Annotated in this window: 56 protein-coding genes and 1 pseudogene (1 of these 57 running past the window's edge); 18 read left to right on the top strand and 39 right to left on the bottom strand. The window is 60.9% G+C overall.

All coding sequences use genetic code 11. The features are described 5' to 3' along the window. Positions 1-127, top strand: the 3' portion of a protein-coding gene (locus C5L13_RS00290) for a BQ00720 family protein (protein ID WP_105381285.1). The gene continues 131 nt to the left of window position 1, outside the view; the window shows 127 of its 258 coding nt (coding positions 132-258); its start codon lies beyond the left edge, outside the window; the stop codon is at positions 125-127. Between the two features lie 3 nt (positions 128-130). Here the strand turns inward: C5L13_RS00290 and trmB are convergent, their stop codons facing one another. The 15 genes from trmB to trpS form a co-directional block, all read right to left on the bottom strand. After that, positions 131-832 (bottom strand): tRNA (guanosine(46)-N7)-methyltransferase TrmB, encoded by a 702-nt coding sequence (gene trmB / locus C5L13_RS00285; RefSeq protein WP_105381284.1) that lies wholly within the window; start codon positions 830-832, stop codon positions 131-133. A gap of 83 nt (positions 833-915) precedes the next feature. After that, a complete protein-coding gene (gene metK, locus C5L13_RS00280) occupies positions 916-2,175 on the bottom strand; it encodes a methionine adenosyltransferase (RefSeq protein ID WP_105381283.1) in 1,260 nt (419 codons plus the stop codon). Between the two features lie 186 nt (positions 2,176-2,361). Next, the gene (locus C5L13_RS00275; RefSeq protein ID WP_105381282.1) at positions 2,362-2,778 is read right to left on the bottom strand and encodes a helix-turn-helix domain-containing protein; all 417 of its coding nucleotides are present in this window, start codon (positions 2,776-2,778) and stop codon (positions 2,362-2,364) included. A gap of 151 nt (positions 2,779-2,929) precedes the next feature. Next, the gene (lnt, locus tag C5L13_RS00270; RefSeq protein ID WP_105381281.1) at positions 2,930-4,531 is read right to left on the bottom strand and encodes an apolipoprotein N-acyltransferase; all 1,602 of its coding nucleotides are present in this window, start codon (positions 4,529-4,531) and stop codon (positions 2,930-2,932) included. 91 nt (positions 4,532-4,622) lie between these two features. After that, entirely contained in the window at positions 4,623-5,801 is a 1,179-nt protein-coding gene (locus C5L13_RS00265) for a hemolysin family protein (RefSeq protein WP_105381280.1), read from the bottom strand. Between the two features lie 10 nt (positions 5,802-5,811). Then, on the bottom strand, positions 5,812-6,321 hold the full coding sequence (ybeY, locus tag C5L13_RS00260; protein ID WP_105382008.1) for an rRNA maturation RNase YbeY: 510 nt from the start codon (positions 6,319-6,321) through the stop codon (positions 5,812-5,814). Positions 6,322-6,338: 17 nt separating this feature from the next. Beyond that, on the bottom strand, positions 6,339-7,394 hold the full coding sequence (locus C5L13_RS00255; RefSeq protein ID WP_105381279.1) for a PhoH family protein: 1,056 nt from the start codon (positions 7,392-7,394) through the stop codon (positions 6,339-6,341). Between the two features lie 23 nt (positions 7,395-7,417). Further along, a complete protein-coding gene (miaB, locus tag C5L13_RS00250; RefSeq protein ID WP_105381278.1) occupies positions 7,418-8,839 on the bottom strand; it encodes a tRNA (N6-isopentenyl adenosine(37)-C2)-methylthiotransferase MiaB in 1,422 nt (473 codons plus the stop codon). A 42-nt stretch (positions 8,840-8,881) separates the two neighbouring features. Then, on the bottom strand, positions 8,882-9,685 hold the full coding sequence (locus tag C5L13_RS00245; RefSeq protein WP_105381277.1) for a lysophospholipid acyltransferase family protein: 804 nt from the start codon (positions 9,683-9,685) through the stop codon (positions 8,882-8,884). After that, positions 9,682-10,110: a Fur family transcriptional regulator gene (locus tag C5L13_RS00240; protein WP_105370475.1), complete on the bottom strand. Its 429-nt coding sequence runs from the start codon at positions 10,108-10,110 to the stop codon at positions 9,682-9,684. The genes C5L13_RS00245 and C5L13_RS00240 overlap by 4 nt, the downstream gene beginning before the upstream one ends. Positions 10,111-10,149: 39 nt before the next feature. Continuing rightward, positions 10,150-10,644: a GNAT family N-acetyltransferase gene (locus C5L13_RS00235; protein ID WP_105381276.1), complete on the bottom strand. Its 495-nt coding sequence runs from the start codon at positions 10,642-10,644 to the stop codon at positions 10,150-10,152. 15 nt (positions 10,645-10,659) lie between these two features. Then, complete coding sequence (gene tsaB, locus C5L13_RS00230) at positions 10,660-11,319, bottom strand: tRNA (adenosine(37)-N6)-threonylcarbamoyltransferase complex dimerization subunit type 1 TsaB (RefSeq protein WP_105381275.1); 660 nt, start codon at positions 11,317-11,319, stop codon at positions 10,660-10,662. A gap of 20 nt (positions 11,320-11,339) precedes the next feature. Beyond that, positions 11,340-11,906 carry a NifU family protein gene (locus tag C5L13_RS00225; protein ID WP_105381274.1) on the bottom strand — a complete coding sequence of 189 codons (567 nt, stop codon included), beginning with the start codon at positions 11,904-11,906 and terminating at the stop codon, positions 11,340-11,342. Positions 11,907-12,074: 168 nt separating this feature from the next. Next, on the bottom strand, positions 12,075-12,566 hold the full coding sequence (locus tag C5L13_RS00220; RefSeq protein ID WP_105381273.1) for a universal stress protein: 492 nt from the start codon (positions 12,564-12,566) through the stop codon (positions 12,075-12,077). Between the two features lie 122 nt (positions 12,567-12,688). Then, positions 12,689-13,753 carry a tryptophan--tRNA ligase gene (gene trpS / locus C5L13_RS00215; RefSeq protein WP_105381272.1) on the bottom strand — a complete coding sequence of 355 codons (1,065 nt, stop codon included), beginning with the start codon at positions 13,751-13,753 and terminating at the stop codon, positions 12,689-12,691. A gap of 791 nt (positions 13,754-14,544) precedes the next feature. Between trpS and C5L13_RS00210 the strand changes: the two genes are divergently transcribed. Further along, complete coding sequence (locus C5L13_RS00210) at positions 14,545-14,985, top strand: YcbK family protein (RefSeq protein WP_105382007.1); 441 nt, start codon at positions 14,545-14,547, stop codon at positions 14,983-14,985. Here the strand turns inward: C5L13_RS00210 and murJ are convergent. From murJ to mutS, 6 genes are all read right to left on the bottom strand, one after another. Beyond that, the gene (gene murJ, locus C5L13_RS00205) at positions 14,982-16,553 is read right to left on the bottom strand and encodes a murein biosynthesis integral membrane protein MurJ (protein ID WP_105381271.1); all 1,572 of its coding nucleotides are present in this window, start codon (positions 16,551-16,553) and stop codon (positions 14,982-14,984) included. The genes C5L13_RS00210 and murJ overlap by 4 nt on opposite strands. 258 nt (positions 16,554-16,811) lie before the next feature. Beyond that, positions 16,812-19,637, bottom strand: coding sequence for a [protein-PII] uridylyltransferase (locus C5L13_RS00200; protein WP_105381270.1), 2,826 nt, complete (start codon positions 19,635-19,637; stop codon positions 16,812-16,814). A gap of 110 nt (positions 19,638-19,747) precedes the next feature. Next, positions 19,748-20,773: a helix-turn-helix domain-containing protein gene (locus tag C5L13_RS00195; RefSeq protein WP_105381269.1), complete on the bottom strand. Its 1,026-nt coding sequence runs from the start codon at positions 20,771-20,773 to the stop codon at positions 19,748-19,750. 102 nt (positions 20,774-20,875) lie between these two features. Further along, complete coding sequence (locus C5L13_RS00190) at positions 20,876-21,244, bottom strand: type II toxin-antitoxin system RelE/ParE family toxin (protein WP_105381268.1); 369 nt, start codon at positions 21,242-21,244, stop codon at positions 20,876-20,878. 5 nt (positions 21,245-21,249) lie between these two features. Continuing rightward, positions 21,250-21,543: a type II toxin-antitoxin system ParD family antitoxin gene (locus C5L13_RS00185; RefSeq protein ID WP_105381267.1), complete on the bottom strand. Its 294-nt coding sequence runs from the start codon at positions 21,541-21,543 to the stop codon at positions 21,250-21,252. A gap of 84 nt (positions 21,544-21,627) precedes the next feature. Beyond that, positions 21,628-24,279, bottom strand: a complete 2,652-nt coding sequence (gene mutS, locus C5L13_RS00180; protein ID WP_245423221.1) for a DNA mismatch repair protein MutS — start codon at positions 24,277-24,279, stop codon at positions 21,628-21,630. Between the two features lie 204 nt (positions 24,280-24,483). Between mutS and C5L13_RS00175 the strand changes: the two genes are divergently transcribed. Then, positions 24,484-26,766: an NADP-dependent malic enzyme gene (locus C5L13_RS00175; protein WP_105381265.1), complete on the top strand. Its 2,283-nt coding sequence runs from the start codon at positions 24,484-24,486 to the stop codon at positions 26,764-26,766. Positions 26,767-27,011: 245 nt separating this feature from the next. On the opposite strand, the gene C5L13_RS00165 is transcribed toward C5L13_RS00175, so the two are convergent. The 5 genes from C5L13_RS00165 to C5L13_RS00145 all read right to left on the bottom strand — a co-directional run bounded on the left by C5L13_RS00165 (position 27,012) and on the right by C5L13_RS00145 (position 32,266). Beyond that, positions 27,012-27,884, bottom strand: coding sequence for a GNAT family N-acetyltransferase (locus C5L13_RS00165; protein ID WP_105381264.1), 873 nt, complete (start codon positions 27,882-27,884; stop codon positions 27,012-27,014). A 99-nt stretch (positions 27,885-27,983) separates the two neighbouring features. Beyond that, positions 27,984-29,762 (bottom strand): hybrid sensor histidine kinase/response regulator, encoded by a 1,779-nt coding sequence (locus C5L13_RS00160; protein WP_105381263.1) that lies wholly within the window; start codon positions 29,760-29,762, stop codon positions 27,984-27,986. A gap of 55 nt (positions 29,763-29,817) precedes the next feature. Further along, complete coding sequence (gene lspA / locus C5L13_RS00155; protein WP_105381262.1) at positions 29,818-30,309, bottom strand: signal peptidase II; 492 nt, start codon at positions 30,307-30,309, stop codon at positions 29,818-29,820. After that, entirely contained in the window at positions 30,306-31,166 is an 861-nt protein-coding gene (locus tag C5L13_RS00150; protein WP_105381261.1) for a TrmH family RNA methyltransferase, read from the bottom strand. The genes lspA and C5L13_RS00150 overlap by 4 nt, the downstream gene beginning before the upstream one ends. Continuing rightward, positions 31,163-32,266, bottom strand: coding sequence for a class I SAM-dependent methyltransferase (locus C5L13_RS00145; RefSeq protein ID WP_407070390.1), 1,104 nt, complete (start codon positions 32,264-32,266; stop codon positions 31,163-31,165). Before C5L13_RS00145 ends, C5L13_RS00150 begins: the two co-directional genes overlap by 4 nt. A gap of 184 nt (positions 32,267-32,450) precedes the next feature. On the opposite strand from C5L13_RS00145, the gene C5L13_RS00140 reads away from it, so the two are divergent. After that, positions 32,451-32,906 (top strand): SRPBCC family protein, encoded by a 456-nt coding sequence (locus tag C5L13_RS00140; RefSeq protein WP_105381260.1) that lies wholly within the window; start codon positions 32,451-32,453, stop codon positions 32,904-32,906. 1 nt (position 32,907) lies between these two features. Here the strand turns inward: C5L13_RS00140 and C5L13_RS00135 are convergent, their stop codons facing one another. From C5L13_RS00135 to sppA, 3 genes are all read right to left on the bottom strand, one after another. Then, the gene (locus C5L13_RS00135; RefSeq protein WP_105381259.1) at positions 32,908-33,243 is read right to left on the bottom strand and encodes a lipopolysaccharide assembly protein LapA domain-containing protein; all 336 of its coding nucleotides are present in this window, start codon (positions 33,241-33,243) and stop codon (positions 32,908-32,910) included. A 104-nt stretch (positions 33,244-33,347) separates the two neighbouring features. Beyond that, positions 33,348-33,647: an integration host factor subunit beta gene (locus C5L13_RS00130; RefSeq protein WP_105381258.1), complete on the bottom strand. Its 300-nt coding sequence runs from the start codon at positions 33,645-33,647 to the stop codon at positions 33,348-33,350. Positions 33,648-33,673: 26 nt separating this feature from the next. Then, positions 33,674-34,627 (bottom strand): signal peptide peptidase SppA, encoded by a 954-nt coding sequence (sppA, locus tag C5L13_RS00125; RefSeq protein WP_105381257.1) that lies wholly within the window; start codon positions 34,625-34,627, stop codon positions 33,674-33,676. A 211-nt stretch (positions 34,628-34,838) separates the two neighbouring features. Here sppA and lptC point away from each other — a divergent pair, with 211 nt between their 5' ends. From lptC to ptsN, 6 genes are all read left to right on the top strand, one after another. Continuing rightward, entirely contained in the window at positions 34,839-35,507 is a 669-nt protein-coding gene (gene lptC / locus C5L13_RS00120) for an LPS export ABC transporter periplasmic protein LptC (protein ID WP_105381256.1), read from the top strand. 12 nt (positions 35,508-35,519) lie between these two features. Then, entirely contained in the window at positions 35,520-36,083 is a 564-nt protein-coding gene (locus C5L13_RS00115; protein ID WP_105381255.1) for an LptA/OstA family protein, read from the top strand. Between the two features lie 36 nt (positions 36,084-36,119). Next, on the top strand, positions 36,120-36,902 hold the full coding sequence (gene lptB, locus C5L13_RS00110) for an LPS export ABC transporter ATP-binding protein (RefSeq protein WP_105382005.1): 783 nt from the start codon (positions 36,120-36,122) through the stop codon (positions 36,900-36,902). A 167-nt stretch (positions 36,903-37,069) separates the two neighbouring features. Beyond that, the gene (rpoN, locus tag C5L13_RS00105) at positions 37,070-38,629 is read left to right on the top strand and encodes an RNA polymerase factor sigma-54 (protein WP_105381254.1); all 1,560 of its coding nucleotides are present in this window, start codon (positions 37,070-37,072) and stop codon (positions 38,627-38,629) included. Positions 38,630-38,954: 325 nt separating this feature from the next. Beyond that, positions 38,955-39,530, top strand: a complete 576-nt coding sequence (gene hpf, locus C5L13_RS00100) for a ribosome hibernation-promoting factor, HPF/YfiA family (RefSeq protein WP_105381253.1) — start codon at positions 38,955-38,957, stop codon at positions 39,528-39,530. Between the two features lie 79 nt (positions 39,531-39,609). Further along, entirely contained in the window at positions 39,610-40,074 is a 465-nt protein-coding gene (ptsN, locus tag C5L13_RS00095) for a PTS IIA-like nitrogen regulatory protein PtsN (RefSeq protein WP_105381252.1), read from the top strand. Positions 40,075-40,153: 79 nt separating this feature from the next. Here ptsN and C5L13_RS00090 read toward each other — a convergent pair whose 3' ends face one another. From C5L13_RS00090 to hrcA, 3 genes are all read right to left on the bottom strand, one after another. Next, a complete protein-coding gene (locus tag C5L13_RS00090) occupies positions 40,154-40,477 on the bottom strand; it encodes an ArsR/SmtB family transcription factor (protein ID WP_105381251.1) in 324 nt (107 codons plus the stop codon). A gap of 173 nt (positions 40,478-40,650) precedes the next feature. Then, a complete protein-coding gene (grpE, locus tag C5L13_RS00085; protein ID WP_105381250.1) occupies positions 40,651-41,271 on the bottom strand; it encodes a nucleotide exchange factor GrpE in 621 nt (206 codons plus the stop codon). 117 nt (positions 41,272-41,388) lie between these two features. Continuing rightward, positions 41,389-42,468 carry a heat-inducible transcriptional repressor HrcA gene (gene hrcA, locus C5L13_RS00080; protein ID WP_105381249.1) on the bottom strand — a complete coding sequence of 360 codons (1,080 nt, stop codon included), beginning with the start codon at positions 42,466-42,468 and terminating at the stop codon, positions 41,389-41,391. A 172-nt stretch (positions 42,469-42,640) separates the two neighbouring features. Here hrcA and rph point away from each other — a divergent pair, with 172 nt between their 5' ends. Genes rph through hemW form a run of 4 tightly spaced genes read left to right on the top strand, consistent with a single transcriptional unit; the run spans position 42,641 to position 45,629 of the window. After that, entirely contained in the window at positions 42,641-43,357 is a 717-nt protein-coding gene (gene rph, locus C5L13_RS00075; protein ID WP_105381248.1) for a ribonuclease PH, read from the top strand. A gap of 16 nt (positions 43,358-43,373) precedes the next feature. Then, on the top strand, positions 43,374-43,781 hold the full coding sequence (locus C5L13_RS00070; RefSeq protein ID WP_105381247.1) for a VOC family protein: 408 nt from the start codon (positions 43,374-43,376) through the stop codon (positions 43,779-43,781). 8 nt (positions 43,782-43,789) lie between these two features. Then, positions 43,790-44,434: an RdgB/HAM1 family non-canonical purine NTP pyrophosphatase gene (gene rdgB / locus C5L13_RS00065; RefSeq protein ID WP_105381246.1), complete on the top strand. Its 645-nt coding sequence runs from the start codon at positions 43,790-43,792 to the stop codon at positions 44,432-44,434. 37 nt (positions 44,435-44,471) lie between these two features. Further along, complete coding sequence (gene hemW, locus C5L13_RS00060) at positions 44,472-45,629, top strand: radical SAM family heme chaperone HemW (RefSeq protein ID WP_407070389.1); 1,158 nt, start codon at positions 44,472-44,474, stop codon at positions 45,627-45,629. Positions 45,630-45,639: 10 nt separating this feature from the next. Here the strand turns inward: hemW and C5L13_RS00055 are convergent, their stop codons facing one another. From C5L13_RS00055 to mutM, 6 genes are all read right to left on the bottom strand, one after another. Next, positions 45,640-46,230, bottom strand: coding sequence for a class I SAM-dependent methyltransferase (locus C5L13_RS00055; protein ID WP_105381245.1), 591 nt, complete (start codon positions 46,228-46,230; stop codon positions 45,640-45,642). A gap of 11 nt (positions 46,231-46,241) precedes the next feature. Beyond that, positions 46,242-46,856: a LysE family translocator gene (locus C5L13_RS00050; RefSeq protein WP_105381244.1), complete on the bottom strand. Its 615-nt coding sequence runs from the start codon at positions 46,854-46,856 to the stop codon at positions 46,242-46,244. A gap of 4 nt (positions 46,857-46,860) precedes the next feature. Further along, the gene (dnaA, locus tag C5L13_RS00045; protein ID WP_105381243.1) at positions 46,861-48,423 is read right to left on the bottom strand and encodes a chromosomal replication initiator protein DnaA; all 1,563 of its coding nucleotides are present in this window, start codon (positions 48,421-48,423) and stop codon (positions 46,861-46,863) included. Between the two features lie 852 nt (positions 48,424-49,275). After that, a complete protein-coding gene (rpsT, locus tag C5L13_RS00040; RefSeq protein WP_105382003.1) occupies positions 49,276-49,542 on the bottom strand; it encodes a 30S ribosomal protein S20 in 267 nt (88 codons plus the stop codon). 182 nt (positions 49,543-49,724) lie between these two features. After that, positions 49,725-50,498 (bottom strand): enoyl-CoA hydratase, encoded by a 774-nt coding sequence (locus C5L13_RS00035; RefSeq protein WP_105381242.1) that lies wholly within the window; start codon positions 50,496-50,498, stop codon positions 49,725-49,727. A gap of 15 nt (positions 50,499-50,513) precedes the next feature. After that, positions 50,514-51,392: a bifunctional DNA-formamidopyrimidine glycosylase/DNA-(apurinic or apyrimidinic site) lyase gene (gene mutM, locus C5L13_RS00030; protein WP_105381241.1), complete on the bottom strand. Its 879-nt coding sequence runs from the start codon at positions 51,390-51,392 to the stop codon at positions 50,514-50,516. 148 nt (positions 51,393-51,540) lie between these two features. On the opposite strand from mutM, the gene ubiE reads away from it, so the two are divergent. From ubiE to C5L13_RS00010, 4 genes are all read left to right on the top strand, one after another. Further along, positions 51,541-52,317: a bifunctional demethylmenaquinone methyltransferase/2-methoxy-6-polyprenyl-1,4-benzoquinol methylase UbiE gene (gene ubiE / locus C5L13_RS00025; protein ID WP_105381240.1), complete on the top strand. Its 777-nt coding sequence runs from the start codon at positions 51,541-51,543 to the stop codon at positions 52,315-52,317. A gap of 4 nt (positions 52,318-52,321) precedes the next feature. Further along, positions 52,322-53,884 (top strand): 2-polyprenylphenol 6-hydroxylase, encoded by a 1,563-nt coding sequence (gene ubiB / locus C5L13_RS00020; RefSeq protein WP_105381239.1) that lies wholly within the window; start codon positions 52,322-52,324, stop codon positions 53,882-53,884. A gap of 89 nt (positions 53,885-53,973) precedes the next feature. Further along, the gene (locus C5L13_RS00015) at positions 53,974-55,281 is read left to right on the top strand and encodes a hypothetical protein (protein WP_105381238.1); all 1,308 of its coding nucleotides are present in this window, start codon (positions 53,974-53,976) and stop codon (positions 55,279-55,281) included. Then, positions 55,268-56,053, top strand: coding sequence for a COG3904 family protein (locus tag C5L13_RS00010; protein ID WP_105381237.1), 786 nt, complete (start codon positions 55,268-55,270; stop codon positions 56,051-56,053). Before C5L13_RS00015 ends, C5L13_RS00010 begins: the two co-directional genes overlap by 14 nt. Before the next feature lie 6 nt (positions 56,054-56,059). Here C5L13_RS00010 and C5L13_RS28885 read toward each other — a convergent pair. Further along, a pseudogene (locus tag C5L13_RS28885) lies at positions 56,060-56,177 on the bottom strand (IS630 family transposase); the annotation flags it as partial.

Here is a 56,177-nt window from a genome sequence, read left to right as displayed (position 1 = left end):
CGATCCCACTCTTGATCTTTGGGCTCTGTTCGGCGCCGATGGCACGCCGATCCTCTTGACCGACAACCGCTCCAGCACCTTTTTCAAAGCTGCTGAAGACGATCTGAAGACCGTCAGCCTGCACTGACCTTCAGACTTTGCGGAACGTCAGATAGGCCGAGGAACGGCCTTCGCGGCGGGCCTTGTTTTCGTATCGCGTACCTGGCCAGCCGGCGAAGGGTGTCAGCCAGTCGGATGACTGTTCGGCCAGCCATTCAAAGCCGCCGTGGTTGCGGCAGTGGATCAGTGTCCAGTTGACATAGGTGTCGATATCGGACGCAAAGCAGAACATGCCGCCCGGCTTCAATACGCGGTGGAAGCGGTCGAGATTGACCTGCGAGACGAACCGCCTTTTCCAGTGTTTCCGCTTCGGCCAAGGGTCCGGATAGAGCAGATCGATGTGATCGAGCGATGCGTCCGGCAACCAGTCCAGCGCCTGGGTGGCGTCATCGTCATAAACCCGGACATTCTTCAGCCCCAGTTCGTCGACCCGTGACAGAAGCTTCGCCATCGAATTGACGAAGGGCTCGATGCCGATGAAGCCCGTCTGGGGGTTTTCCCGGGCGCGATGAACCAGGTGCTCGCCGCCGCCGAAGCCGATCTCCAGCCGCAGCTCTTTCACCGAGACAGGGAAAAGTTCGGACAGCTCTGCCGGGGCTTCGCTCTGTAGATCGAGCTTCAAGGCTGGCAGCAGCGTCGCCATGCCTTCCGCCTGCCGCTCGCGAAGCGGCTTTCCCTTGCGGCGGCCGAAAAAGGCTTCGGTGGCGCGACTGGGGTGCTGCTGTTCAGTCATGGGCTGTCTCTTATGATAAAAGCGGGCGTCTCGCTTGCGAGGCACCCGCTTTACAGTCTTCTTGAGCGATCTGCAAAGGCCGATCAGGCGGCTTCCAGCGTCTCTTCCTTCAGCGCATCCTTCAGCGGCTTGACGAGGTCGGTCTTCTCCCATGAGAAGGAACCGTCGCGGCCGGCCTTGCGGCCGAAGTGGCCGTAGGCAGAGGTCTTGGCGTAGATCGGCTTGTTGAGGTCGAGGTGACGGCGGATGCCCGACGGGGACAGATCCATGACCTTGCGGATCCCAGCTTCGATCTGGTCTTCCGTGACACCCTTGCCGGTGCCGTGCAGGTCGACATAGACCGACAGCGGCTGCGCGATGCCGATGGCATAGGAAAGCTGGATGGTGCAGCGGTCGGCAAGGCTGGCAGCAACCACGTTCTTGGCAAGATAACGGGCAGCGTAGGCAGCCGAACGGTCGACCTTGGTCGTGTCCTTGCCGGAGAATGCGCCACCGCCATGGGGTGCCGCACCGCCATAGGTGTCGACGATGATCTTGCGGCCGGTCAGGCCTGCATCACCGTCCGGACCGCCGATGACGAACTTGCCGGTAGGATTGATGTACCACTTGCAGTCTTCGGCGATCTTCAGGTCACCGAGCGCTTCGCGGATATAGGGTTCCACCACTTGGCGGACCTTCTTGGAATCCCAGGCCTCGTCGAGATGCTGAGTCGAAAGAACGATCGAATCGACGCAGGAGGGCTTGCCGTTCTCGTAACGCACGGTCACCTGGCTCTTGGCATCGGGGCCGAGCTTGGCCGCATCGCCCTCGCCCTTCTTGCGGGCAGCGGCGAGAAGCTGAAGGATCTTGTGCGAATAGTAGATCGGCGCCGGCATGAGGTCCGGGGTTTCCTTGCAGGCGTAACCGAACATGATGCCCTGGTCGCCGGCACCCTCGTCGCCCTGCTTGTCGGCGGCGCTGTCCACACCCTGTGCGATGTCGGCCGACTGCGAATGCAGCAGCACGTCGATCTTCGCCGTCTTCCAGTGGAACCCGTCCTGCTCGTAGCCGATATCACGGATCGCCTTGCGGGCAGCGGACTTGAACTTGGAAGGATTGATGACGTCGTTGCCGTCCTTGTCCTTCTTCATCAGACTCAGCGGCAGGCGGACTTCACCGGCGATCACGACGCGGTTGGTGGTCGCGAGCGTTTCGCAGGCGATGCGGACCGTCCACGGGTCGACGCCAGTCTTGGCGGCCTCGCGGTAGACAAGATCCACGATTTCATCGGAAATACGATCACAGACTTTATCCGGATGGCCTTCGGCAACGGACTCGCTGGTGAACAGGTAGCTAGCGCGCATTACGGGATTCCCCTCAAAGAAAGATACGGCTCTGTGTAGTGATTTTCGCGCCCAAAAACAAGCGTACAACCACATAAATATATCTTTATGTGTGCATCCTAACAAATCCTGCAGTGACGGATCCAGCAAATAACCAACAAAAAAGCGGCCTTGAAGGCCGCTTTTAAGCAGTTGTGGCGATTCGCCTCACTCGGTCTCGGCTTCCGCCGCAAGCGCCTTGACCAGATCCACCAGACGCCGCCGCACCTTCGGGTCTGCGATCTTCACGAAAGCCCGGTTGAGCTGCAGGCCTTCCGCGGAAGACAGGAAATCGACGACATAGTTCGAGCTGGACGCTTCGGCCATGCCGCTCTGGCCGGAATGGTCACCCGGAGCATCTTCGAAAAAGAACGAGACAGGGACGTTCAGGATGCTCGATATGTTCTGCAGGCGGCTCGCGCCGACGCGGTTGGTACCTTTTTCGTATTTCTGGATCTGCTGGAAGGTGATCCCGAGGCTTTCGCCCAGCTTTTCCTGGCTCATTCCGAGCATGGTCCGGCGAAGGCGAATCCGGCTCCCGACATGAATATCTATCGGGTTCGGCTTCTTCTTATTCTCAATCATAACGACGTCCTGTCGAGTTTGCTGTTCAATCCCCATAACCCGGTCTGCGTGTAAGATACACTTCGTGAGTTGGTCACAACAAGCTCAACCTGGGAAGCATAACGGGCACGACGAGAGGCTCAAGCCACTATGCATTTTTAGGGGTTTTTGGTCAATTCTTTCGAAAATTAAAACCAGCGCGCGAGATCGCTGCAATCAGCGACATAGACGCCATAAGCAACCAGAAGTATTTTAGGCGCGTATTACTATCCCAATGAGGAACAGGATCACTTCCGACGGTTGCATCCATCACGCCTTTTTGATTGTAACCTAGACCGGCTACTATTCTTCCGTAGGGATCGACGACTGCGGAAATACCGGTGTTCGCGGCACGAATCAGCGGCCGGCCGCTCTCGATGGCGCGGATTCGCGCCTGCTGGAAATGCTGATACGGGCCGGGAGTGGCGCCAAACCAGCCGTCATTGGTGACATTCAGCAACGCGCTGGTCCGCTCGACGTCACTGCCGATCTCGTCGGCAAAGATCGCCTCGTAGCAGATGAGCGGATAGAAAGTTCTGCCTCCCGGCAGCGTCAACAGAGCCCGCGCGGGCGCCGGCGTGAAGCCGCCCGGCATGGCGATTGCATCGGGAATGCCGATATTGCGCAGCAGATCCTCGTAAGGGACGTATTCGCCGAACGGCACGAGATGCACCTTGTCCGACGCGGATATGATCTGCCCGTCGCTGTCGATCGCATAGATGGAATTGTAGAAGCGCGGTGCGAGCCCTGCGCCTGCATCTTCCGAACGCACCGCCCCCGTTATCAAGACCTGCCCGTCCTCAAGAACTTCCGCAATTCGGCTCAGGGCGTCGGGATTCTGGGTCAGGATGAACGGCACGGACGTCTCCGGCCAGACGACGATGTCCGGCCGCTTGCCGCCATTTTGGGGCGGAAGGGCTGAAAGAGAAAGATGTTCCTCGAAGATCGCCGCGCGCTCGGTATCGTCAAGCTTGCGTGCCTGATCGATCACCGGCTGAACGATGCGGACCGTCATCTGGCTTGCGGCCGCCGGTGCGGGAATCCGGTCGGCGATGTACAGCCGGTAACCGCCGAAGCCGAGATGCGCGAAGAACAGCAGCGCAGCCGACACCAAGCCGATACGCATGCCTTTTCGCGTGCCGATCAGGGCCGGCGCGGAGAAAACAAAGACGGCGAGGACAGTGACGCCGCCGATCCCCAGCACTGCCGAGGATTGCATCATCAGGGGAATGGGCATTGCCCCATAACCGATGGCATTCCAGGGGAACCCGGTCGCGACGAAGCCGCGCAGCCATTCCGCCAGACCGAAGCTGAACGCGAGCGCGGCAATCCGGCCCACGCCATCAGACCAGAGAAGACGGGCGACCGAGGTCGCCAGCCCATAAAACAGCGCGAGATAGGCGGGCAGCCCCAGGACCGCCAGCGGCAGCGCCCAGGCAAAATCCTCCGCCTCCACCAGAAGCGCGTTGCCGAGCCACCAGAGACCAGCGACGAAATAACCGAAGCCGAAAACCCAGCCGAGCAGGAAGTCGGCGCGCAAGCGCGGCCAAACCCCGCCTGCCGGATTGCCGGTCGAACCGTCCAACAGCCAGACGAGCAACGTGAAGGAGACGAAAAAGGTCGCGAAGAATCCAACCGGCGGCAGGGCTAGGGCGCCGATAGCCCCGGCAAGAAAAGCGACGATGACGCGCGGAAAGCCCCAAAGAAGCATGATCCTGCCCGCCAGCCGCTCCATATCGTCCCCTTCTTCCCCGAATCAGCCGCCGCAGTCTTCCAAAAAACGGCCGACTTGTCGTGAGCCAAAGAGACCGAACGCCTCGGCTTGCTTATTGATGAGGCCGGTCCGCCTCGCGGGTTGATGGAGGGGGCAATACAGCGGGCGCCGTCTGGTCGGTAAGAAGCAGGTCTCCCTCGCCCTTCGGACGGCGGCGGGCGAGAGCGCGCTTGCGCATGATGCGCACGCGCTTGATGCGGCGGGGATCCGCGTCGAGGATCTGGAATTCGAAGCCTGGCACCGCCTGTACCACTTCTCCACGGACCGGAATGCGGCCCAGAGCCGAGAAGATCAGGCCGCCCAGGGTATCGACGTCGTCCAGGCGATCCCGGATGTCGAAATCCGAGCCGATCGCCTTGGCTATTTCCTCGAGTTCGATGCGGGCATCGGCGACGAAAACATCCTCGCCGGCGCGGGAGAACATGACCTCCTCATTGTCATGTTCGTCTTCGACATCGCCGATCACCATCTCGACGATATCCTCATGCGAGACGAGGCCGTCGGTGCCGCCATATTCATCGATGACGAGCGCAAGCTGCGTACGCGCCGCCTGCATGCTCTGCAACAGATCGGACGCCAGCATGGATGGCGGCACGAACAGGATCTTCCGGATGAGCCCGGCCTCGGCTACCGTCTGCTCGAGATCGACGCGGCCGAGATCGAAGGCCGGCCTCGGCGTGCGAACCTGCTTTTCCACCTTTTCAGGCTTGTCGGTTGCAAGCGGCATCGGCTGGGCCGGCGCAGCCCGCGCGCTGACGCGCCGCTTGTTGCGGGCCTGCTTTGCGAGATAGGAAAGAAGATCCCGGATATGCACAAAACCGCGGGCGTCGTCGAGATTGTCGCCGTAAACCGGCATGCGCGAACGTCCGGTCTCCTCGAAATGGATCATCAATTCGCCGATCGTCATGTTCATGTCGACCGCTTCGATATCGGCGCGCGGCACCATGAGATCCTCGACGCGAACTTCGCGGAAGCGGAGGATATTGTGCAGCATCGCCCGCTCCTCGGGCGAAAAGGCGTTGCTGACATTGGTATCGGTCAGCAGCGCGTCGGCGAGATCTTCACGGAGCTTTTCGCCTTGCGACGGACGCAGCAGCCTGAGGACGCGCGACCAGAATGAATTATGCGATCTGGGCTGGTGTTCGGATCGTGACGGACTACTGCCCTCTTCCGAGGAACTGGTGTCGGCGTCCTTGCCCTCGCGGGCAACATTGCTCGAAAAATCGTTCATAGGTCCAATACTATACTATCGGGTCCTGCCCCGCATAGGGGTCAGATAGGCCGAGCTTCGCCAAAATGCGAGTCTCCAGCGCTTCCATTTTCTCCGCTTCGTCCACCTGCATGTGGTCGTAACCGAACAGATGCAGGAAACCGTGAACCAGCAGATGGGTCAGATGATCCTCGAAAGTCTTGTCAAGATCAACCGCTTCGCGTTCGACAGTCTCGCGTGCGATGACGATGTCACCGAGCATCGGCCCCGGCATCTTGCCCGGCGCCAGCGGAAACGCGGGAAAAGACAGAACATTGGTCGGCTTGTCCTTGCCGCGCCATTCCGCATTGATTTCCCGGATGGAGGCGTCGTCGGTGAAGACCAGCGAGAGCTCCGGCGCGGTTTTCGGAAACGGTTGCGCCTCTTCCTTCGAGAGGAACTTGGCGGCGGCACCGAGGGTTTTTTCGCTCAGAGCCAAAAGGGCCGGCTCATCGAGCCAACCCTCGTCTTCGACGCTGATCTGGATATCCAAACTCGGCATGAGCTGCGGCTTCGATCTCAACGATCGAAGTCCTCGCTTTCCTCGTGAACGGCATATTGCGCGTCATAGGCCTTGACGATGCGGCCGACCAGCGGGTGACGGACGACGTCGGTATCCTTGAAGCGGATGACGGAAATGCCTTCCACGCCCTTCAGCACCTGCAGCGCCTCCACCAGTCCCGACTTGACGCCACGCGGCAGATCGATCTGGCTCGGATCGCCGGTGACGATCATCCGGGAATTTTCGCCCAGACGCGTCAGAAACATCTTCATCTGCATCGACGTGGTGTTCTGAGCCTCGTCCAGGATAACCGCGGCATTCGCAAGCGTCCGGCCGCGCATGAAGGCGAGCGGCGCAATCTCGATGACGCCGGCGGTGATCGCCCGCTCCACCTTGTCGCCCGGCATCATGTCGTAGAGCGCATCGTACAGAGGCCTGAGGTAGGGATCGACCTTTTCCTTCATATCGCCGGGCAGGAAGCCCAGGCGCTCGCCGGCTTCGACGGCCGGGCGGGAGAGGATGATCTTGTCGACAGCGCCGCGCTCCAGAAGCTGGGCGGCATGGGCGACAGCAAGATAGGTCTTGCCGGTACCGGCAGGCCCAACCCCCAGAACAAGCTCCGACCGCTCCAGCGCCCGCATATAGGCATCCTGGGTGGGAGTGCGAGCCGCAATCGTCTTCTTGCGGGTAGAAATCTGAGCCATCGACAACTTGGCTTTACGCTCCAACGTGGGAAGAGTGAGCTGATCGTCGGCCGCCTGCGCCATGCGGATAGCGCCTTCAACGTCGGACACTTCCACAGAACCGCCTTTCTGAAGCCGTTCGTAAAGAAAATCCAGCGCTCGGCGAGCCTGGTTGGTGGCGATCAAGTCACCGGAAATGGCGACCGAATTGCCGCGGGGACGAGCATCGATATGCAGCCGCTCCTCGAGCAGCTTCAAATTCTGGTCGAACTGGCCGAAAAGCTCGCTTGCGAACCTATTGTTCTCGAACGTCAGGACAAAGTGGTTGGCGTCGGTCACGGCGGATCGGGGTTGGCGCGCGGGTGAAGAAACCAATTCATGTCCGTTCAAGCAGGCAAGCTCCTATTCTTGGTTCAGGGCCCGATTAAACTCTCTGCCGGTTCGGCAAACAAGCTGTTTGGGCCGGTTCCGCTGATTCGCACTTTAACAATGTCACCGATTTGCGATGTTTTTGCATCAACATTCACAGACTGGAGCCACGGAGAACGTCCAATAACCTGTCCGGGCATGCGGCCGGGCTTTTCCAGCAACAGGTCGATGACCTTTCCAACGCAGGATTTGGCGAATTCAGCCTGCTGTTTCAAGAGCAGGGCCTGCAATCTTTCGAGCCTTTCGGCCTTCACATCCTCGGGAACCTGATCGGAGATATCCGCACCGGGAGTGCCGGGACGGGTCGAATATTTGAACGAGTAAGCCTGCGCATAGTTTACGTCTTCGACAATGCGAAGCGTGTCTTCGAAATCCTGATCGGTCTCTCCCGGAAAGCCGACGATGAAATCGCCGGACATCGCGATATCCGGACGGGCAGTACGGATGCGCTCGATGAGGCGGAGATATTCCGCTGCCGTGTGGCGCCGGTTCATGACCTTCAGGATGCGATCCGATCCCGCCTGCACCGGCAGGTGGAGATAGGGCATCAGCGCACGCAGATCGCGATGTGCCTCGATCAGCTTGTCGTCCATGTCGCGCGGATGGCTGGTCGTGTAACGCAGCCGGGCAAGACCGGGGATTTCCGCAAGCCGGTAGAGCAGATCGCCGAGACTCCATTCGCCCTTTGCGCCTTCGGCGCGCCAGGCGTTGACGTTCTGGCCGAGAAGCGTGATCTCGCGGACGCCGGCGTCCACCAGGCGTTGGGCTTCGTCCAGAATCTGCTGCACCGGCCGGGAAACCTCGGAACCCCGCGTATAGGGAACCACGCAGAAGGTGCAGAACTTGTCGCAGCCTTCCTGCACCGTCAGGAAAGCGGTCACGCCGCGGGCGCGGATCTTCGCCTTTTCCGTTGCCGGCAGATGTTCGAACTTGTCCTCGACCGCATATTCGGTATCGACAACCCGATCTCCGGCCCGGGCGCGCTTCAGCGCTTCCGGCAGCCGATGATAGGTCTGGGGGCCGATGACGACATCGACGGCGGGCGCACGACGGAGGATTTCCTCGCCTTCGGCCTGCGCGACGCAGCCCGTCACGCCGATCATCAATTCCTTGCCCTCGGCCGCCCTCGCCTTCTTCATGTCGCGCAGGCGCCCGAGAGCGGAATAGACCTTGTCGGCCGCCTTTTCGCGAATATGGCAGGTGTTGAGGAGGATGAGGTCCGCCTCACCCATCTCTTCGGTCGCCACATACCCGTCGCCCGCCAGCGCATCGGTCATGCGGCCGGAATCGTAGACATTCATCTGGCAGCCATAGGTCTTGATGAAGACCTTGCGGCTGTTGCTGCGCTCATTCTGACGCGCTGGCGGCCCATCGGCCGGGACTGCGAGGGAGACGTGTTCGTTCATGCGGGCTCTTTAGCGCAAGAGAGCCCGGAAATGAAGCATTTCCTACACGCTTTCATAGTCGCGGCCGCGCAGGTGCCTGATCAGCATGCGCCGGATGCGGCTGGTAATCGCCTGGCTCAAATGTTTGCGATTGTCGCCGGTGCGAAAATCGACCGTTTCACCGAAGGCCACGTCGACGTCGAGCGCGCCTTCCTTCAGCACGCCCATCAGGTGGGGGACGAGCTCGATATCGCCCGGCCAGGCCGCGATCGGCCGGTGAAAGCGCCCCATCGCCATGCCGTGCACGCGGGTATAGGCAAGCGCCACCGGCTGCACATGCACGACACCTTCGGACGTATAGGGCGCGGCGGCCGCAGCAGCACCGAAGAGCGACGACTTCACCTCCATGAGCCGGTTGCCGTCTGACGTCGTGCCCTCGGGAAAAAGCACCACGATCTCGCCCGCCTTCATCCGCTCGGCGATCTCGTTTACCTGTTCTCCCGTTCGGCGCTTCTGCTCGCGCATGACAAAGATGCTCTTCTGGAGCTTTGCCAGCGTGCCGAAAATCGGCCAATCGGCAACTTCCGCCTTTGCGATGTAGACAACGTCCGCCACCGCGCCGAGCACCAGAATATCCTTCCAGGACACATGGTTGGCGGCGAGCATCAGCGGCCGGCGATATTCAAGATGCCCGTGCAGGTGAATACGGATGCCGAGCAGCCAGCAGGCGGCTCTGTGCCAGTAGCGCGGGACACGACGCCGGATCTTGAGATCGAAGAGGAGGCCAACGAGCTGGAACGGCAAAAGGATCAGCGTGACCGCGAAGAGGGCGATGACGATGAGGCCGATCCGCAGCCAGGTTATCACTTATCGTCCTTGTCGAGCGGGATGCCGTAAAGCTCCAACCGATGGCCGACGAGACGGAAGCCATGCTCGCGGGCGATGCGCTCCTGCAGCGCCTCGATTTCCGCCGAGCGGAATTCGATGACATTGCCGGTGGTGAGATCGATCATGTGGTCGTGATGTTCTTCAGGCACGGTTTCGTAACGCGAGCGGCCATCGCGGAAGTCGTGCCGCTCGATGATTCCCTCATCCTCGAACAGCTTGACGGTGCGATAGACGGTCGAAATCGAGATGCGCGGATCGACTTTGGAAGAGCGACGGTAAAGTTCCTCGACATCCGGGTGGTCAGCGGATTCCTGCAGGATACGGGCGATCACACGGCGCTGGTCCGTCATCCGCATGCCCTTTTCCGCACACAGCTCCTCCAGGGTTTTGGAAAGGTCTGTCATGTCGTTTGGTCCCGAAACGTTCCAGTCTGGGACTAGGGACTAACGAAGAACGCGGCTCATGACAAGCGCCGTGGATCGCGTCCCATCCGTCCCCGCATAATAGGCCGGTCGCTCCCCAACCTTCTCGAAACCGAGCTTGCGATAAAGTCCGACCGCCGCCCAGTTTGCAGCCTCGACCTCGAGGAACATGTTCTCGCCGCCGCGCGTCGCGGCTTCCCTGAGGGCGGCCTGCATCAGCCGCCAGCCGAGCCCCTGCCTGCCGAACTTCTCGTTCACCACCAAAGTGAGGATTTCCGCTTCACCCGCCGCCTCGCGCGACAGGACAAAACCGCCGAGCGGCCTCGAGAAGAAGGCATTGGTCTGACGGGCGACGAAACCGAAAACGCTCTGCTGCAGAAGCAGGTTCTGGAACTCGCCGTCGTTCCACTGGCGCGGAAACCGCTGACCGTGCAGCTGGGACATTTCCGAGCAGTCGCCGACCTCCATCGGCACGATTTCAAAAAAGGGCTTCCAGCTCAGGTAATCGTCGAACATCGGGCAGTCAGGTGGTCATGAGCGAGCAAGCGCGAATCCGGTCTGCGGCTTCGCATCGGGTCCACGAAGATATAGCGGTTTCGGGCGGCTGATATCCAGTGGTTTTTCCGCCCCGATCCGGGCCACCATGGCGATGTCGAAGCGATCCGAACCGGCACCTTCGCCGCTGCCGGCAGAAGTGGCCGCGCCGGAGCCGATGACGACGGCGGAAAAAGACCGGGCAAGCTCAGCCACGTTTTCGGCAGAAAGCGCCGCCGCCTGGTTGAGGGCCGTACCGTCGCCGGAAAATGCCTGGGCATAAATCTCGCCGCGCTTGGCATCCATGGCGGCAACAACCTGTTTTTCCGGATGATCCGCCAGATAGCTGCGGGCCAGAACCTCCAGCGTCGTCACGCCGACGGAGCCTATGCCGAGAGCCAGGGCAAGGCCACGCGCTGCGGCAACCCCCACCCGGATTCCGGTGAACGAGCCGGGGCCAATGACGACGGCAATCCGGTCCACCCTTTCGAGCTGGAGATTGGCGCCGGCAAGCGCCTGATCGATCACCGCCATCAGGCGTTCGGCATGGCCTTTGCCGATTGTTTCCGTGATGATAGACAGGACCTTACCCTCCGCGCTGTCAAACAGCGCGGCGGAACAATCCACCCCGGCGGTGTCAATGGCCAAAACGATCATGCGAAAGGGTCAGCTGAGGCTCAGAGAGCCTCGACCGCCTGTACTTCCGGAACGAAATGGCGCAGCAGGTTCTGCACGCCGTGCTTGAGCGTGGCCGTCGAGGACGGGCAGCCCGAGCATGCGCCCTTCATGTTGAGATAAACCGTACCGTCGCGGAAACCCTTGAAGGTGATGTCGCCGCCATCCTGAGCGACGGCCGGACGAACGCGCGTCTCCAGCAATTCCTTGATCGTCGCAACGATGGTTTCATCGTCCTCGTCGAAGAACTCGCCTTCTTCGTCCGAGACTTCGGCAAGCGTCGACGTGCCGCCCATGACCGGCTGACCCGACATGAAATGTTCCATGATCGAGCCGAGGATCGCAGGCTTCAGGTGCTGCCAGTCGGCGCTTTCCTTGGAGACGGTGATGAAATCGTAACCGAAATAGACGCCGTTCACCCCGTTGATCGCGAAGAGACGGGCGGCAAGCGGCGAGACTTCCGCCTCTCCGGCATTGCGGAAATCAGCGGTGCCCTTTTCCATGACCACCTTGCCCGGCAGGAACTTCAGGGTCGCCGGATTGGGCGTGGCTTCCGTCTGAATGAACATTTTGTTTCTCCCGGGCGATGTCGCCCCTGAAATTTAGAACTCTTCAAAAGAAGATAAGCCGTATCATCTTTTGGTTCAAGTGCGTCTTTACCACTTAAGGGTCAAGCGGGCTCTTTGTTTTGACGCAACTCCAATGGAAAACCGCTAGGCACTTTTCCTGAAATTGCTCTAGCAGAGGGCGTCGATTTCTTCATCCGTCAGTGTATCCGGTAACACGGTGACGGGGATGGGGAAGGCAGCCCCCCGGCCGGCGACGGACGATACGAGCGGTCCCGGCCCTTCCTTGGCGGAACCGGCAGCAAGGACGAGGATCGCCACATCGCGGTCTTCCTCGACCAGCTGATTGATCTGTTCGGTGGCGCTGCCTTCGCGGATGACGATTTCCGGATCGATGCCGATCGTCTCACGCACCCGCTGCGCCGCTTTCGCCATGATGGCTTCGGCCTCTTCCATCGCTTCGGCGCGCATGATCTGCTCGACGCCGAGCCATTGCTGGAAGTCGCCTTCAGGGATCACGAACAGGAGAACCAGGCCGCCATTCGAATTCTTGGCGCGGCGGCCGGCATAATGGACGGCCTTTTCGCATTCCGGCGTGCCATCAATGACCGCCATGAACTTGCGACGATGCCCTTCAAGCCGAGAAAGCCGTTTTGATACCATGCTCCCTCCTCTTCGCCGGTTCACGACCGAAGCGGTCGTGATGGCAAACTTATACCAACAGCGGAAAATGAAAACCCGCCGCAAAGCCGTGGCGGGTATGCAATCTTTGCGTGACGACTACCTTATTTCAGGAAGCCGATAACATCGAAAACCTCGCCCATGACCTTCTCGGCCCGGGTGCGGGCGCGCTCGCCGCCATCGCGAAGGATCGCATCGATGTGAGTCGTGTCGCCCAAAAGCCGCCGCATCTCGGCGGTGATCGGCGCAAGCACATGCACGGCGAGATCGGCAAGCGCCGGCTTGAAGACGGAAAACTGCTGCCCGCCGAATTCGGCAAGCACATCCGCCTTCGTCCTGTCCGCGAGCGCTGCATAGATGCCGACGAGATTGTCTGCTTCCGGGCGGCCCTTCAACCCCTCGATCTCGCTGGGCAAACCTTCCGGATCGGTCTTGGCCTTGCGGATCTTCTTGGCGATCTCTTCCGGCTCGTCCATCAGGTTGATGCGCGAAAGATCCGACGGATCGGACTTCGACATTTTCTTGGTGCCGTCGCGCAGCGACATGACGCGCGGCGCCGGGCCATCGATCAGCGGTTCGACCAGCGGGAAATAACCGTGGATCGGCTCCTCGCCGACGACCATGTCGACCCCGGTGCCGGTCGCGCGGATCTTCTCCTGGAAGTCGATATTGAACTTCTGGGCGATATCGCGGGCAAGCTCCAGGTGCTGTTTCTGGTCGTCGCCGACCGGCACGTGGGTGGCGCGGTAGACGAGGATGTCGGCCGCCATCAGGCTCGGATAAGCAAGCAGGCCGAGCGAGGCATTCTCGCGATCCTTGCCGGCCTTGTCCTTGAACTGGGTCATGCGGTTCATCCAGCCGATGCGGGCGACGCAGTTGAAGACCCAGGCCAGTTCCGCATGCTGCGGCACGGCAGACTGATTGAAGACGATATGTTTCTTCGGGTCGATGCCCGAAGCGATGAAGGCGGCGGCAATCGAGCGGATCTGACCGCGCAGGTCGTCATGAACGAGCTGGGCGGTGATCGCATGCAGGTCTACGACGCAATAGATGCAGTCGTTGTTTTCCTGAAGCGCCACGAATTTGCGGATTGCTCCGAGATAGTTGCCGAGATGGAGATTGCCGGTCGGCTGAACGCCGGAAAAGACAAGCGGCTTGAAAGAATTCATATCGTCCTCGATAGGCTGGTGGAGGGCCCCAGGCCCAAAGGGCCATGTTGCTAACGCGCGGGCTTATGCACGGCGGAGGATGCAGGATCAAGGGGGCCAAGCCTTTATTTCAAGGCAGACTCATCCCTTGGTGATGTCGCATTTTTTGTTTCGGCCGGGACACGTAGGGTGCCTCGATTTAAGTTTTATAGGTGACACGCGACGTGTCCCGTTCGGTGTGTTTTTCCGCGCAACTCCGGTCCCTCTGCGGCGGCCTGGTTTCCTTGCAGATCCAAGCCGGGTTGTGTGCGACACACGCACGCCCCGCCTTTTCAGGCGAGAGGGGGACCATTTTCTGCGCAGCCCCCGATGATCCGCCTGCATCAACGGCAGCTCGCCAGGGCACCGGTCCCGCCTCGCCGGTAATGCAGGCCGGTGTAGCCGAAGCAGGACGCCCATAGTATTGGCCCAGGTTCGAAGGAGGGGGATAAAAAGGGGAAGAAATTTCTCCCACTACCTCCGGCAACGAGCGCCGGCCGCCGCCAGGGCCGCGAAATCCATCCCTTGCCCGCGGAAAAGGAGAGCCGATCCATCTACCACTTTCGGCATCGGGTTTTCCGCGTCCATACCTATAAAGGGGAATTTTCTTGCTCCACCTCATCCGAAAAGATTAACGCCTGTTAGCCTTTAAGGCAGATACTTTCCCATTTTTGAGCAAAAGCCTCCTTACTCGCGCCTCTTTTCGAAAAGAAATACTCACCCCGTACCACGGTTAATCCGTCATGAACGACGGTCTCATCTCGGGGGATGTCATGCGCATCATTTTTCGCGTCGCGCTTACCTGCCTTGTGGCACTTGGGTTCAATGTGAACGCAGAAGCTGGCGAAAGCCAGAAACGCCGAGGCAACATTTTCAGACACGACTATACTGCCTTTTATACCGTGCAACGGGTGAGTGTCCGGACGAACTGTTTTCCGGAAAAACTCGGAGCCATTCTTGCCCATATCGCGAAGCAGACCGGCCGAAAACCGATGGTGACGTCCGGCCATAGGCCGCGCTCGGGCCGATCTCAGCATAGCCATTGCTACGCGGCGGATATCCGCGTGCCCGGCGTTTCGGAACGAGCGATCCTCGCGGCGGCATCCGGCGCCCCGGGTATCGGCGGCATCGGACGCTACTGCAACGGCATCGTCCACGTCGACATCGGCCCGAAGCGGCGCTGGGTGCATTGCGGACGGCGGTCGAGAGGCTAACCGCCCTTCGGCTTCCGCTTCAGGTTCCGCCGGATCATGCCGATATCAGCGCCGCCGATCAGGAAAGCGGCGGCAAAATAGACGATCATGGCAAGCACCAAGAGGACGGCGAGGGCTGCGACCTGATAGAGCAGGGAAACTTCGGGAGCCAGCCACGGTCCGGCATAGGGTAGCGCGTAGACAAGCGCTGCCGACATGATGCCGGTGGCGGCGAGCAGCAGGCCGAGGCGCTTCGCAAGCGCCCATTCCCAGGTCAGGTCGCCGCGCCAGAGAAGCGTCGCAAAGAGCAAGGTGGTATTGATCCAGCCGGCGGCGGCCTCGGCGGTTGCGATGCCGCGTTCGGCGATCAGCGGGAAGAGCGAGATCGCCAGGACAGTGTTGAGGACGACCGAGATCATGGTGAAACGCATCGGCGTCCTGGTATCCTCACGGGCATAAAAACCCGGCTGCAGCGCCTTGATCAGCACGAAGCCCGGCAGTCCGATACCGTAAATGGCAAGAATGGAGGCCACGACGGCGGTATTATCAGCAGAAAAGGCACCGCGCTCGTAGAGCACACGGATGATCGCCTCCGACAGTATCCAGATTCCGGCGGCGGCCGGCAACGTCAGGAACAGCACGAATTCGATCGACCGGTTCTGCGTGTTGGTGGCTTCCTTCACATGACCGGCCTTCAAGGCTCTTGCGAGTTCCGGCAGCAGGACGACCCCGACCGCAACGCCAACGACGCCGAGCGGAAGCTGATAGATCCGATCCGCATATTGAAGTGCCGCGATCGCGCCTTCCTTGCCGGACGCAATCGCCTGGCCGATGATCTGGTTGATCTGGGTAATGCCGCCGGTCACGGCTGCGGGCACGGCGAGCACTAGGAGGCGTTTGACGTTCGGCGTCATCTTCGGCCGACGGAAGCCGATATTGATGCCGGCATGGCGCACGCCGACATAAACCACAGCCAATTGCAGGATGCCGGCAACCAGCACGCTCCAGGAGAGATACCAAGCGATGGTCAGCGGGTCGGCGCCGATCCAGAGCCCGTAAAACAACGCCGCGATCATCACCACGTTCAGGAAGACCGGCGCGATCGCCGCCGCAAAGAAATGATGCAGCGAATTCAGCATGCCGCTCATCATCGCCGTCAGCGACATGCACATGAGGTAGGGGAACATCACCGCAGCCATGCGGATCGTGATCGACGTTTTCTCCGGGTCGTCGGCAAAACCCGGCGCGATCACCCACTCCACCAGCCAGGGCATGGCCAGTTCCATGGCGATGGTGATGATCAACAGGGCCGAAAACAGGACGCCGAAGACCTCTTCCGAAAACCGCTTGGCGCCTTCTATGCCGTTCGCCTCGATCTCCTTGGAGAAGAGCGGCACGAAGGCTGCATTGAAGGCGCCCTCTGCAAACAGGCGCCGGAAGAGGTTCGGAAAACGGAAGGCGGCATAAAAGACATCGGCCATCGGTCCGGTGCCGAGGGCCGCCGCCATCAGCGTCTCACGCGCAAAACCGAAGATGCGGCTGCCGAGCGTCGCCCCCCCGACGGTCGCGAATTTTCTGACAAGGCTCATGGGGCGGGGCTCATTGTATTGTGCGAAATAACATCGGCTTTCGCGAACCAGCCCCCCTCTGGCCTGCCGGCCATCTCCCCCACAAGGGGGGAGATTACAAGCGGCGCGCTTTTCCCGCCAAATTCACGACCAGCCAAATAGCGCCGCCTATTGTTTGGCGACACCGTTGCCGCCAGCCGATCTCCCCCCTTGTGGGGGAGATGCCCGGCAGGGCAGAGGGGGGTGCTCTTCGAAGCAAAACTGTTCATCGAAGGCGGCTCACGCGCTGGCCTTGGTCTTGCGTTGGGCAGGCGTCGGTGCCGGGGCGATGATGCCGGTCGGCATGCCGCTTCTCAGCTCGTCTTCCTGCTCGGACATGACGGCCTTCAGCCGCGCAGAGATATTGCCCTGGCGGTTCTCGTTGGTGATCTTGGAGCCGACGAGATCGATGACATAGAAAGTATCGATGACCTTTTCACCGAAGGTGGTGATGTGCGCAGAATGAATATCGAGCGACAGATCGGCCAGAACCGCGGTGATATCCGCCAAGAGCCCGGTGCGGTCCAGGCATTCCACCTCGATGACAGTGAACTTGTTCGAAAGCGTGTTCGAGATGGTAACGGACGGCGGCAGAACGAAGGTCTTGTTCCGCTTGCGGGATTTCGCCCGGGTGGCGATGACCTCCGGCAGGCGCTTCTTGCCCGACAGCACGTCCTCGATCATGCGGCTGATCGTGCCGGCGCGGCGAAGCTCGTCCTCATCCACCTGAAACTCGCGGTTTATGAGGATCGTATCCAGCGCACGTCCGTCGGACGTCGTGAAGATCTGTGCGTCGGCGATATTGGCGCCGGCCGCGGCACAAGCGCCCGCGATGATCGACAGGAGGCGCGGATGGTCGGGCGCCAGAATGGTGATCTCGGTAATCGCGTGGAAGCTGTCGGTGCGTACCATGGTGGCAAGCGCCTGGCCGGCCTTGTCCGCATCGCGGATGAATTTCGCGTGGCGGACCTGATCGTCCAGCGATACCGACAGCAGATAAGGCTGGTAATGCAGCTTGGAATAGGTGCGGCGATCCTTCTGGCTCCAGTCGTCGAGTGCCTTGAAAAGCTCCTCTTCCGCCTGCTTGGCGCGCTCCTTTCGCGACAGCTCCGAAAAACCGCCGGACAAGAGCAGTTCGGTTTCGTAATAGAGCGTGCGCAGGAGTTGGCCCTTCCAGCCGTTCCAGACACCCGGGCCGACCGCACGGATATCGCAGATCGTCAGCACGAGCAGCAGCTTCAGCCGGTCCATCGACTGCACTTTTTCGGCAAAGTCGGTGACCGTCTTGCGGTCGTGCAGGTCGCGCGTCTGGGCGGTCATCGACATCAGGAGATGTTCCTCGATCAGCCAGACGACGAGTTCGGTTTGTTTCGGGTTGAGCCCGAGCCGCGGGCAGAGCTTGCGCGCGATGCGGGCGCCGGCGATCGAGTGATCCTCCTGGCGGCCCTTGGCGATGTCGTGCAGCAGGACGGCGACGTAAAGCACCGTCCTGTCCTCGATCCCGGGCATCAATTTGTTCGAGAGCGGATGGATATCGGCGGCCTTGCCCTGATCCACCTCGGAAAGCGCCTCGACCGAGCGTATCAGGTGCTCGTCGACGGTGTAGTGGTGATACATGTTGAACTGCATCATCGCCACGACCTTGCCGAACTCGGGAATGAAGCGGCCTAGAACGCCCGCCTCGTTCATGCGGCGGAGCATCAGAGCCGGATCCCGGCGCGAGGTCAGCATGGAGAGGAAGAGGCGGTTGGCCTCTTCGTTCTCGCGCACGGCGTTGTCGATCAGCGCCAGCGAGCGGGTCATGCGCTTCAAGGCGTCCGGATGCAGCTCGAGGCCGTGGATATCCGCCATATGGAAGAAGCGGATGATATTGATCGGGTCGCGCTTGAAGACGTCGGGATCGGCAAGCGTGATGCGGCCGCGATCCTCCACGAATTCCACCGTGCCGGGGATCTTGTGCAGCCGCTTGGTGAAGCGCGAGATGACGCGCTTCGTCAGCCCCGGCGCCGCCTTCGCCTGATGCTCCTCGAGCGCGGCGCAGAGGATGCGGGTGAGATCGCCGACGTCCTTGGCGACCAGGAAATAATGCTTCATGAAGCGCTCGACGGCGGACATGCCGGGGCGCGAATGGTATCCGAGGCTCTCGGCGATCTCGCGCTGGATATCGAAGGACAGCCGTTCCTCCGCCTTGCCGGTCAGAAAATGCATGTGGCAGCGGACCGCCCAGAGAAAATCGTCCGCCTTGTCGAACAGCCGCCATTCTTCGCGCGACAGAACGCCGAGTTTGACGAGGTCTGCCGTATCGCGGACGCGGTAGTAATATTTGGCGATCCAGAAGAGCGTGTGGAGGTCGCGAAGCCCGCCCTTGCCCTCCTTGACGTTCGGCTCCACGAGATAGCGGGTATCGCCCGCCTTCTGGTGGCGCTGGTCGCGCTCGGCAAGCTTGGCGGCGATGAATTCAGGGCCTGTGTCGGCGACGATTTCCTTGTCGAAGCGGGCTTCCAGTTCCTTCACCAGCCGCTCGCAGCCGCAGATGTCGCGGCTTTCGAGGATCGCGGTGCGGATCGTCATGTCCGTCTTGGACAGGCGGATACATTCCTCCACGGTGCGGGTGGCATGGCCGACCTTGAAGCCCAGGTCCCAGAGAACATAAAGCAGGAACTCGACGGCCTTGCGCATGTTCTCCGAATTCTTCTCCGGGAGCAGGAAGAGAAGGTCGATATCGGAGCCCGGGGCCAGCGTGGCGCGGCCATAACCGCCAACAGCCGCAATCGCGATCGCGCTGCCTTCCGGGTAGAGGCCCGTTGCGATGGTCTCGTGGAGGACGCAGATGAGCTGATCCTGAAGCCAGGAAATGCGCCTTGCGCAGCCGAGCCCGCTGCCATCCTTGGCCAGCAGTTCCCGCGCCTTTTCGCGCCCCTCGACGCTCGCACGGCGCAGGACCGGCAAGAGAGCGGCGCGCAGTTCGAGCTGCGAGCGGCTCTTGTCCTCGGCGATCGCCTTGCACTCGGCCCTGAGTTGGGTTGCGTCGAGCAGTTCAGAAAAATCGATATCGTGTCTGGCCATGTTATCCTGCCGGTGCCGGCCTGCCGGGGAGGCTATAGCGATTTCAGGGCACCTTGACCAACAATTATCACTGCCGGTCGTTTCAAAGTTGTTTCTTCCCGACACAAAGTTCAAGCCCGTTTTTGTGCTGCGGAGCCGCTTTGCGCCGCGCTGCCCTGCGTTCGGTACTGTGCCGGACTGAGGCCTGTGACGCGGCGGAATTCTCGGTTGAAGTTCGATTTCGTCGAAAAGCCGACATCGAGCATGATCCCGGTGACCGTCCGTTCGGTCTCCCGCAGGAGCCGGCAGGCTTCCGCGATGCGCCGGTTGTTGACGAATTGCGAGACGTTGAGCCCGGTCGCGCGGTTGATGGCGGCCGACAGTTCCCGCGCCGGCAGGCCGCTCCTGCGGGCAAGTTTCGCCAGGCTCAGGTCTTCGTTCTTATAAAGCTCGCGCTCATCAAGGGCAGCCTCCACGCGGGCAAGGATGCCACGGTCTTCCTCCGTTGCCTCCGGCGCCGGGGTGGCGGAGCGACGCTGCGAGAAATCCGGCCCGAAATAATAGGCCGAGACAGCTGCGACCGCGATCACGTTCATCAGACCGACAGCCAGCGGGATGTCTCCCGGGCCATAGAGGCTGGCGTATAGCGCCAGCGTGGCATCGCTCAAAGCAAAGAAAAGCATAAGAACGGCAGTCAGGCGCGCAGCACGGAGCGCGGGCAGCATCTGCTGCAACGAGGCTTCCGCCATCACCTCACCGCCGCGCGACATCGTCAACCGCCAGAGTGCGACACCATAACCGAGGAAAACCACCAGCAGCAGCAAGTCCACGAGATCGCGCTGAAAGCCCACGGCGAAAGCAACCACCAAAGGCGGCAGAAAGTGGAGCCAGGGCCTTGGCGGGGGCTTCGAAGTCATGCCGCGGAACGCCAGAAAGGCGAGCGGCGGCATCAGCGATGCCGAGACCGGGAGAAAGGGTATCAACGCCTCGACACCATAACCGAAGCGCAGGCCTACGCCGATGCCCTGCAAGGCATAGAGCACAAGGAAGGCATAGAAATAGCGCCGGGTTCCGGAGACCTCCACGCCCTTCAGGCTGCGATAAAGCGTCAGCGCGAAGACGAGGCCGGCGAGGAAGGGCAAGGGAATGGAAAGCAATGCGGGTACCCGATAAAAGCAGCTTCGATCATGCTGGAGGCCTTTATCATGTTCAAGCTCGAGAGGCAGGTGGTTCAGCGGCCCTGTAAAGCCTCGCCAGCGCTATTCGTCGCCGTAATCGGCCGGAAGATGGCGTTTGATCTCCATGGCGTCGTGAAGCACGCGACCAATACCGATCAGATCAGGGCGAACAGCGCGATAAAGCAGAAAATGCCTCGGCAGGCGGACGAGGCCATTTTCATATCGGGCTCGGTCGCGGCTGTGACGAAGATGATAGCTGCGTACGCCCTCCCCTATTTCCGGGCGCCCAACGCTTCCAGTCCGCCGAAAATCTGCAGCCAGGTCGCGCAACGCAGTCACCAACAGCCGCTCGTAACGCAAACGGGCTTGCGTCCCATACCTCTCCTCGGTCCAAGCGAGAATATCGACGATGTCGCGTTGCGCCGCCTCTGAAAGCCGGAAATCAGTCATAAAGATCAGGAACCGGCCTTGCGCACCCGAGCCTCAACCTCGCGTCCGAGTTTTGCGACAAAGTCTTCCAGTTCAGCGTCAGCCACGTCGGTAAACCGGCCTAGCTCCAAATCGGAAAAGCCGATGCGGGCGGCCTCCCGCAACCCCTCCAGCTTGGCGGCCTCATGGTTTTCGCGTCGCTCGATCAGGCGAAGGCCCTCTCTGAGAACTTCACTTGCGTTCTGATACCGGCCGGACCTAACCAGTCGATCGATAACCTCTTCATGATGCTCGGTCAGTACGACATTGCGGGTCGGCATGAACGCTGCCTTTCAGGACCTTAGGGAAAAGGCAGTATAACGCCTATGGCATAAATTGCCAATGACCGCCCGATCCCGCTGCTTCTAAATGCTCGCGAGCTGCTTCTTCAGCGCGTAAAGAGCGTCCAGGGCCTCGCGCGGGGTCATGTCGTCGGGGTTGATCGCCTTCAGCGCCTCTTCCACCTTCGACGGCCCGGCGCGTTTGGCTTCCTCGCGGCGGACTGCGACCTGGAAGAGTGGCAGGTCGTCGATCAGCTGGCTTGCCGGGTTCTTACGGTCGGAATCCTCGAGCTTCGTCAACACATCGCGAGCGCGGGCGACGACGGAATCCGGCAGGCCGGCGAGCCGGGCGACCTGGATGCCGTAGGAGCGGTCGGCGGCGCCAGCGCCGACTTCGTGCAGGAAGATCACCTCGCCGTCCCATTCCTTGACCTTCATCGTGGCGTTGGAGAGGCGATTGAGCTTTTCCGACAGCACGGTCAGTTCGTGAAAGTGGGTGGCGAAGAGGCCGCGGCAACGGTTCGCCTCATGCAGGTGTTCGACCGCCGCCCAGGCAATCGACAAACCGTCGAACGTCGCAGTGCCACGGCCGATCTCGTCGAGGATTACCAGCGACCGGTCGCTCGCCTGGTTGAGGATCGCCGCCGTCTCGACCATCTCGACCATGAAGGTGGAGCGGCCGCGAGCCAGATCGTCCGACGCACCGACACGTGAGAAAAGCCGGTCGACGATGCCGATATGGGCGGAAGTCGCGGGTACGAAGGAGCCCATCTGCGCAAGGATGGCGATCAGCGCGTTCTGGCGCAGGAAGGTCGACTTGCCGCCCATGTTCGGGCCGGTGAGCAGCCAAAGCGCGCCGAACTCGCCGGTGCCATATGGCGACAGATCGCAGTCGTTGGCGATGAACGGACCGGAGGACTGGCGGCGCAGTGCCTGCTCGACCACCGGATGGCGGCCGCCTTCGATCGCGAACATGCGCGAGGCATCGACCACTGGACGGCGGTAATTCCACTCCTCGGCGAGCATTGCGAGGCCAGCCGCCACATCGATGACGGCGAGTGCGCGCGCACCGGCCTTGATCGCCTCGGCTTCGGCGGTGACGGCCGAGACCATTTTGCCGAAGGCTTCGAGTTCGATCGTCAGCGCCCGGTCGGCGGCGTTGGCGATGCGGCTTTCGAGATCGGCAAGCTCGGTCGTCGTGAAGCGCATGGCGCTTGCCATCGTCTGGCGATGGATGAAACGCGCCTTGCCTTCCGGCGTGTCGGTCATGGTGCCGGAATTACCGGCAGTGACTTCGATGAAATAGCCAAGCACGTTGTTGTGCTTGATCTTCAGCGACTTGATGCCGGTCTCCTCGGCATACTGAAGCTGGAGCGCGGCAATTACCCGGCGCGACTGATCACGTAGCGCACGCACCTCGTCCAGTTCCGAATGGGCGCCGTCAGCGAGGAAGCCGCCGTCCCGCTTCAGGAGAGGCAGTTCCTTGGCCAGCATGTTGGAAAGCATGGATTCCAGATGCAGCGGCAGGCCATTCAGATCCGCGAGCGCCTGACCGAGCTCTTCGGGCAGCAGAGCGCCATCAAGAAAGGCCGCAACGCCGCGCGCCGCTTCCAATCCCTGCAAGATGCTGCCGAGATCGCGCGGGCCGCCGCGATCCAGCGCCAGGCGCGAAAGCGCACGCGGCATGTCCGGCACGTGTTTGAGCGAAGACCGAAGCTCGGAACAGAGCCCGGGCTCCTCCAGCAGGAATGAGATGGAATCGAGCCGCCGGGTGATGCGGTCCGGGTCTGTCAGCGGCGACATCAGCCGCTCCGCAAGCAGGCGGGCGCCACCCCCTGTGACCGTACGGTCGATCGCCTTCAGGAGAGTGCCCTCGCGCTCGCCGGAAAGCGTGCGGGTGAGTTCGAGATTGCCGCGCGTGGCGGGATCGATGAAGAGCGTCGAGGCGCCGCTTTCACGCTCCGGCCGGCCGAGCGGCGGCCGTTCGGCAATCTGGGTTTTTTCCACATAGGCGACTGCAGCGGCGGCGGCGGCCAGTTCAGAACGGGAGAATGTGCCGAAACCATCCAGCGTGCCGACGCCGAAATAACGGGCGATGCGGCCTTCAGCGCTGGCGCTGTCGAAGAGCACCGAGGGCTGCGGCACCGCGACCTTGCCCAGCACGTCGAAGACCGGCTTCAACTCCGCATCGTGGAAGATCGTGTCGGCCAAGATCAACTCGCGCGGATCGATGCGCAGGATATCGGCGAGCAGGCGCGACGGATCGGTTTCCGCAACCCGGAAGACGCCCGTCGAGATGTCGATCCAGGCAAGCGCCATTTGCGGGTCGGAAGAGCCGCGGATGCGGGCGAGCGCCATCAGATAATTGGATTCGGAGGCGACCAGCAGCTTTTCTTCGGTGATCGTGCCCGGCGTCACGAGCCGCACGACATCGCGCTTTACGACCGATTTGGAGCCGCGCTTCTTCGCTTCCGCCGGATCTTCCACCTGCTCGCAGACGGCAACCCGGAAACCGAGCGAGATGAGCTTCTGCAGATAGTCATCCGCCGCATGCACCGGCACACCGCACATCGGGATATCCTGGCCCATGTGCTGGCCGCGCCGGGTCAGGGTGATGCCGAGCGCGCGGGACGCATCGATCGCATCCTCGAAGAACAGCTCGTAAAAATCACCCATGCGATAGAAGAGCAGCGAACCGGGATTGTTCGCCTTGATCTCGATATACTGCTCCATCATCGGCGTGGCCGACGCGCGGCTTTCCTCCGAGGCAAGCTCGGCAGTATTCAGGGCTTCGATGGAGAATCTTTCAAATTGGGTCACAGAACCGATTTTTTGTTGCGCACAGGAATTGGCGACACTATCGATGTTGGCCCCGGAAAGACAATATCTGCTGCGGCCTAGAGGACGGCTGCCCACAAAAAGCTGAAAGCTGGAGGAGACATGCCCGTCAACGACAAGGCCCGCACACGCGCATCCGTGACAGAACAGGAAGCGCTCGACTTTCACTCCGAAGGCCGACCGGGGAAGCTGGAGATCAATCCGACAAAGCCGATGGCGACGCAGCGCGATCTTTCGCTTGCCTATTCGCCGGGCGTCGCCGTGCCGGTCAAGGCAATCGCGGCCGATCCCGCGACCGCCTACGACTACACCACGCGCGGCAACATGGTGGCCGTCATCTCCAACGGCACCGCGATCCTTGGCCTCGGCAACCTTGGAGCGCTCGCCTCCAAGCCTGTCATGGAAGGCAAGTCCGTCCTTTTCAAGCGCTTTGCCGACGTCGATTCCATCGATCTCGAGGTCGACACCGAAAATGTCGACGAATTCATCAACTGTGTGCGCTTCCTCGGGCCCTCGTTCGGCGGCATCAATCTGGAGGATATCAAGGCGCCGGAATGCTTCATCATCGAAAGCCGCTTGCGCGAACTGATGGACATCCCGGTATTCCATGACGACCAGCACGGCACGGCAATCATCGCCGCTGCCGGCCTCATCAATGCGCTGGAACTGACCGGACGCGACCTCAAGACCACCAAGCTCGTCTGCAACGGCGCGGGGGCTGCGGCGATCGCCTGCGTCGAACTCATCAAGGCGATGGGTTTCAATCCGGAAAACATCATCCTCTGCGACACCAAGGGCGTCATCTTCCAGGGCCGCACCGAGGGCATGAACCAGTGGAAATCCGCGCATGCGGTGAAGACGACCAAGCGGACGCTCGAAGAGGCGATGAAGGGCGCAGACGTCGTGTTCGGCCTGTCGCAGAAGGGCGCCTTCAGCGAAGAAATGATCCGCTCCATGGCCGACAAGCCGATCATCTTCGCCATGGCGAACCCCGATCCGGAAATCACGCCGGAAGAAGTCGCCCGCATTCGCGACGATGCGATCATGGCGACCGGCCGCTCGGACTATCCGAATCAGGTCAACAACGTCCTCGGCTTCCCTTACATTTTCCGAGGAGCTCTCGACGTTCGCGCGAGCCAGATCAACGATGCGATGAAGATCGCGGCCGTCAGGGCCCTTGCCAAGCTTGCACGGGAAGACGTTCCGGACGATGTCGCAGCCGCCTATCAGGGCAACCGGCCGCGCTTCGGCGCTCAATACATCATTCCCGTACCGTTTGATCCGCGGCTGATTTCGGCGATCCCGGTCGCCGTCGCGGAAGCGGCAATGGAAAGCGGCGTGGCGCGCAAGAACATAACGGACCTTGCCGCCTACGGCCGCGAGCTTTCCGCCCGCCGCGACCCGATCGCCGCCACGACCCAGGGCATCTACGAGCGCGTGCGCCGCTTCCAGAAGCGCGTGGTCTTCGCCGAGGCCGAGGAAGAACAGGTCATGCGGGCGGCCATCTCCTTCCGTCAGCAGGAACTCGGAACCGCGATTCTGCTCGGCCGCGACGACGTGATCCGCGCAACGGCGGAAAAAGCCGGCATCGATCTCGACCGCGCTGGCATCGAGATCGTCAATGCCCGCCTCTCCAACCGGGTGGAGGCCTATGTCGACCACCTCTACGCCCGCCTGCAGCGGCAGGGTTTCCTGCATCGTGACGTCCAGCGCCTGATCCATAACGACCGCAACCATTTCGCCGCAACCATGGTGGCGATCGGCGACGCGGATGCGATGGTGACCGGCACGACCCGCAACTATGCGACGGCGCTTCAGGACGTTCGCCGCTGCATCGACCCCAAACCGGGTCACAAGGTGATCGGGGTCTCGCTGGTGATTTCCCGTGGGCGGACGATCTTCGTCGCCGATACCGCCGTCCATGACATGCCGAATGCCGAAGACATCGCCGATATCGCCGTCGAGGCCGCACGCGTTGCCAAGCGCATGGGTTACGAGCCGCGCGTTGCACTGCTTGCCTATTCCACCTTCGGCCAGCCGATCGGAGAGCGTTCCGAACGGGTGCGCGAGGCGGTGAAAATCCTCGACCAGCGACGGGTGGATTTCGAATATGACGGCGAGATGGGGGCCGATGTGGCGCTCAACCCGCACCGGATGGAGCAATACCCGTTCTGCCGCCTCTCGGGGACGGCGAACGTGCTGGTGATGCCGGCGATCCATTCGGCGTCGATCTCGACCCGCATGCTGCAGGAACTCGGGGCTTCGACCGTGATCGGCCCATTGCTCGTGGGGCTCGACAAGTCGGTGCAGATCACCTCGATGGGCGCCAAGGACAGCGACATCGTCAACATGGCGGCGATCGCGGCTTATAATGCCGGAACTTGAGTCTTCTTGAGAGCTACCACCGAGTGGACTAAGTTCAGTGGACTAAGTCCACTCGGGTGCCTTGGCCGGCCTGCCGCCCATTCACAAAGATCCGTTCGACCGGATATTGATCGCGCAGAGCATTTCGGAGGGCATGCTGTTGCTGACCTCCGACGAAATGATCGCTCGATATAACGGGACGATCCAGCTGGTCAGATAGACCCCCGCCGTATCGACGGTAAGGGTCAGGCTTATCAGCAGGTAGCTCAGCTCGCGAAGCGGCCGGCGTCGGCGCCGTAGTAGTTGACGTAGCGGCTCGAGATAGAGGCGATCGGCAGCACGACCAGAACATCGGTCGTGTTGAAGGCATGGTCGACGACGGCACCGTCGCCGATCATCGCGCCGAGGCGCAGATAACCCTTGATCAGCGGCGGCAAGGCCATCAGCGCCTTCTTGGCATTGACGCCTTCGAACGGCATCAGGTCCATCTTGCGATAGAGGTCCGGAAGGGCGGAAACTGCCCAGTCGCCCTTGGTCGAAACCGTGTGATGCAGGAAGGAGAGCGCCAGCGCATGTTCTTCCGGATACACGCCGGGGAAGGAAGCGCAGCCGAACATGGCGTTCATGCCATGCTTTAAGGAATAAGCCCAATTGCCCTGCCAGAGCAGCTCGACCGTGCGCTTGGTGCGGTAATCCGGCAGCACGCAGGAACGGCCGAGTTCCATGAACTGCTTGTCCGGATGGCGGGCGAGCAGCGGCTCGATGTCGAACTCGGAAGCGGAATAGAAGCCGCCATTGGCGAGCGCCACTTCCTGCCTCAGCAGACGATAGGTGCCGACGATCTGGTCCTCGATATCGCCTTCGATCGCATGGTCGATCACCAGCAGATGGTCGCAGATCGCATCATAGGAATCGACATCGCGCCGGCGGCGCATGGCATCCGAATTCAGGGTCGCGCCCATTTCTTCGACAAAGACGCGGTAACGCACGGCCTGCGCGGCATCGATCTCGCGATCGGTGCGTGCAAGACGGGTTTCCAGCGTGCCGATGCGGCCGAAAGTATCGCCGTTTGCCGGAGCAGGTGCCGGCGACTGGGTTTTTTCAGAGGTCAAGTTACGGTTCAGGAGTTCAAGTGTCATGGTGATTCGTCCCGTACCGGTTGGATCACCGCCATAAATCACGTCACTGCAACAGGAACGTGACAACTTTTGTGACAATATGTTCCGGTACTGATTCCGTCAACGGATCTGTTGACGGCCGGACGCCAACACGTCCAGAGCCTGGATCTCCTCCAGAAGCTTCAGCGGATCGACCGGTTTGCCCAAGACCATGCTCGCGCCATTGAGAAGAGCCTCCCGCCGGACATTCTCGCGACTTTCTCCGGTGAGGACGATCACCGGAAGAGGTTCGCGGCCGCCCTGGCCTTCGGCTTTGCGCAATGCCGAGAGGAGGTCGAGCACCGTCCCTCCCGGCATGTGCATATCCGAAACAATGAGATCGGGCCGGTCCGCTTCCTGCAGCGCAGCGTCCAGCAATGCCGGAAAATCTTCGGCGAGGATGACGCGATGCCCCGCCTTCACAAGAACGGAACGGGTGAGCAGCGCACTGACCGGATCATCTTCACCGAGCAGGACAGAAAGACCATCGGCATGTCTTTCGATGACGGGCGGCGGCGGTACCTGGTTGTCGTTCAGCGCATCGCGCGTGCCGAAGCCCCTCAGCCGGCCGCTCAGCACGTCGATCAGCGATTTCTCACGAAGCGGCCGGATGAGCCAGGCGTCGAAGAAATCCTGGGGCTGGGAGGCCCGTTCCTCCGGGTTGACGAGCAGGATGCGATGCAGGGGCGCATGGGCTTTTTCGTTGGCGTAGTCGGATGCAAGCCGATGGTCGACGATGAGGTCCGTATAGGGCACGGCTCCCGCCTCCGCCCGGTCGATCAGCATCTGGGCGTCCGCCGTATTCGACACATGCCGGCAGCGGCCGCCCAGCGTCTCGATGGTCGAGACCGTCGCCCTCGCGGCAGGCCCATCAGGCGCCAGAAGCAGGACGCGGGAGCGGGCCAGCAACTGGTTGCGCTCGACGGTACCGGACTGTGCGACTTCGGCAAGCTGCAGCGGAAAACGGACTGTGAACGTGCTCCCGCTTTCCTTGTGGCTCGCAACGGAGAGCGAACCTCCGAATTCGGTGAGGATGCGCGAGGCAATTCCAAGGCCGAGGCCAGTGCCTCCGCTCCTCGTCTCGGCGGTGCCTATCTGTTCGAACTCCTGGAAAATCCGCCGCTGTTCGTCGGGTGTCATGCCGGGACCGCTGTCGACGACCGCAATCGCTACATTGCCGTTGTCGACACGGGCCCGAACCAGGACACCGCCGTCCGCGGTGAATTTCACGGCATTGCCGATCACGTTGAATAGCACCTGCCGAATACGCGCCGGGTCGAAATCCAGCAGATCGGGCAGATTGGCGTCCATCGTGGCGGCGATCTCGATGCGCTTTTCGTGCGCGCGGGGCGCCAGCAGTTCAACCACGCTTTCGATCACGTGCCTGAGGTTCTCGGCTCGATTATTGAGCCTGAAACGACCGGCTTCCAGCGTCGAATAGTCGAGCAGATCCTCCACGAGCTGCGCCAGTGCATAACCGGACTGGCGGATGCCGCTCAGGTAGTTCTGCTGCTCCGCGGTCAGCTTCGTCTGACCGAGCAGATGGGTCATCCCGAGGATGCCGTTCAACGGCGTGCGGATTTCATGCACAACCGTCGCGATCTGCCGGGACTTTGCCGCGCTGGCGGCCTCGGCATCCTTCCAAGCCTGATGCAGACGGGAAACCGTGCGCTTGCGGCGCCATTCGAAGATGCGGGAAAACAGAGCCGCGACGGCATTGGCGGGTGGGCGCGGCTCCTCGCGTGGACCAAGGCCCAAGGCGGGCACAGCCTGCTCCGCCACCGGTTCGGCATTGTCGGCCGAGGCGGGAGACGCGAACGCTTTGGCGATACGCTCATGTATTTCGGCAATGTCGCGCATATGGAAAAGACTAACGAGGTTTCTTTCCCAATCCTTAGAGCAATCAGGTAAAATTTTACTGATCGACCGTTTTCGGTCCGAAAAGCTCGTCTATGATCACCAGGCCGGCACCGATGGTGATGAAACTATCCGCCAGATTGAATACCGCGAACGACCACGTTGCCGTGTGGAACAGGATGTAGTCGATCACGTGTCCGTACAGGAAACCGTCGATCAGATTGCCGATCGCACCCGCGATGATCAGCGCGAAACCCGCATGGGCGAAGGCCCGATCCTTCGGAGTTCGGCGCCAGAGCCAGACGACGAAGGCGACGATGACGATCCGCATGCCGATGATGAATTCGCGTTCCATGCCGGACAGCAGCGAGAAAGCGACGCCCAGATTATAGGTGCGGTACAGCGCCAAGACGGGCAGTAAGGACACCGCTTCTTCCATCGGAAGATAATTTTCGACGGCGATCTTCACCACCTGATCGAGGACGACCGCAACGACGATGACGATCAGGGCCGCCAACGGCCGCGAAAGAAAGGTGGCGCGTTCGGTCATTTCTTCTCATCCAGGGTCAGCAGATGGCGGCGCGCCTCAAAGAGCATCACAGCGGTGGCGACGGCAAGATTGAGGGAATCGGCCCTGCCCTGCTGCGGGATACGAACCGTGCGGTCGGCCGCCTTGGCAAGGTTATCCGGCAGGCCGGATTGCTCATTGCCCATCAGCAGCACGACAGGCTTTCTGGCATAATCGACGGTCCGGTAATCGACGGCGCCGGCGAGATGGGTGGCGACGATCTCCACGCCTGAACGCTTCTGCCAGGCGAGAAATTCTTCCGCCGAACATTTCACCACAGGCATGGCGAAGACCGAACCCATGGTGGCGCGCACCGTCTCCAGCGAGAACGGGTCGGTCGATTCGCCGACGAGGACAACGGCAGAAGCTCCCGCCGCATCGGCCGTCCGGATGATCGTGCCGAGATTGCCGGGATCGCGGACCCGATCGAGCGCAACAAGGGTCTCGTTTCTTGACGGTCTCAGATCGTCGAGCTTCTTCCAGCGCTGTTCGAAGATCCCGACGACCATCTGGGGATTGTCGCGGCGGGTGACTGACGACAGCACCTTTTCGCTCACTTCCAGAACCAGCCCGCCGTGCGCCACGGTCTTTGCCGCCACCTGTTCGACAAGCGGCTTGCCCTTCGCAGCCTTGGAATAGACGAGCGTGCGGATCGACCAGCCGAGTTCCAGCGCATCGATGACGAGCTTCAGGCCTTCCGCCATGAAGGTGCCGCTCTCCTCGCGGTCCTTCTTGTTGGTAAGCGCCTTGATATCCTTGATGATCGGGTTGGCGAGCGAGGTGACTTCCTTCACCTGGCCAACCCGTCGTGGCCCTGTCTTGTGATATTCGTCGGTCATGCCGGCACCCAGCGACTGAAAAGGGAGGTGGACAAGGCTCGACCGGGGCTTTTGCCGTCCAGCCCTGCCTCGCGGATGACGAGCTCTCCGGATTCCACCACGCCACCTGCACCGCGCATCGTCTCGCGCATCAGTTCATGGATGGAATAGAAGCTCGCGCGGATCGAATAGGCTGTGAGAACGAGGCCGATCGCTTTCGGCGAAAGCAATTCCCGGCAGATGTCCAGCATCAGCGGCAGGTGATCGAAGAGTTGCCAGACTTCGCCATTCGGGCCGCGACCGAATTTCGGCGGATCGGTGAGGATGATGTCATAGCGGTTGCCACGGCGCTCCTCCCGCAGGATGAACTTCATGGCATCCTCGCAGATCCAGCGGATCGGCGCCTTTTCAAGCCCTGCCAGCGCCTGGTTTTCGCGGGCCCAACCGATTGCCTTTTTGGATGCATCCACATGCGTGACTTCGGCGCCGGCAGCAGCCGCTACAAGCGACGCAACACCCGTATAACCAAAGAGGTTGAGCACCTTGAGAGGGCGCGTCGCCTCCTCGGCCCGGCTTTTCATCCAATCCCAGTGGACGATCTGCTCGGGAAAGACACCGACATGGCGGAAGGCCGTGAAGCGGCCGAGAAAATCGACGCCGAGCAGCGACAGCGGCCAGGTCTCGCCGAGGGCGTCCTTCGGAAAACGCCAGCGCCCCATGCCGTCTTCATCCGTATCACCGGTAAAAACCGCATCCGCTTTTTCCCATAGATGGGTCGGCAGCGACGGCTGCCAGAGCGCCTGTGCCTCCGGCCGGACGATACGATACGGGCCGTATTGCTCCAGCTTCAAACCGTTGCCGCTGTCGATCAGGTGGAAATCGCCAGCGCCGGAGGATTCCAGAATGACCGGCACCCGTTCGGGCGGCCTCTCCCCCTGGCGGGCAAGAAGCGCACGCGTTTCCGCCGGTACCGTCGCAGATGCGGGCTTTGCGGCCTTCTCCGGGGGACTGGATGCCTGCCTGGCCGGCTGCGGCTTGACTGCCGCCGCCGGACCGCGCGCGGGCCTGCCTGGGGCAGCGGCCTGAACCCTCTTTGCCGGCCGCCTTTCCTTGTTCTTCAATGCGTTCATCCGCTCAGATTGGTGATCGTGGGGCAGCAGATAGCATTTGCCCGGCATTCTTCAAAGTCACTGGCGGACAGATGCCGCGTTTTATTCATCGGCTCACACCCCCACCCAATGTTCCCCTTGGCAAAGCGGCACACCCCGGCAATATTACTGCCACAGGTTTCGGGAGGATCACGACATGGATATGGGCGGCGAAGAACGTATTGCAGCACCGCGCCAGGTGGTATGGGAGGCACTCAACGATCCGGAGATTCTCCGCCAGTGCATTCCGGGCTGTCAGACCCTGGAGCAGAAATCGCCGACTGAACTTATCGCGGCGGTCAAGCTGAAGATCGGGCCGGTTTCGGCGAATTTTTCCGGCGAAGTGACGCTGTCCGACGTCAACCCGCCGGAGAGCTACACGATTTCAGGAGAAGGCAAAGGCGGTATCGCGGGCTTCGCCAAGGGATCGGCGACCGTGACGCTGGTGGAAGACGGTCCGGAAACCTTGCTGCGCTATTCGACAACGGCGCAGGTCGGCGGCAAGCTCGCCCAACTTGGCTCCCGTCTGATCGACTCGACCTCGCAAAAGCTCGCCGGGCAGTTCTTCGCAGACTTCAACAAAGCGGTGATGGCAAAGAGCGGGCAGGCCTAGTCTATTTCGAGGCCAGTTGCTGAGAAGCCGGCCGGCCGGCCACGACTGCCTTGTGTTCATTCTGCCAGCGGGCCGCCTCGCGTGCCTCGACACGCGCCTGCTTGCGGTGTCTGCCCTGGCTCCACCAGGTGACCGCAGCGCCGATCAACATGCCCAAAAGCACCGCGAGCAGCAGGAACAGGAAGAAAGGCGCGCTGACCGACAGTACGCTGTCTTCCGGCCGGAACGGATTGAGCGCAAGCGTCACAGTCTGACGGTTCGCCACCGCGAGCACGATCAGTATGATCCCGAGTGGCACGAAGATCACGAGGCTGAGGATCTTTTTGAGCTTGTCCATAGGTATCTCCGGCAACAGGGCAATCGCCGCTTTACCGGCGTCTGTTGCAGAATAGGCGCGCTTTATGGGGTTTCAAGGGCGGCGCAAAGCCGCGCCACGGAGAGTTAGTCCTCTTCGTCGGCGAGATCCGGATTCAGACGCTCGCGGAGTTCCTTGCCGGTCTTGAAGAAGGGAACCCATTTCTCTTCCACGAAGACGCTTTCGCCGGTGCGCGGATTACGGCCGGAACGGGAAGGACGGTTCTTCACCGAAAAGGCGCCGAAGCCGCGCAATTCCACCCGGTTTCCGCCGGCAAGGGCATCCGTGATCTCGTCGAGCACGGCATTCACAATGTTCTCGACGTCGCGATGGTAGAGATGCGGATTGCGAGCTGCAACGATCTGCACCAATTCTGACTTGATCACGATTGCCCCCTGAAAAAATTAGATTTTCAACCGCGCCCAACCTGCCAAACCGAGACAAGACCGTCAAGGAACAACTTGTCCGCGCCGAAGACGCGGAGCATATCCGGCGTCATAGCCTCACTCAGACCAGTCTGCTTGAAGAGCTGGGTAAGCATGCTCGCGAGCCAGAAGGACGAGGAAGAGTTCTGCTCCTTCCAATCGACGACCGGCAGGTCCTTGGAGACGCCGCGCGATTCCAGATAGACGCGGATGTCCTCGTCGCCGCCGAGCTTGTCCACCAGCTTGGCGGCGAGCGCTTGCCGGCCTGTGAAGATCGCTCCGTCGGCGAGCTTCAATACCTCCTCGCGCGGCAGCTTGCGGCGGTCTGCAACGAGATCGACGAACCAGGCATAGCTGTCCATTACCATGTTGCGGATCATGGTCTTTGCTTCTTCGCTGGCCGGATGGAAGGGAGACGGCTCGGCCTTCAGCGGCGCCGACTTGATCTCCTCCAGGGAAATGCCGACCTTTTTCATCACCTCGTCGACCTGCGGATACTGAAAGATCACACCGATCGAGCCGGTAATCGAACTCTCGCCCGCGATGACCTGATCGCCCGCTGTGGCGATCATGTAACCGGCGGAGGCGGCAAGGGTGCGAATATCGGAGACGACCGGCTTCTTTTCGGCCACCTTGCGAATGGCTTTGAAGATGCGTTCCCCGCCATAGGTCGTGCCGCCGGGGGAGGAGATCGAAACGACGAGGGCCTTGACCCTGTCGCTCTCGGCGATCCGCTCCAGCCGCTCCAGAAGTTCCTTGTCGTCGGTGATCATGCCGGAAATCTGGACGCGGGCGACATGAGGCACCGCGGATCCAGCGCCCTCGCCGAAGGTCCGATAGAGCGCAAAACCGATGCCGACCAGGAAAACCAGGGCCACGACACGCCAGAAGCTCAGCTTGCGGCGCAGGTTCCGCCTGTCCGCGATTGCCATTTGATCCATGGAAAATGCCCTTCGCAATGCGCTTTCGTTGCTAAATAGGCTCTCTAACGCGTTTTGCAGCGCCGCACATCACGTTTTTATATTGTCCGTTATTGTTTGTTGATGAATAAAAACCATATTGGCGGACAACGAGAGCCTGCCCAATGCGTGCCGGCGCCATACTGGATGGCGAGGCGGCGGTGGCGGGCAAAGAAGGATCTATCCGGCACCCATGCTGCAGAATATCCGAAAAACGGCAGGCCTTGCGGTGGCGCTGCAGCCACACGCGGATGCATATCAGGCAGCGCTTGCGCATTCCTCCATGGTGCGGAAGCTGAAAGTTCTGTTGCCGATCGCCGCCGCCGTGATCTCGGCGGCATTCATCGGCGTTTCCATCATCCGCGCCTATCTGCCGGAAAACCTGAGCATCGAAAACGCCCGCATCGAGAACGGCAAGATCGTTATGGAACGTCCGGCGATCTCCGGCCGCAACAATGACGGCATCAGCTATTCCATGACCGCCAACCGCGCCCTTCAGGATATCGAGAACCCGAACAAGATCACGCTCGAGAACGTGAAGGCCGCGGTTCCCGTCAACGACGACGTCATCGCCCGCGTGATCGCCACCGGCGCCGATTTCGACCGCGGCACCGACATGCTCGACCTTACCGCTCCCTTCGACGTCAACCTTTCCAACGGGATCACCGCCCGGTTCAAATCCGCACATCTCGATGTCAATGCCGGCGTCATGGATACGCCCGACCCCGTCGACATTTCGATGAAAGAAGGTTCGATTGTTGCAGACTCTTTAAAGATAACGGATAAGGGACGCACCATCACCTTCAAAGGTCAGGTTCGCGTCCATCTCGATCCTACCGCCATCCGCAACCAAGGCAAATAGAGCCCGGCCGTCATGACCAATCGCCGCCTTTTCAACCGGAATACTGCATTTGTGATCGCGGCAGGCTTCGCGTGCTGTTTTGCCGCGACAGCTTCTGCGCAATCGACAACAAGCCAGATGGAGGGCCTGAAGCTCTCCAACGACCAACCGATCCAGATCCAGAGCGATCAGCTTGAGATCAAGGAACAGGAAAAGAAGGCTTTCTTCACTGGCAACGTCCAGGTCGTGCAAGGCTCGACCACGATGAAGGCCGGCAAGATGACGGTCCTCTATACCGGTGAAGGTGCGTCCGTGACGTCTGGCAATGCCAATATCGACAAGATCTTTCTGGACGACACCGTTTTCCTGACCTCCGGCACCCAGCAGGCGACCGCCGAAAAGGGCGAGTTCAACATGGCGACGCAGACTTTCGTGCTTTCGGGCAAGCAGGTCGTGCTGTCGGAAGGACCCAACGTCTTCAAGGGCTGCAGGCTCACGGTGATGATGGAAACCGGCCAGGCCAAGCTCGATGCCTGCGGCGGCCGCGTCGAAATCCTGCTCGACCCGAAGTCGCGGCAGCCGCAACCGAAGCAATAATAGACGTATCTCGTGAAAACAACGCTGCTCTCCCGTCTGTCGGCCAGGAAGCCGTCTGCGCCCGAACCCTTCGTTGCACGCGACAAAGCGCGCTACGAGGGGACACTGGTCGCGCACGGACTTTCCAAGACCTATGATACGCGCCGTGTCGTCAATGGCGTGTCGCTGGTCGTGCGCCGCGGCGAAGCTGTGGGACTGCTCGGACCGAACGGTGCCGGCAAGACCACCTGCTTTTACATGATTACCGGACTCGTGCCGGTCGATGAAGGCATGATCGCCATCAACGGCAACGAGGTCACCCATATGCCGATGTATCGCCGGGCCCGGCTCGGCGTCGGCTACCTGCCTCAGGAAGCCTCGATTTTCCGCGGACTGACGGTGGAGGAAAACATTCGCGCCGTGCTCGAAGTGCACGAGCGGGACAAGGACAAGCGGGAACGCAAGCTCGACGAGCTTCTGGAAGAATTCCATATCAGCCAGCTCCGGAAGTCTGCAGCCGTCGCCCTGTCCGGCGGCGAGCGGCGACGGCTCGAAATCGCCCGTGCGCTTGCGACCGATCCAGCCTTCATGCTGCTCGACGAACCTTTTGCAGGCGTCGACCCGATCTCGGTTTCCGATATCCAGAACCTCGTGCGCCACTTGACGGCCCGCGGCATCGGCGTTCTGATAACGGACCACAACGTTCGCGAGACACTCGGTCTCATCGATCGCGCCTATATCATTCATGCCGGCGAGGTCCTGACGCATGGCCGGGCTGACGACATCGTCAACAACCCCGACGTCCGCCGCCTTTACCTGGGCGACAAGTTCAGCCTGTAGCGCGCGGAAGAAATTTACTTTCCCGCCCTGCAGCGCTTGACCAAATCTTTCAAAAAAGCAATTCTTGTGCCAGATGCAAATTTGGCTCCGTGCGGAGGTGGCCGAGGCGCGTTGGGCTGTCTCATGACGGGACGCAAAGGGGATTTCACGGGAGTTTCGCGTCCGCCATGGGTTTATCCACCAGCCTTTTCCTGAAGCAGACCCAGTCGCTGGTGATGACGCCGCAGTTGATGCAGTCCATTCAACTGCTGCAGATGACGCATTTCGAACTCAACCAATTCATCGCACAGGAAGTCGAGAAGAACCCGCTGCTCGAAATTGCGTCAGGCGAGATCGAAGGCGGCACGGAAACAGGTTTTGAAACCGAGGAAAGCTTCTCCGAAACCGAAAGCGGAAACGGCGAAGCTCCTCACATGTCCAGCGACGGCCACTGGTACGAGAGCAATTCCGCGCTGACCGCCGAGCGTCTTGGCGAAGGTCTGGATACGGGATTTGAAAACGTCTTTCCCGACGACGGCCCGGCCCGCCGTGCCGATGCCCCGGAACTGCTGAGCCAGTGGAAGTCGATGCCGGGAGGGGAATCCGGCGACGACTACGATCTGAACGAATTCGTGGCCGGCCAGGTGACGCTGCGGGACCACCTGAACCAACAGATCCCGTTTCTCATCACCGGCGCGGGCGACCGGCTGATCGCACAGCATCTGGTCGATCAGCTCGACGAGGCGGGTTACCTGCAAGGCGGCATCGAGGAAACCGCCGCCCGGCTCGCCAAGCGCATCGAAGATGTGGAAACGATCCTGAACAAGCTGCAGACCCTCGATCCCCCCGGGGTCTTCGCGCGGTCTCTGAGCGAGTGCCTGGCGATCCAACTTCGCCAGAAGAACCGGCTCGACCCCGCCATGGATGCCCTCGTCCGGCATCTCGAATTGCTCGCCAAACGCGATTTCGCCTCTCTCCGGAAGATCTGCGGTGTCGATGACGAGGACCTTATCGATATGCTCGCCGAAATTCGCGGGCTCAATCCGAAGCCGGGCGCCAGCTTTGAACGTGGCGCGTCGGAGACGATTTCCCCTGATATCGTCGTCCGTGCCGCCCCTGATGGCACCTGGATGGTCGAGCTCAACCCCGATACGCTGCCGCGCGTCCTCGTCAATCAGGCCTATTTCCAGACGGTCTCGAAGAGCTCCCCGAAAGGTGGCGAGGACCACAATTTCCTTTCGGAATGCATGCAGAATGCGAATTGGCTGACCCGCAGTCTGGACCAGCGCGCCAAGACGATCATCAAGGTTGCGGCTGAAATCGTCCGCCAGCAGGACGCCTTCCTGATGCACGGCGTCGATCACCTCCGACCGCTCAATCTCAAGACGGTCGCCGAGGCGATCAAAATGCATGAATCGACGGTAAGCCGGGTCACCTCGAACAAATACATGCTTACGCCACGGGGCCTGTTCGAACTCAAATATTTCTTCACCGTCTCGATCGGTTCGGCGGAACAAGGCGGAGACAACCACTCCGCCGAGGCGGTGCGCCACCGGATTCGCCAACTGATTGCACAGGAAACGCCCGAGGCGGTTCTTTCGGACGACGATATCGTCATCAGCCTGAAACGCGGCGGCGTCGATCTCGCCCGCCGGACCGTTGCCAAATACCGGGAGGCGATGAACATTCCGTCTTCGGTTCAGCGGCGCCGGGAGAAGCGGGCACTTGCAAAAGTTGCGGCCTTCTAAAACGCTTTACTGGCCTGGTGCCTGAACAGGGGGCGAACGGGGCAAATACCGGACATTTCGCAGTCCCTCTCGACGCATCCAGGCGCAAAATCAGCCTAGGCCCTCCCCTGGCTACGTAGAATTCCCAAGCTCCGCGACCGTTGACATTTGGGACCACGGGAGCTAGAAGCCCGCCGCAATTGCTCGGGACGCGGCTTTAAGGATCCCAACAACCAGCCAGGCAAAGATTGCAGCAATTTGACCTTGTCGCATGCGGGTGGCTTGGATGAGGGGACGGCTTGGCGTAGACTGAAACACGCAAGTCACGACAAGAAGGAAAAATTCCATGGGTGTCCGTGTATCCGGTAAGCATATGGAAATTGGCGACTCGTTCCGCCTACGGATCGAGGAACAGATCGGTGAGGCGGTTACGAAATATTTCGACGGGGGATATTCGAGCCAAGTCATCGTAGAAAAATCCGGCTCGCGTTTTTCGGCCGACTGCAAGGTGCATCTCGACACCGGGATCGTATTGCATGCGGCAGGAGAGGCAAATGACCCACAGGGCAGTTTCGATGCCGCGGCTGCGCGGATTGAGAAGCGGCTGCGTCGCTACAAGAGGCGCCTCAAGGATCATCACGCCGGCAACCACCTGAATGGCCATGCCGAAGTCGCATATACGGTCATGGACCGCGTACCGGATGAAGCAGACGAAGTGCCTGAGGATTTTGCGCCGACCATCGTCGCGGAAAGCTCAAAACCTTTGAAGACGATGTCGGTCGCAACCGCCGTGATGGCGCTGGACATGACCGACGAGCCTGTGCTGCTGTTCCGCAGCCCGGGCAAGGAAGAGTTGAATATCGTGTACCGCCGCAACGACGGCAATATTGGCTGGATCGATTCCACCAATATCAAGAACTGAACAATCTTGGGGAGAGCGTCGGAAGCGGCGCTTCCCCTCGCCTGGAGCGGGAGCTCTTGCGGCACAAAGGATGACTAGAATGGCATTGGCAGATTTGCTGCAGCAAGATGCGATTATCCCTGCCTTGAAAGTGAATTCCAAAAAGCAACTCCTGCAGGAACTGGCGGCCAAGGCTTCCAAGCTCACCGGCGTCGGCGAGCGGGAAATCTTCGACATCATCCTGCAGCGCGAGCGGCTCGGTTCCACCGGCGTCGGGCATGGGATCGCCATTCCGCACGGCAAGCTCAACAGCATTTCGTCGATCAAAGGCATTTTCGCGCGCCTTGAGAGCCCGGTCGACTTCGAGGCGCTGGACGACGAGCCGGTGGATCTCGTGTTCCTGCTGCTTGCTCCCGAAGGCGCTGGCGCCGATCACCTGAAAGCACTGTCTCGAATTGCGCGCGTTCTCAGAGATCAGGAACTGGTGGCAAAGCTTCGCAAGACGGACTCCGCCACCGCCATCTATGCTTTCCTGAATGAAGAACAGGCAAACCACGCCGCCTGAGGAAAGTTCGCCGATTTTTGTGGGGACGAACGAAGCTGCCCGGCCTCAGATAGAGCGCCGGGCAGATTTGCTTCGATCCTCAATCCTTCAGGTCCGCCTGAAGCCGGCCCAGCAGGCCAACGGCGTGAGCGGCATAATCGCCAATCCACCGATCCTGGATTGCCTTGATGGGGAGCGCGTTGAGGTAATTCCAGCGTTCGCGCCCTTCCCTTCTCACGATCACCAGATCGGCCTCCTCCAGAACCTTCAGATGCTGCATCACCGTACAGCGATCCATGTCGGAGAAGGTTTCGCAGAGCCATCCGGTGGTTTGCGGGCGGTCCTTCAGCCGGTCGAGAATCAGCCTTCGCCGAGGATGGGCGAGAGCTTTGAAAACGGCATCGATATCCGAATCGGCTGACACGTTATATTTTTATAACCGATCCTGAGGATCGGCAAGTCATGCGGGCTGCAACCGCCTTGGCGTATCCTGATATCGTCCGTCATCAGGACGCTCAACCGTGGCGTCCGACACTGTGGAAAGGCGGGCGAAACCGCCCGCCTCCAAACTTCTCAGGCGTTCTTTTCGCCCGCCTGCTACGCGGCCGTGGCTTCGGATTTCGGGCCGCCCTTGGCAACACCGACCATGGCCGGACGCAACACGCGCTCTCCAATCGTGTAGCCCGCCTGGACGACCTGAACGACCGTGTTGTTCGGTACAGCGGCGTTCGGAATTTCAAACATGGCCTGGTGGAAGTGCGGGTCGAATTTCTGGCCTTCCGCATCGATCTTCTTGATGCCGTGACGCTCGAGCGCCGAGAGCATGGAACGCTCCGTCAGTTCGACACCTTCAAGCAGCGTCGTCAGCGCCGCGTCGGCGGCCGCGCGCATTTCCGTCGGGACGGCATCCAATGCACGGCGCAGATTGTCGGAAACGGCGAGCATGTCGCGCGCAAAACCAGCCACGGCATAGGACTTGGCATCCTTGACATCGCGGTCGGTGCGGCGACGCAGATTGTCCATTTCGGCGGCGAGGCGCAGGAAGCGATCGCGCAATTCATTGTTCTCCGCCCTCAAAACCTCGATGGGGTCGGGCTCGGCGGCGGCCGGTGCTTCGGCGTCCTGATTGGCCGCGTCATAGAGCGCAGACGCCACGGCTTCCGCCGTGTTCTCGGCGGCAGTTGCGTCAGGTCCGTGCTTCTTGGTTTCGTCGGTCATGACGGTCTCCGGTTATTCTTCACTAGGATGTATGGCTTTGGATTTGTGCCCGATATCGAGGTTTAAAGTGGAAAAATCAAGGCTCGCCGGGAAACTTGGGCCCCCATACAGCCGGTTTCAGCGTGACAGCCTTGCCAGAAGCTGGGCGGTATAATCCACCATTGGCACGATGCGGGAATAATTGAGGCGGGTCGGCCCGATAACCCCGACGGCTCCGACGATACGGTCCTCGCCATCGCGATAGGGTGCGACGATCAAGGACGAGCCGGAGAGCGAGAACAGCTTGTTTTCGGACCCGATGAAGATGCGAACGCCCGGTCCCCTTTCGGCAAGCTCCAGGATTTCGATCAGGCTGTCCTTCTTTTCGAGATCATCGAAGAGAAGCCGCAGCCGGTCGAGATCAGCCGTCTCGTCGAGGCCCTGAAGGAGGTTGGCGCGGCCGCGGACGATAAGCTGGCTCGGTTTGCCTTCCTCGCTGTCGCCCGACCAGACGGCCAGCCCCCGCTCGACCAGATCCTGGGAAAGGGCGTAAAGCTCACCCTGCACCGCGTCCTTCAGCTTGGTAAGCTGATTGCGCAGTTCCGGAAGGGTCTGACCTGTCAGGTGGGCATTCAGAAAATTTGCTGCCTCCACCAATTGCGAGGACGTGACGCCTGCCGGCAATTCGATGATGCGGTTTTCGACCTGGTTATGGTCGCCGACCAGCACCGCAAGCGCCTTTGTCGGCTCCAGGCGGATAAATTCCACATGCTTGAGAACCGGGTCGCTCTTGGTCGTGATGACGAGCCCGGCGCCACGCGACACGCCGGAAAGCATCAGGCTTGCTTCCGCCATCAGGCTTTCCATCGGCTGATCGCGATCGGCACGACGAACCTGCCGGTCGATTGCGGCGCGCTCCTCTTCCGAGAGGTTTCCCACCTGCATGAAGGCGTCGACAAAGAAACGGAGGCCTGTTTGCGTCGGCAGACGGCCGGCGCTGACGTGCGGCGAATAGATGAGGCCGAGCTCCTCCAGATCACTCATGACATTACGTACGGAGGCCGGCGAGAGCGACATGGGCAGGAGACGCGAAAGATTTCGCGAACCGAGCGCCTCGCCCGTTTCGAGATAGCTTTCGACGATGCGACGGAATATTTCCCGCGAACGGTCATCGAGAACAGACCCGCCATCTCTACCCGTCGGTCCAGAAAAACCCATCTAATCCTTCACCGTGCCGTTGATCTCCAAGGGAAATATAGTCATTCCCCCGGCCGGCGCAAATTGGAAATAATTGTTCCTGCCGTGACGCATCCCGCAAACGGCCGGGGTTTTCCTTTGCAAAAGCGCGGCTGGAGTCTTAGAAGACGCCAACGTAATTCAGGAGTGAAGCATGAGGCCTTCAGGCAGACAGACAAACCAGATGCGCAAGGTCTCGTTCGAGCGCAATTTTTCCAAGCATGCGGAAGGCTCCTGCCTCGTCAAGTTCGGCGATACGCATGTGCTGTGCACGGCGAGCCTTGAGGAAAAGACGCCGCCATGGCTGCGCAATTCCGGCAAGGGTTGGGTGACTGCCGAATACGGCATGCTGCCGCGCGCCACGGGCGAGCGCATGAAGCGGGAAGCGGCGGCCGGCAAGCAGGGCGGACGTACGCAGGAGATCCAGCGCCTGATCGGCCGCTCCCTTCGCGCCGTCATCGATCTCGAAGCACTCGGCGAGCGGCAGATCACCGTCGACTGCGACGTTATCCAGGCCGACGGCGGCACGCGCACGGCGTCGATCACCGGCGGCTGGGTGGCGCTTTACGACTGTTTGAAGTGGATGGAAGCTCGCTCGATGATCAAGGTCGAGAAGGTGCTGAAGGATCATGTGGCGGCAATTTCCTGCGGGATCTTCGCCACCCAGCCGGTCATCGACCTCGATTATCTCGAGGATTCCGCCGCCGAAACGGACGCGAATTTCGTGATGACCGGCGCCGGCGGCATTGTCGAAGTTCAGGGAACGGCGGAAGGCGCGCCGTTCAGCCAGGAAGAATTCCTGAAGCTGCTCTCGCTCGCCCAGGCCGGGACGCAGGAGCTGGTGGCGCTGCAGAAGCAGGCGATCGCCTGACGAAAGGGAGAGCGCGTTGATCGAAGGCATTCTCGAAACCGCGCTCTATGCCGATGATCTCGACGCCGCCGAAGCTTTCTACGGCGGCGTTCTGGGCCTTGAAAAGGTCTTGCGTGCCGGCAACCGGCACGTCTTCTTCCGCTGTGGTCCCGGGATCCTGTTGATCTTCAATCCAGCCGAGACGGTGAAGCCGCCGTCCCGGGATGCGCTGCCGGTGCCGCCGCACGGCACCACCGGATCCGGCCATGCCTGTTTCCGCGTCAGCGGCGAGGCGATTGACAGGCTCCGGGAAAAGCTGAACAAGGCAGGCATAACAATCGAAAGCGACTTTCACTGGCCGAACGGCGCCCGCTCGATCTATTTCCGCGATCCGGCGGGCAATAGTCTGGAATGCGCCGAGCCGAAGCTGTGGAATATCGAATAGGAATTTTGATGCGCAAGCTCGATACCAAGACCATCGTCGTCGCCAGCCATAACGCCGGGAAAATCCGCGAGATCGCCGAGCTGATCGGCCCGCTGGGCTTTTCGGCGAAATCGGCAGCCGAGCTGGAATTTGCCGAGCCGGACGAGACGGGCACGACTTTCGAAGAGAATGCTGCGATCAAGGCGCTTGCCTCGGCCAAGGCATCCGGCCTGCCGGCGCTATCCGACGATTCCGGCCTGGTGATCGACGCGTTGGATGGGGCGCCCGGCGTCTATACCGCCAACTGGGCGGAGCGTGAGGACGGCACCCGCGATTTCCAGATGGCGATGGAGAAGGTCGAAAAGGCGCTGGAAGAACGCAGTGCGAGGACGGCCGAGCAACGCTCCAGCCGCTTTGTCAGCGTGCTCTGCCTTGCCTGGCCCGACGGCCATACGGAATTTTTCCGCGGCGAAGTGGAAGGCGCGGTCGTGTGGCCGCCGCGCGGAACCCAGGGTTTCGGCTATGATCCCGTATTTCAGCCGCAAGGCTATGACATCACCTTCGGGGAAATGAGCAGCGAACAGAAACATGGCTGGCAGCCCGGCGAGCCGGAGGCGCTGTCTCACCGCGCCCGCGCCTTCAAGCGCTTCGTCGAAACCTGCCTGGAGGCTTGAGCTGACCCCTTCCGTCTCCCTTCTTTCCGATGCACTTTTGCCTGACACGGGCGAACCGGGGTTCGGTGTCTATGTGCATTGGCCCTTCTGCGCGGCCAAGTGTCCCTATTGCGACTTCAACAGCCATGTACGCCATAAGCCGGTGGACCAGCCGCGCTTCACCGCCGCCTTCCTGAAAGAAATGGAGGCGATGCGGGCGATGAGCGGCCCGAAAACCGTAACCAGCGTCTTCCTGGGCGGCGGCACACCCTCGCTGATGGATCCGGCCACCGTTTCGGCCATCCTGGACGGGATCGCCAGACACTGGCACATGCCCGATGGCATCGAGATTACCATGGAGGCCAACCCGTCGAGCGTCGAGGCGACCCGCTTCCGCGGGTACCGGAGTGCCGGCGTCAATCGCGTATCGCTCGGCGTCCAGGCGCTGAACGACGCGGATCTGAAATTCCTCGGACGGCTGCACGACGTCGCCGATGCGCTGAAGGCGATCCGCCTCGCTCGCGAGATCTTTCCGCGCATGAGTTTCGATCTCATTTATGCGCGACCAAAACAGACGGTCGAGGCGTGGGAAACAGAGCTCAACGAAGCAATTTCCTACGCCGTCGATCATCTGTCGCTCTACCAGCTCACGATCGAGGAAGGCACGCCTTTCTACGGGCTCCACAAGGCGGGCAAACTGATCGTGCCGGACGAAGATCAATCGGCCACGCTCTATGAAGCGACGCAGGAGATCATGGCAAGGAATGGCATGCCTGCCTACGAAGTCTCCAACCACGCCCGGCCGGGCGCCGAAAGCCGCCATAACCTGACCTACTGGCGTTATGGCGATTATGCCGGCATCGGCCCCGGTGCGCATGGCAGGCTTAGTCGGGGGAACCAGAAGATAGCCACCGCCACGGAGCGGCGCCCGGAAAGCTGGCTCGATCTCGTCGAGAGCCAAGGGCACGGCATGCTGGATCAGGAGGTTCTTGGCTTCGAAGAGCAGGCCGACGAACTGCTGCTGATGGGTCTTCGACTCCGCGAGGGTGTCGATCTCGCGCGCTGGCAGCAGCTTTCCGGCCGCGATCCCGATCCGGTGCGCGAGGAACGACTTCTGGAGCACGGTTTTATCGAACGGCTCGGCAATTCGCGGCTACGCTGCACGCCATCGGGAATGCTGATCCTCGACGCCGTGGTAGCCGATCTGGCCTGCTGACACCCGAAAACTACCGTCTTGCTGCCAATACATGAAGCCAATCGGTCGGCCGCTTGTCATAGGCAGTGCCATGCTCCTCGGCGATCTCGATCGAGGTCCAGGACAAGCTCTCATAGAGTTCCTTCAACCACCCCTTGGACGGATAATTGTAGAAGCGGCCGAGGCTGTCATGGCCCTCTGCCTCGCCGGCCTTGAAGCTCGCGTAAAACAAGCCTCCCGGTCGGAGCGCGAGGCGGATCCTTTCGAGAATGCCGCCGAGTTTCGCGCGAGGGACATGCAGCAGGCAGGCATTTGCCCATATCCCGTCGAAGGCTTCGACCGCATCGATATCTTCGAAACGCAGCACTGACACCGGCACGCCGAGGCGCTTTGCCGCTTCTTCAGCCATTTCCGGAGTGCCATCCGTTGGCGTGGCGTGGAAGCCACGTTTGATCATCTCGGCGCTGTCGCGCCCATTGCCGCAGCCGAGTTCGAGAATATCCGCACCGGCTCGGAGCTTCGCAAGGAACAGGTCCAGCTGCCGCCTGCTCGGCTCGGTCAGGCGTCCCGCATATGCCTCGGCATTTTCGGCATAAAACGTGGAGGTCGGATCGCCCTGCATCTGCGTTTGTCCTATCGCTGCGACAACAAGAGCCTCGTGCCGAAGCCCACGAAGATCAGGCCGACACCGACATCTATCTTCTTTTTGGCCTTCAGGTAACCGGCCGCGGTCGTCGGGTGGGTTATGAGACCGATCAGGCAAGCATAGTAGACGGTCGAGACGACGAGCATGACCGCAATTGCGCCCAGACCATAAAAGAAAGGTGTTCCGGCCGGCATGGTCGCCGCAAAAAGGCTTGCGACGAAAAGCGCCGATTTCGGATTGGCGAGATTGGTCGCCAATCCCATTCGGTAAGCAGTCTTCAACGGCACATCGACCCGTTGCGCGAGATCTGTTGCCTGCCTCGCCTTCCGGGCATCCAGAAAAATCTTTGCCCCCAGCCAGACAAGATAAAGCCCGCCGACGATCTTCAGAGCCAGATAGGCGAATGGAGCGGTCTGAAACAGAACATTGATGCCAAGCCAGCCGGCGAGGCCCCAGCAGAAGGTGCCGGTGATGGTGCCCGTCGCCGCGACGATCGGCACCCGCCTCGGCGCGGTCAAAGCGTAACGCATCACGAGCAACGTGTTAGGCCCTGGCGTGATGCACGCCAAGGCCCATATCGTTGCGACGGACAGAAGAAACATGACCTCAGGCGTTGTTTTCGTTGATCAGCCGCTTCAAGAGCTCGACCTCGTGGCTCAACTTGGTATCGCCTGAGATCAATTCCTCGATCTTCCGAACGGCATGGAGCACCGTGGTATGATCCCGGCCGCCAAACCGGCGCCCGATCTCCGGGAACGAGCGCGGTGTCAGGGTTTTCGAAAGATACATGGCCACCTGACGCGGCTTCACGATCACCCGCGTTCGGCGGTTCGACACCAGTTCCTGACGCGAGACATTATAGTGGCGCGCGACGATGCGCTGGATGTCCTCGATGCGGACACGCTTGGCTTCGCCGGCACCGACCAGATGAGCCAACAACTCATCCACGCGCTCGATCGACAGCGACGGCTCGAAAGAGCGGCGGAAGATCAGCTGGTTGAATGCGCCTTCCAGTTCACGGCCGCTGTTTGCGACGTTGCGTGCGACATGGGAGAGGATTTCCACCGGAATGTCGAGCGACGGATCGTCCTGGCGGGCGACGGCCAGCCGTTGCTTCAGCATTTCGAGACGCATCTCGTAGTCCGGCGCCTCGACTTCGATCGCCACGCCACCCTGCAAACGCGAACGGACCCGCGGGTCGAGCGATTCCAGCTCCCACGGAGCACGGTCGGCGGCGACCACCACCTGCTTTGCGCTGTCGAGCAGCATATTGAGCAGATGGCAGAATTCGTTCTGGATCATCTTGCCCTGCAGGAACTGCATGTCGTCGATGATCAGGAGGTCGATGTTGCGCAGCGAATCCTTGAGCGTCAAGGCATCGTTGTCGCGAATGGCGGTCGCAAAGCGCCACATGAAATATTCCGCCGTCAGGTAGACGACACGCGGCATCCGCTCGCTGCAGACTGCAGCATTGGCGATCGCCTGCAGGAGATGGGTCTTGCCGAGACCGACGCCGGAATGAATGAAGAGCGGATTGAAGCGGACCGCACCGGCGCCGGCTTCGGCGATGGTTTTCGCCGCAGCCAACGCGACGCGGTTCGATGCGCCTTCCACGAAGGTTTCGAAGGTAAAGCGGCTATCGAGCGGCGAGCCGAACAGCGGGCTTGGGGTCTGCGCCGGACGAGCCGAAGCCGTCGGTGTCGGAAAAGTTGCAATTTTGCCGATTTCGCGCGGCATCTGCGGACGCTGGAAGGACTGGGTGGGAGCCGGCTCCGCCGAGGGCGCGCGCTCTTCTCCCGCTACCGGGACGCGGGTGTTGCGGCTTGCGCTGCGCACCAGGATTTCCACCTTCAGGATTTCCGCGTCTTCCGCCTGAAAGATGGAGGTGATGAGATCGAGATATCGATTGTTGATCCAGGACTTCAGAAAGGTCGTCGGCACCGTCAGCCGAACGACGCTCTTCGAGACCGAATGCAGCTTCAAACGCCCAAACCAACTTGCATAAACGTCCTGACCGACTTGTGCCTTCAAACGCGTGCTGAATCGCTCGAAAAGAGCATCATGCTTCATTTCTGATGTTTCCCCTGCCGCCTGAGAGCAAACTGAATCAAATGCTTGCCGTGACTGGTCCCCATTACCTGCACGGTTCGATACGATATTGATATGCATTATGCGCCGCCTTCCAATTCATAGCCCGGCGGTCTCGTTTACGCCGCCAGGACAAACCTCGTTTTCCCAGGCACAGCAAAACACTCCCAATCATTGAGAACATCGCCGCCCGGTCCTTTTATGCTTCCCCGCCTCAACAGCAGATCGAAAGCTTTGCCCAGCCCGCCTCGTACTCGGACCAAACCTGCGGAAGCCACTCCGCATGCACCGAACGCCCATCCTCGTCATGGCCGCTCGAACCTGCCTCTCCTCCTTTGCACCAGCTCCGCGATGCGCGGTCCGGCCTCGACAATATCCGGCCGTTTCCGGAAACGGGAAATTTCCGGATCACAACCGATGGTTATATGGAAAACGGGCAAGATTTGTCCCGTTGCAAGGGGCAGAAAGTCTCCGCGCCGTTCTGAAAGAACGGCCGCCGGCAGCCCTCTGAAGTAATCCCCGCGCCCCTTGCTGGAGGCCATTTAGGCAGGATCAAATGCCAAGATCAATGATGAATTTTACGCAAAATTAAGAGCTGGGCGTTGACTCTCTCAGCGTGATTTGAATGTCACAGAGGCCTTCATGGAGAATCGCTTTTGAATCAATGGGATTCAAAAATGACATACATTCGGCGTGATCGTTCACAAAAAAAATAAAAATCTTCTTGACTCAGTCGAGGGGCATCCGCCGGGCACTTCAGCCATACCCTCGCTTAGCCACCTCCCCTAACTTATTGAAATAAAATAAGAATTTCTGTCACGCCGCTGACACGAATTTGTTACTAAGCCGGGTAAATATAAGGTTAGCTGAGAGAATCAGAAAAAGCCCGGTCAAGGGACCAGGCTTTTTTGTGACGCAAATTTGACTGAGCGATTAGGCCGAAAGAGCCTTCACACGAGCCGCCAGGCGAGACACCTTGCGGGACGCTGTATTGCTATGAAGCACGCCCTTGGTCGCAGCACGGTGGATCTCAGGCTGCGCAGCCTTGAGAGCTTCGGCAGCAACCGTGATGTCACCAGTTGCAATCGCTTCTTCGACCTTGCGGATGAAGCCACGGACGCGCGAACGGCGAGCCTTGTTGACTGCGGTACGGCGAGCGATCTTGCGGGTCGCTTTTTTCGCCGAAGTTGTATTGGCCATTTCATGCCTCTCTACGAATTCGAACCAAAACTCCGCCGTTGCCGCGTCGGTCCTGCGACCCTCGATCCAGCAATTCGGGAGCAATAGAGGAAGCCGTGATCAGGCTTTCCCAACTGTGGGCGGGCATATAGCCGGAATACCCGCTCCAGTCAACGCGCAATTTGACCAATCGCGCGTCTGTTTCACCGGTTTGAGAATTGCGGCTTACGCTTTTCGACGAAGGCGCTCATGCCTTCCTTCTGATCGGCCGTGGCAAACAGCGAATGGAAGAGCCGCCGTTCGAAACGCAGGCCTTCTCCCAACGTGGTCTCGAAAGAGCGGGCAACCGCTTCCTTGGCCATCAAGACAGCCGCCCGCGGGAAGGAGGCAATCTTGGCGGCCGCTTCCACCGCCTCATCGACCAGGCGTTCCGGCGGCACGATCCGCGATACCAGGCCGGCGCGTTCGGCCTCGGCCGCATCCATCATCCGTCCCGTCAGTACCAGGTCCATGGCCTTCGCCTTGCCGACGGCGCGGGTGAGACGCTGCGAGCCGCCCATGCCGGGGATGACGCCGAGGGTGATTTCCGGCTGGCCGAACTTCGCGTTTTCCGAAGCGATGATGAAATCGCACATCATGGCAAGCTCGCAACCACCGCCGAGGGCGAAACCGGATACGGCCGCGACAATTGGCTTGCGGGTCGCGGCGATCGCCTCCCAACCGGAAATGAAATCGTTCACATAGGCGTCGACGAAATCGATACCCTGCATTTCCTTGATATCGGCGCCGGCGGCGAAGGCCTTTTCGGAACCGGTCAGAACGATCGCACCAATGCCTTCGTCCTTGGCAAAGCCCGCCAGCGCCTCGGTGAGCTCAGTCATGACGGTGGAATTGAGGGCATTCAGCGCCTTAGGCCGGTTGAGCGTTATCAACGCCACGGACTCGCGGATCTCGGTCAACAGGGTTTCATAGCTCATCCGGTGTCTCCTCTCCTATTTCTGGCAGGCCGGGCAATAGAATGTGGAGCGGCCCGCCTGGGTGATGCGGGCGACCGTACCGCCGCAGCCCGGCGTGCGGCAAGCCCCGCCTTCGCGGTCGTAGACCGAGAAGGAATGCTGGAAGTAGCCGAGGGAGCCATCGGTCTGAATATGGTCCCGAAGCGACGAACCGCCGGCGGCGATCGCATCCGCAATGACGTTGCGGATGGCTTCATTGAGCGCCAGGAGTTCCTTTTTCGGTTTTCCCGTCTTTGTGACGACGCTGCCGGCGGCGCGTTTCGGGGAAAGATGCGAACGCCACAGCGCTTCGCACACATATATGTTGCCGAGGCCGGCGATCACTGTCTGATCGAGCAGGGCGCCCTTCAGCGGCTGGTTCTTGCCGGCAAGGCGCCCTGCCAGATAATCCGCATGCAGCGCATTGCCGGTCGGTTCGGGACCCAGTTCGGAGAAGGCCGGATAAAGATCAAGCTCGCTGCGCTTCCATAGGTGCATGAAGCCGAAGCGGCGCGGGTCATTATAGATGATCCGCAGCGGCCCGCTCTCCCCCGCAAGATGAAAGACCACGTGATCGTGCTTGCTGTCCTTGGACCGCGGATGATGAAACTCGCCCGGCGTCTCGTTCTCGATCCGGAAGGAGCCGGACATGCCGAGATGGCTGATGACCGTCAGGTCGTCCTCCAGATCGATCAGCAGATATTTGGCACGTCTGCCGAGCGACACGATCCGGCGTCCTTCCACCCTTTCGGCGAAGTTTTCCGGAAGCGGAAAGCGCAGATCCGGCCGATTGAGTTCCAGCTGCGAAATGACGGCGTCTTCCATTGCCGGCGCGAGACCACGCCGGACGGTTTCCACCTCTGGCAATTCGGGCATAGCTACCTAACTTCCTGTTCCAACCATCCCGTTCCTGCTCTATAGAGCGGACCGGATGTCGCATGCATCTATAATGGGTGGACCACAGATAGCGAGGTGCAAGTGATTTCGCTATGGTCGCTCGCGAATGGAAGTAAGGAGTTCACCGATGACCGAAGCCCGTACCAGCGCTGAAGGCGGCATGGAGACCTCCTACGGCTTCCGCCGGGTTGCAGAGGGTGAGAAGCAGGGCCTGGTCAACGACGTTTTCCACAAGGTGGCCAAGCGCTACGACGTGATGAACGACGTGATGTCGGCCGGCATGCATCGGGTCTGGAAAGATGCCATGATAGCTGCGCTCAACCCGTGCAAGGACAGCGGCTATAGGACCCTCGATGTGGCAGGCGGCACCGGCGACATAGCCTTCCGGATCGTCGAGGCTTCGGGACGCAAGGCCCATGTCACCGTGCTCGATATCAACGGTTCGATGCTTGCTGTGGGCGCCGAGCGGGCCACCAAGCACAAGCTTTCCGAGAACCTGGATTTCGTCGAAGCGAACGCCGAATCCCTGCCCTTCGAGGCCAACTCCTTCGATGCCTATACGATCGCATTCGGAATTCGCAATGTCCCGCATATCGATGTCGCGCTGAAAGAGGCCTACCGCGTACTCAAACGCGGCGGGCGGCTGCTGGTATTGGAATTTTCCGAGGTCGAGATGCCGCTGCTCGAGCGCTTTTATGAGGAATGGTCCTTCAAGGCGATCCCCCGCTTCGGCAAGATGATCACCGGCGATGCCGAGCCCTATCAATATCTGGTGGAATCGATCCGCAAATTCCCCAACCAGGAAAATTTCGCCACGATGATCCGCGATGCCGGGTTCTCCCGCGTGACCTACACCAATTACACCGGCGGCATTGCAGCACTGCATTCCGGTTGGAAGCTTTGATCGCATGAGCACGATCGGCGCTTATTTCCGACTTGTGCGTGTCGGCTGGGTTCTGGTGCGCGAAGGGGTGGTATCGGCCCTTCCTTCGCAAGGCCTGCCGCCATCGGTCGGCCTCGTGAAGTCGCTCCTGGAGCCGCTGGCCCGCAATCATTCGCTCAAGCAGGCACGCAGCGAACGGCTGACCCGCGCCGTCGACAGGCTGGGGCCCTCCTACGTCAAGATCGGCCAGTTCCTTGCAACTCGCCCGGACGTGGTCGGCGTGGATTGGGCCGTGGATCTCGCTCTTCTGCAGGACCGCATGGCCTATTTCCCGACCGACATCGCCAAGGCAGCGATCGAAGGCTCGCTCGGCCGGCCCATCAGCGATCTCTACTCCTCTTTCGGGGAGCCTATCGCCGCGGCCTCCATCGCCCAGGTGCATCCCTGCACGATCGGCGACAGGACGGTGGCGGTGAAGGTTGTACGGCCCGGCGTCCGGCAGCGCTTCGCCCACGACATCGAGAGCATGTACCTGCTGTCTCGCATGCAGGAACGCTTCGTGCCGTCCAGCCGGCGCCTCAGGCCCGTCGAGGTGACGCGGACACTCGAGCAGACCACCAAGGTGGAGATGGACCTCCGCCTGGAAGCGGCTGCGCTTTCCGAGATTGCCGAAAACATCAAGGACGATCCCGGCTTTCGTGTGCCGAGCGTGGACTGGGAGCGCACCGGCCGCGATGTCGTTACCATGGAATGGATCGACGGCATCAAGATGTCGGACGTAGGCGCATTGCAGGCTGCCGGCCACGATCTGGAAAGGCTTGCCGAAATCCTGATCCAGTCATTCCTTCGTCACACGTTGCGCGACGGCTTCTTCCATGCCGACATGCATCCCGGCAATCTCTTCGTCGATAAAACCGGCACCATTGTCGCCGTCGACATGGGCATCGTCGGCCGGCTGGGTAAAAAGGAAAGGCGCTTCCTCGCGGAGATCCTCTACGGCTTCATCACCCGCGACTACGTACGTGTCGCCGAAGTCCATTTCGAGGCGGGTTATGTGCCGGCGCACCACGACGTCTCGAGCTTCGCCCAGGCGATCCGGGCAATCGGCGAGCCGATCCACGGACAGCCGGCGGAGACGATTTCCATGGCCCGGCTGCTTGCGCTGCTCTTCGAGGTAACGGACCTTTTCGAGATGCAGACCCGCCCGGAACTGATCCTCCTGCAGAAGACGATGGTCGTCGTCGAAGGCGTGTCGCGCATGCTGAACCCACGCTTCAACATGTGGAAGGCATCCGAACCTGTGGTCGGCGACTGGATCCGCGGCAATCTCGGACCGAAACGGGTGGTAACCGATCTGAAGGACGGGCTGAAGGCGATGGTAAAGCTCGCGGAAGCTGCGCCGGAAATCGCCGCGAAGACGGAAAGATTTCACGAAGAACTCGTTCACATGAGCGAACACGGTTTGCGTTTCGATCCCGAAACGGCAGAGGCGATCGGCAGGGCGGAAGCCCGATACAGCCGTTCCGGCCGCGTCGCATTGTGGATCATCGCGCTCTCGCTGCTCTATTTCGTCTTTACGCTCGGCTGACACGGCGCAAGCGCGCTCGCAGACGCCTTTATTCCGCCCGGTTCTTCATTCTCTGTTAAGGAATACATTCCTTTCCGGAGACCTTGCCCATGGCGCTCGGCGCTTCCCAACGCTTGCAGGACGGCGTCGCGGCCGTCGAAACCATGACCCGGTTTGCGCTGGCCGTGCTGGCGCTCGCCTCCGGCGTCTATACCTATCTCGGCGTGCGTTCGATCCTCGACGGCTCGCCGACCGCCGTCTTCTTCGCGGCGATCATCTATTCCGCCTCCGTTTCCGTCGGCATCTATGCCTTCTGGTCCTACATGGCCCGCTTCTATCCGCACGTTACGACGCATGCGGGCCGTGTCGCCATGCTCGGCGTGATGGCAGCGGGTGCCGCGATGATCCTGGCCATGTCGAGCTGGCTCAATGCTGCCGCGCTGGCGGGCTCTGCGGCGGTGGAGCAGCATCTGGCGGAGACGGTCGAGGACTATACCGCCGATCTCGACCGTGCCCACCAGAACGCTCTTGCCGCGCAAAGTCTTCTGCCTGACATCCAGCGCGCCTCCGAGCGGTTTTCTCAGCTTGCCGCCGTCGAGCGGCAATCCGGTGCGCTTACCGGCACGACCGGATCAGGCAGCGTCGTACAGCTTCTCTCGCAGATGTCTGCGCAGATGAAGGAGCTCGAGAACGGCATCAACGCTTCGCGAGAACAGGTGAGCGATCTTTTTGCGCAGGGGCAGAAAAGGCTCGAAACCATGCGTTCGCTGGTTTCGGCACCGGGCACGATCGAGCCGAGAGCCGATCAGTTCTCAGCCGAGGCCGTTGCGCTCACGGGCGTCATCACCTCGCTTGCCCAAACCTCCGTGGCGCCCTCGATCCGGCGTGCGGCCGACGATCTCTCGCTCGGTTTCATTGCGCCAGTGGCCGACGGAGGGGACGCAAACCTCGTCAACCGGCAGGCCCAGGTGATGGAGACGATCCGGAACTCGGTCACCGCGCAGTCCAAGGCGCTCGCCAAGGCAGCGGACGAGATCCTCGCCCGGCCGTCGGTTCAGGAGCGGCGTTTCGTACCGCTTTCCTCCGCTGAGGCCGTCCTGCATTATGCGCAGGATTTCATCCCCGCCTGGGCAGGCGCGATCTCGATCGACCTTCTGCCGGGAGGGATGGTATTCATCCTCGCGGTCGTGCATGGCGCGATCCGCAAACAGGAGGAAAAGCTCCCCTTCGCGGAACGCATTACCGCTGCAGAGCTTCTTCAGGCACTGGAAGTCCAGCGCGCCGTTTCCGTGAAAGGTCTAGAAATCGAGGATGCCGTAGCCAGGGCGGAAGCCGAAAACGAGGCCCAGGAGCTGAACAATATCACCAATCTCGATCTGAAATCGCGCACGAGGGACCGGTCGCATGAGGATCGATGACGCCTTCAAGGCACTCCTGCGGCTCGATGACGGCGTTCTCATGCGGGGGGCCTTCTACGCCCTGCTGTCGGCTGCGGCGGTGTTTCTTGTCATCGACGTGCGCGACATCACGGCGATGAATGCAAAGCTTCCCGGCTACGACCCGTTGCACCGGGACCAACCCGTCCTGCCTCCGGCGCTGACGGATGGAGTGCCTACCGCGCCGCCGGTTCAGCCGGCGAGCCCCAGAGAGGTGCTTCGCCAAGCCGTGAAATTCGAGCTGAAACCCGGGGGCGTGCTTTTGGCGGAGGGAACGATCGATCCTGGCGCCGCCGGCCGTTTTGCGCAGGAGATCGAGGCTCGCGGCGAGTATGTGAAAACGGTGATGCTCAACTCGCCCGGCGGCTCGGTCGAGGATGCGCTCGCCATGTCCAAGCTGATCCGGGAGAAGAAGCTGGACACCCAAGTGGCCTCGAAAGGCCTATGTGCCTCCTCGTGCCCGATCGTCTTTGCAGGCGGCATCGGACGCATGGCGGAGAAGGATGCGGTTGTCGGCGTGCATCAGGTTTTCAACGGCGGCAGGGATCGACCGACGGCCGAACAGGCCATGTCCGCCGCGCAGGCTACCACCGCGCGGGTGGCCCGGCATCTGGACGCCATGGGCATCGGCGCCGGGCTCTGGATCAATGCCCTCGAAACACCGCCGGACCGGCTCTACTACCTGACGCCAAAGGAAATGGCGGACTTCAAGCTGACGACCGAGCCGGTCGCGACGGCAAAGAAGAAAGGCTAGAGCGGTTCATGTTTTGACGGAAGCGTATCCGGCGTTTACGAAGTAGTTACTGCATTCGCCGGGTTGGATTGTTGTGACGAGAGAGCCGATGTGTCGCCACGTGTCCTCGATCGTTCGCTTTTGG

The organism is Neorhizobium alkalisoli (assembly GCF_002968635.1).
In the GTDB taxonomy this organism is placed as follows: domain Bacteria; phylum Pseudomonadota; class Alphaproteobacteria; order Rhizobiales; family Rhizobiaceae; genus Neorhizobium; species Neorhizobium alkalisoli.
The sequence above is the reverse complement of the archived record's forward strand: the minus strand, read 5'-3'. Positions and strand labels throughout refer to the sequence as shown.

What these genes read in the sequence shown, in the direction of transcription:
- trmB (WP_105381284.1), bottom strand. Translation starts at nt 832, where the DNA reads ATGACTGAACAGCAGCACCCCAGTCGCGCCACCGAAGCCTTTTTCGGC.
- metK (WP_105381283.1), bottom strand. Translation starts at nt 2,175, where the DNA reads ATGCGCGCTAGCTACCTGTTCACCAGCGAGTCCGTTGCCGAAGGCCAT.
- C5L13_RS00275 (WP_105381282.1), bottom strand. Translation starts at nt 2,778, where the DNA reads ATGATTGAGAATAAGAAGAAGCCGAACCCGATAGATATTCATGTCGGG.
- lnt (WP_105381281.1), bottom strand. Translation starts at nt 4,531, where the DNA reads ATGGAGCGGCTGGCGGGCAGGATCATGCTTCTTTGGGGCTTTCCGCGC.
- C5L13_RS00265 (WP_105381280.1), bottom strand. Translation starts at nt 5,801, where the DNA reads ATGAACGATTTTTCGAGCAATGTTGCCCGCGAGGGCAAGGACGCCGAC.
- ybeY (WP_105382008.1), bottom strand. Translation starts at nt 6,321, where the DNA reads ATGCCGAGTTTGGATATCCAGATCAGCGTCGAAGACGAGGGTTGGCTC.
- miaB (WP_105381278.1), bottom strand. Translation starts at nt 8,839, where the DNA reads ATGAACGAACACGTCTCCCTCGCAGTCCCGGCCGATGGGCCGCCAGCG.
- C5L13_RS00240 (WP_105370475.1), bottom strand. Translation starts at nt 10,110, where the DNA reads ATGACAGACCTTTCCAAAACCCTGGAGGAGCTGTGTGCGGAAAAGGGC.
- C5L13_RS00235 (WP_105381276.1), bottom strand. Translation starts at nt 10,644, where the DNA reads ATGTTCGACGATTACCTGAGCTGGAAGCCCTTTTTTGAAATCGTGCCG.
- tsaB (WP_105381275.1), bottom strand. Translation starts at nt 11,319, where the DNA reads ATGATCGTTTTGGCCATTGACACCGCCGGGGTGGATTGTTCCGCCGCG.
- C5L13_RS00225 (WP_105381274.1), bottom strand. Translation starts at nt 11,906, where the DNA reads ATGTTCATTCAGACGGAAGCCACGCCCAATCCGGCGACCCTGAAGTTC.
- C5L13_RS00220 (WP_105381273.1), bottom strand. Translation starts at nt 12,566, where the DNA reads ATGGTATCAAAACGGCTTTCTCGGCTTGAAGGGCATCGTCGCAAGTTC.
- trpS (WP_105381272.1), bottom strand. Translation starts at nt 13,753, where the DNA reads ATGAATTCTTTCAAGCCGCTTGTCTTTTCCGGCGTTCAGCCGACCGGC.
- C5L13_RS00210 (WP_105382007.1), top strand. Translation starts at nt 14,545, where the DNA reads ATGCGCATCATTTTTCGCGTCGCGCTTACCTGCCTTGTGGCACTTGGG.
- murJ (WP_105381271.1), bottom strand. Translation starts at nt 16,553, where the DNA reads ATGAGCCTTGTCAGAAAATTCGCGACCGTCGGGGGGGCGACGCTCGGC.
- C5L13_RS00200 (WP_105381270.1), bottom strand. Translation starts at nt 19,637, where the DNA reads ATGGCCAGACACGATATCGATTTTTCTGAACTGCTCGACGCAACCCAA.
- C5L13_RS00190 (WP_105381268.1), bottom strand. Translation starts at nt 21,244, where the DNA reads ATGACTGATTTCCGGCTTTCAGAGGCGGCGCAACGCGACATCGTCGAT.
- C5L13_RS00185 (WP_105381267.1), bottom strand. Translation starts at nt 21,543, where the DNA reads ATGCCGACCCGCAATGTCGTACTGACCGAGCATCATGAAGAGGTTATC.
- mutS (WP_245423221.1), bottom strand. Translation starts at nt 24,279, where the DNA reads ATGATGGAGCAGTATATCGAGATCAAGGCGAACAATCCCGGTTCGCTG.
- C5L13_RS00175 (WP_105381265.1), top strand. Translation starts at nt 24,484, where the DNA reads ATGCCCGTCAACGACAAGGCCCGCACACGCGCATCCGTGACAGAACAG.
- C5L13_RS00165 (WP_105381264.1), bottom strand. Translation starts at nt 27,884, where the DNA reads ATGACACTTGAACTCCTGAACCGTAACTTGACCTCTGAAAAAACCCAG.
- C5L13_RS00160 (WP_105381263.1), bottom strand. Translation starts at nt 29,762, where the DNA reads ATGCGCGACATTGCCGAAATACATGAGCGTATCGCCAAAGCGTTCGCG.
- lspA (WP_105381262.1), bottom strand. Translation starts at nt 30,309, where the DNA reads ATGACCGAACGCGCCACCTTTCTTTCGCGGCCGTTGGCGGCCCTGATC.
- C5L13_RS00150 (WP_105381261.1), bottom strand. Translation starts at nt 31,166, where the DNA reads ATGACCGACGAATATCACAAGACAGGGCCACGACGGGTTGGCCAGGTG.
- C5L13_RS00140 (WP_105381260.1), top strand. Translation starts at nt 32,451, where the DNA reads ATGGATATGGGCGGCGAAGAACGTATTGCAGCACCGCGCCAGGTGGTA.
- C5L13_RS00135 (WP_105381259.1), bottom strand. Translation starts at nt 33,243, where the DNA reads ATGGACAAGCTCAAAAAGATCCTCAGCCTCGTGATCTTCGTGCCACTC.
- sppA (WP_105381257.1), bottom strand. Translation starts at nt 34,627, where the DNA reads ATGGATCAAATGGCAATCGCGGACAGGCGGAACCTGCGCCGCAAGCTG.
- lptC (WP_105381256.1), top strand. Translation starts at nt 34,839, where the DNA reads ATGCTGCAGAATATCCGAAAAACGGCAGGCCTTGCGGTGGCGCTGCAG.
- C5L13_RS00115 (WP_105381255.1), top strand. Translation starts at nt 35,520, where the DNA reads ATGACCAATCGCCGCCTTTTCAACCGGAATACTGCATTTGTGATCGCG.
- rpoN (WP_105381254.1), top strand. Translation starts at nt 37,070, where the DNA reads ATGGGTTTATCCACCAGCCTTTTCCTGAAGCAGACCCAGTCGCTGGTG.
- hpf (WP_105381253.1), top strand. Translation starts at nt 38,955, where the DNA reads ATGGGTGTCCGTGTATCCGGTAAGCATATGGAAATTGGCGACTCGTTC.
- ptsN (WP_105381252.1), top strand. Translation starts at nt 39,610, where the DNA reads ATGGCATTGGCAGATTTGCTGCAGCAAGATGCGATTATCCCTGCCTTG.
- grpE (WP_105381250.1), bottom strand. Translation starts at nt 41,271, where the DNA reads ATGACCGACGAAACCAAGAAGCACGGACCTGACGCAACTGCCGCCGAG.
- hrcA (WP_105381249.1), bottom strand. Translation starts at nt 42,468, where the DNA reads ATGGGTTTTTCTGGACCGACGGGTAGAGATGGCGGGTCTGTTCTCGAT.
- rph (WP_105381248.1), top strand. Translation starts at nt 42,641, where the DNA reads ATGAGGCCTTCAGGCAGACAGACAAACCAGATGCGCAAGGTCTCGTTC.
- rdgB (WP_105381246.1), top strand. Translation starts at nt 43,790, where the DNA reads ATGCGCAAGCTCGATACCAAGACCATCGTCGTCGCCAGCCATAACGCC.
- C5L13_RS00055 (WP_105381245.1), bottom strand. Translation starts at nt 46,230, where the DNA reads ATGCAGGGCGATCCGACCTCCACGTTTTATGCCGAAAATGCCGAGGCA.
- C5L13_RS00050 (WP_105381244.1), bottom strand. Translation starts at nt 46,856, where the DNA reads ATGTTTCTTCTGTCCGTCGCAACGATATGGGCCTTGGCGTGCATCACG.
- dnaA (WP_105381243.1), bottom strand. Translation starts at nt 48,423, where the DNA reads ATGCATATCAATATCGTATCGAACCGTGCAGGTAATGGGGACCAGTCA.
- rpsT (WP_105382003.1), bottom strand. Translation starts at nt 49,542, where the DNA reads ATGGCCAATACAACTTCGGCGAAAAAAGCGACCCGCAAGATCGCTCGC.
- C5L13_RS00035 (WP_105381242.1), bottom strand. Translation starts at nt 50,498, where the DNA reads ATGAGCTATGAAACCCTGTTGACCGAGATCCGCGAGTCCGTGGCGTTG.
- mutM (WP_105381241.1), bottom strand. Translation starts at nt 51,392, where the DNA reads ATGCCCGAATTGCCAGAGGTGGAAACCGTCCGGCGTGGTCTCGCGCCG.
- ubiE (WP_105381240.1), top strand. Translation starts at nt 51,541, where the DNA reads ATGACCGAAGCCCGTACCAGCGCTGAAGGCGGCATGGAGACCTCCTAC.
- ubiB (WP_105381239.1), top strand. Translation starts at nt 52,322, where the DNA reads ATGAGCACGATCGGCGCTTATTTCCGACTTGTGCGTGTCGGCTGGGTT.
- C5L13_RS00015 (WP_105381238.1), top strand. Translation starts at nt 53,974, where the DNA reads ATGGCGCTCGGCGCTTCCCAACGCTTGCAGGACGGCGTCGCGGCCGTC.
- C5L13_RS00010 (WP_105381237.1), top strand. Translation starts at nt 55,268, where the DNA reads ATGAGGATCGATGACGCCTTCAAGGCACTCCTGCGGCTCGATGACGGC.